This is a genomic window from Paenibacillus vietnamensis (assembly GCF_020169515.1).
GTDB lineage: Bacteria > Bacillota > Bacilli > Paenibacillales > Paenibacillaceae > Pristimantibacillus > Pristimantibacillus vietnamensis.
In genome coordinates this window covers 115,343-173,013 of the sequence record NZ_JAHMHW010000007.1, presented here as the reverse complement: position 1 = coordinate 173,013, position 57,671 = coordinate 115,343, and the positions used below count along the sequence as shown (strand labels likewise).

The window sequence follows — 57,671 nt, the reverse complement described above, 5'->3', positions numbered from 1 at the left end:
AGCCTACCCGCGGCTCGCTTGGACGCGGTGTCATAAAGGCGGAGCTGCTGAGTCAGGGCGGCAAAGGCGCTTCCAAGCGGAGCTATGCCTACCAGCTCGGGAGAAACCGCAGGAAGTTTGAGTCCTACGACGCGTTTTACCGCTCGCTGATGAAGGACACGCAAGGCGAGAACTATTTGGTGCAAAAAGGGATTCACCTGCTGAAGTATAAGGGGCTTCCGTTTGATATCCGCCTCATGGTGCAGCGCAAGCCTCAAGGCGGCTGGGAGGCGACGGGAACGGTCGGCCGGGTCGCCCACCCGGGCAAGATTGTGACGAACGGCAGCCAAGGGGGCAGCATCTATCCGACGGCCTACCTGCTGAAGCCGTACGCATCCCCGAAGGCGCGCCGGGAGTTGCTGGGCCGGATGGATCGGATCGGCATCGATACGGTCAAGCGCCTGTACAGCGCTTACCCCGGCATCGTAGAGATCGGCCTGGATTTGGCGCTGGACCGGAATTTGAAGCCATGGATTCTGGAAGTCAACACGGTGCCGGATCCTTGCCCGTTCTCGCTGCTGCCCGACCAGACGATGCTTCGCCGTATCGTCCGCTACGGCAAGGCGTACGGAAGGACGTACCGTCTGAACTGCACGAAAGCGAAGCGGGGGCTGCAGCGCTGATTAGGCGACAGCAAAGCCGGGGATTAGGAAGCAGTAAAGCCGAGGATTAGGAGCAACAAAGGTTGAACGAAGATAAGGAAACAGCAAAGGCTGAGGATTAGGAAGCATAACGCCGAAGATAAGGAAGCAGCAAAGGCTGAGGAAGGCAATGCAGCGCAAACCGTCCTGCAGGCTGAGTAGATAACGCATAGTCGGAGTAATAATGGAAAGGCAGTGCGGAAACCAAGGCTCACCGCGGGATCACGAAGGTCCCGGCCGGTGAGTCTTTTGTTTTTTGGGTCAGCTTTGTGGCCTTTTTACGGTGTACCCTCCAAACATTACGTCAACTTAGATTACATGTACAATGAGCAGCTCAAAGACACTTCAATGAATTAACGCTATATTTGCCTAATGACATCATGACAAGGGATCGAAATCCGTTTATGATGTAGTTATAACATTGATTTGTGTCAGATAAGTTGACAAACAAATGAGACAAGCAGGAGGCAGGAGGTATGCCGAAACTTGCGACGGCAAATTCGCTACGTTAATCAGTTCATCGCATACATAGAGTAGAGATAAGGGGATTGAGCAGACGACCGGAGAGGCGGGGATTCGGATGGGAGCAGCGGATAGGCTGGATTTGATTATCCAAAAGGGCAGCGTCGTACTAAAAGATGAGGTGCGGATACTGGATATCGGCGTGAGAGACGGGCGAATCGTCCAGCTGGGCGATTCCTTGCGCGGGGATGATGCCGCCCGGACGGTATCGGCCGAAGGGCTTACGGTTATGGCGGGAATGATTGACGCTCATGTCCATTTGAATGAGCCGGGCCTCGGTGAATGGGAAGGCTTCGAGAGCGGCTCCGCTGCGCTGGCGGCCGGCGGCTGCACGACCTACATCGACATGCCGCTGAACGGCATTCCTCCGACCGTAACGGCAGCCGCACTGCATCAAAAACTGGCTGCCGCGCAAAACCGGTCGCATGCCGATTACGCTCTGTGGGGCGGGCTGGTGCCCGGAAAATTGCACGAGCTGCAGCCGCTGCACGAGGCCGGAGTTATCGGCTTCAAAGCTTTTATGTCTTACACGGGCGACCCCGGTGAAGACGCCTTTCGCGAGGTTGACGACTATACGCTGCTTGAGGGAATGAAAATAATAGCCGGCCTGGGCAAAGTGCTGGCACTGCATGCGGAGAGCGAGCCGATCGTATCGAGGCTCGGCGCGGCGATGCGTGCGGAAGGACGCCTGTCGCCGGCGGATTACGTTGCTTCGAGGCCGGTTATCGCCGAGCTGGAAGCCATTAACCGAGCGTTGTTCTACGCCGGGCAAACCGGCTGCAAGCTGCATTTTGTCCACATCAGCAGCGAAGCCGGCGTGAGAACGATCAATGACGCTCGCAGCCGCGGAGTTGACGTCACGCTGGAAACGTGCCCGCACTATTTGAAGCTGTCGGCCGGCGATCTGGAGCGCAAAGGGGCCGTCGCCAAGTGCTCGCCGCCGCTTCGCGAAGAGCCGGAACGCGAGCTGCTGTGGGCGGCCGTTGCTGCCGGGGAAATCGATATGATCTCGTCCGATCATTCCCCCTGTCCGGTGTCTATGAAAAATGCGGAAAATTTTTTCGACGCTTGGGGCGGAATTGCGGGTGCGCAAAGCTCCGTCGAGCTAGTCGTTGGCGAAGGCCACGTGAAGCGCGGCATTCCGCTGCCGCTCTTAAGCCGTCTGTTGTCGGGCGCTCCGGCCAAACGCTTCGGACTGGATGCGGATAAAGGAGAAATCCGGCTGGGCGCCGCCGCGGATTTCGTGCTGATCGATTTGAACAAACCGTATATTTTGGAGGAAAAACATTTATACCATCGCCACAAGCATAGTCCTTATATAGGAGAGCTCATGCATTGCAAAATTACAGCTGCTTATCTCGGCGGACAGCCGATTTACCGGGAGGGCCAGGCGCCCGGCGGGACGCCGAAGGGGCAATGGATTCGCTGGAACGGCGCTAACTAGTGGGGAGGGGCGGCTATGGAGCGGGGTATACTTTCTCATCCGCAGGAAAAGGAGAAGCTGCTCGCTTATTTTGAGACGAACGTCATTCAAGTGCTGGATTGGCTCGCTTCCTATAGCCCGGATGAAAACGGCGGTATTACGAGGCTTCTCTATTCCGATGGCTGGCTGGAAACGCAGCGGGCATTAGCTCAAAAAATGACCGGCTTCGGCCTTGAAACGGAGTTTGATTCGGTCGGTAATTTATTTGGCAAGCTGCAAGGGGAAAATACTGCGTTCCCGTCTGTCCTGACGGGCTCTCATATCGATACGGTCGTTCAGGGCGGCAAATACGACGGAGCTTACGGCATCGCGGCCGGGCTTCTGGCGCTGGATTATTTGCAGCGGCAATACGGCAGACCGAAGCGGACGCTGGAGCTTGTATCCTTTTGCGAAGAAGAGGGAAGCCGGTTTCCGCTAGCCTATTGGGGCTCCGGCAGCATCACGGGCCAGCGGACCTTTGAGCAAATTTCCGGTCTGCAGGATCCGCAGGGGGTGTTGTTTGCGGATGCTATGCAGCGATGCGGCTTCGGGGAAGGGACGCATCGCGACAGCCGGCGGACGGATATCGCGGCCTTTGTCGAGGTGCATATCGAGCAGGGTGCGGTGCTGGAAACCGAGGGACTGGCAATCGGAGTGGTCGACACGATTGTCGGCCAGCGGAGATTGGAATTCGAGGTGACCGGGGAATCGAACCATGCGGGAACGACTCCGATGCATATGCGTAAGGATGCATTGGATGGCGTTAGCGCAATGATCCAGGCTATGCGCTTGGAGGCCGTCAGGCTCGGCGCTCCTCTCGTCGCGACGGTCGGCCGGCTGCAGACCTATCCGAACGTGCCTAATGTCGTCCCCGGTAAGGTCGTGTTTACGGTAGATGCGCGCCATTCCGATGAAGGGGAGCTGGAACGCTTTTGCGATTGGGTGATGCGTGCGTTTACCCGGCTGGCGGAGGATCGGCAGCTGGATATTCGGGGCTCGGAATGGTTCCGGGAGAAGCCCGTGCCAATGAATGATACGCTCAAGCGCCAAATGGATGACATATGCGGCCGGCTGGGAATTGCTTCGAAGCGGATGGTGAGCGGAGCCGGGCACGATGCGCAAATGTTCGGCCATACAGGCAAGGCGGCGATGCTGTTCGTGCCGAGCAGGCGCGGCATTTCTCATTCGCCGGACGAATTTACGGAGCCGCGCGAGCTTGCCGTCGGGGTACTGGTGCTGACGGAGCTGCTTTACAGATTGGGCTACGAGGAGGAAGGGTTATGAAGGCTTACAGGGATTTGTCGCCGTCCCCGCGCACCATTATGACGCCGGGACCGGTCGAGGTGGATCCGCGAGTGCTGCGGGCAATGTCCTTTCCTATACTGGGGCAGTTCGACCCTGAATTTACGGCGCTGATGAACGAAACGATGGGAATGCTCCGGAAGCTGTTCATGACCGATAATGAATGGGCTTATCCGGTGGACGGAACGTCCCGCTCCGGCATCGAGGCGGTGCTCGTCGGTTTGATCGAGCCGGGGGATAAAGTGCTCGTCCCGATCTACGGGCGCTTCGGCCATTTGCTGACCGAAATTGCAAAGCGCTGCGGCGCGGAGGTCGTAACGCTCGAGAAGGAATGGGGCTATGTCTTTGACTTGGCGGAGCTCGAGTCCGCGATCCGTCAGCATCGGCCGAAGCTGGTCGCCGTCGTGCACGGGGAGACGTCCACAGGGCGGATACAGCCGCTTGAAGGCGTAGGACAAGTGTGCCGCGAGATCGATGCGCTGCTTGTTGTAGATGCAGTCGCGACCATCGGCGGCATTGAGGTGGCGACGGATCGCCTGCTGCTCGACGCCGTGATCGGCGGTACGCAAAAATGCTTGTCCGTGCCGGCGGGAATGGCGCCTGTTACGTATAATAAGCGGGCGGAAGCCAAGCTGCTGAGGCGCAAAAAAATCGAGCAGGGTTTGCTTCCCCCGGGCGTGGGAGGGGTGAACCCGCCGCTGCATCCCATTCAGAGCAACTACCTCGATTTGAGCCAGCTGCAGGATTATTGGAGCCCGGCCCGCCTTAATCATCACACGGAAGCGACCTCGATGCTGTACGCGCTCCGCGAGGGGCTTCGGCTCGTGCTCGAAGAAGGGCTGGAGGCGCGTTTTGCCCGGCATCGCTTGCACGAAATAGCATTGGTTGCCGGTCTCGAAGCGATGGGTCTCAGCCTGTACGGCGACCCGTCCTGCAAAATGCCCGTCGTTACCTGCATCGAAATACCGCCCGGCATAGACGGCGAATCGGTAAGAGCGATGCTGCTCGAGCAGTTCGGCATCGAGATCGCCAGCTCCTTCGGTCCTCTGAAGGGCAAAATCTGGCGCATCGGCACGATGGGTTACAGCTGCAGCAGACGAAACGTGCTCCTTGCTTTAGGCGCTCTCGAAGCTTCCCTCATCCGCCACGGCCACCAGCTGGAGGCGGGCCTAGCCGTCCAGGCGGCGATGGATGTGTATAAGTAAAAGGCCTGAATCTGTTTAATTAGCGTCTGCGGAGCCGGGTACAAAACGCAAGCGTCTACTGACCCTATCCACTCGTATTAACGTGCAAATTGCACTTTGAGTGGATGAACTCCGGCCTGCCCTGCCCTCGTCCCTGGCTCCGTAACCTTACTGTTTATATTTTTCTTTTGCTCACTCTCCCATCGGCTCAGGATGAGTCACTTGGAGTAGAGGTTGAGATGTCGGAGGAGCATGGGGATAGTGCATGCTTCTTTTTTCTTTTGCCCACTCTCCTATCGGCTCAGGATGAGTCGCGTGAGAAAGGTTGAGTCGTCGGCAGGAGAGTGGGGATAGTGCATGCTTCTTTTCTTCTTTTGCTCACTCTCCCATCGGCTCAGAACGAGTCACTTGGAGTAGAGGTTGAGATGTCGGAGGAGCGGGGGACAGTGCATGCTTCTTTTCTTCTTTTGCCTACTCTCCCATCAGCTCAGGTAGCGTACTAGTTTGTGGATCGGGACTGGAGGAAGATTGTGTAGTGCTTACTTTTTGTGGAGAGTGACTGAGTTCCTGAGCCGTTGGGAGATTGAAGCAAAGATGGATAACAGGGTATACACCTGTGGAGCCGGGCAAGATTAGGAGTCAAAAAAATGCTCCGGGCTAGAGCGTGAAGTTCTTGAGCCGAGGGGAGAGTGAATCAAAGTAGATAAACACGGTATGCCCCAGGGATCCGGTGAAGATTAGGAGGCGAAAAGGCCCCGAGCTGTAGCGTGAAGTTCCTGAGCCGTAGGGAGATTGAAGCAAAGAAGAAAAAAGGATATGCCCTGCCTGCTCTTGATAGCCGTCGTGAGGTTTTTTTACATAGAAGAAGTGGTGGGGGCGATGGAGCGGGCAGAAGGATGCGGAGTATGTAAGCATAGATTTTAAATAAACTTTACTTTCACTTTACCTTGTCTCTCCGCCAGGTTTACCCCCGATCTATACAATAGCTTCATAACATCCCGAGGGTGAGAGGATGGTGCACCAGTGCGGGGCGAGGGGGATGAAGTCATGACAATGATAAAATACAAATGGACGCTGCTGCTGTCGGGGTTTATGCTGGCGTTGGCGGCGGTTTTTCTACTGCAGGGGGGAGGAAGGCCGGCTGCTTCGGAGGATTTGTCGGATCCGTTTCTCGATCCGTATGCTTTGTCGCTGGCTCACCGCCATGCGGGGCCGGGAAGCGAGACGGAGGCGGAGAAAACGATAAGACTGACGCCTTCGTGGCCGGAAGGAAAGCCGCAAGCGGGTTCGCCAGCGTTATTGGCAATAAAGATCTCGAATGGAGAGGGCCGGCCGGTCAATGAATTTGCTGTTACCAATGAGAAACTGATGCACCTGATCATTGTGAGCTCGGATTTGCAGCATTTTCAGCACGTTCATCCGGAATACAATGGGGAAGGCGCGTTCGAGCTCCCGGTTGTGTTCCCGACAAGCGGCGATTACAAGATCTACGCGGATTTTCAGCCGGCAGGGATGAACGAGCTGACCCGATCGGACCAGATGACGGTCCTTGGGCAACCGCCCGAGCCGGAACCGCTTCAGCCTAGCGAGACGCTGACTGCCAGCGTGGAAGGAATGAAGGTGACACTGGAATTTGAAGATGCACCGGCGCCGCAGTCGGCAACGAGCATGACGTATACGTTTACCGACGAGGAGACGGGCGAGCCGATCAAGGATCTGGAGCTGTACCTCGGAGCGGTAGGCCATGCGGTTGCGATTCATGAGTCGACGGAGCACTTCCTCCATATCCATCCGCTTAACTGGGCATCATCGGGACCGCAGGCCGCGTTCGGGGTGAGCTTTCCGGGGAGCGGCAAGTACAAGCTGTGGGGACAGTTTCAGCGGAGAGGCAAAACGTTCGTCGTCCCGTTTGTCATCAATGTCTAGCATCCGCTCCGCCAATTCACAAAGCCTGCTGGCCTTCAAAAGGCCGGCGGGCTTTTTTTGGGCGGAATGGCGCGACAAGGAGGCGCGGGAATAGGATTAGACTTAGCCTGGTCTGCCCGCAGACTTCGTGAAACGTCTAAGTCTAAGGCTCAGCTTCGATCCCCGCGGCGGCTTTATATTTTACCCAAACCGGAGAAACATCTTAAGTTCCCTTTACCTGAACCGCCTTTCGTTATTACCTGTGCGTGTTAGAGTAGCTAACATAAACAAACGGAAACGGGGGATGCGATGGTCATGTGTCCGGGATGTGCCAGCAGAGCAGAACAGAGAATAGATAATGGAGGGAAACGATGAAGAAGAAAAAGCTGCTTGTAACCGTCATTGCCGCATCTGTCGTTATTGGATCTGTTAATCTTTTTCCGGGGGCTTTCGGGCTGGACCGCCTGAGCGCCGCGGAAGTGGAGAAAATCGTCTACCATCCACTGAATCCGCTCACTCCGCAAGAAATCGAAGAAGCCTCAAAAATCATCCGAAGCTCGCAGTACGGCAGCGCCGATATGTATTTTTCCGAGATTAAGCTTCAGGAGCCGGATAAGAAGAAAGTGTGGGATTGGGACGATAAGGGAGGGAAAAAGCTTCCGCGGGAGGCGACTTTTACGCTCATTAAAGGGAGTAAGCCGTACGAAGGCACGGTTAACCTGGATACGGACAAGATCACTTACTGGAAAGAGGTCAAGCAGGGCTGGCCGTTTTATACCGAATGGGGGCAAACCGAGGCCATCGTCGAAGCGGACAAAGACGCCGTAGCCGCACTGGCGAGACACGGCATTACCGATTTGAGCAAGGTGACGTTCGCGGACGGCCCGCTTGGCGATTACGGCCCCGAGCTGACGCCGCCGGGCTCCCGACTGGCGATGTCGGTTCCACGTCCGAAAGTGGAGGGAGCGGTCAACCATTTTGCTCACCCGATGGACGGACTGGCCTTTCTCGTTGATCTGAATGCGAAAAAAGTGCTCAAAATCTACGAAACAGGCAATCCTCCGGTTCCGACCGACCTGAACGATTATTCGAAGGTGATCAAGACGAAGCGGACCGACGAAATCAAGCCGCTGATCATCTCGCAGCCGGAAGGCGCCAGCTTCTCCGTGAAGGGCACAATGGTCGACTGGCAAAACTGGAAGTTCCATTTCCGCCTGGACCCGCGCGTCGGTCCGATGGTATCGACGGTTTCGTACACGGAGAACGGCGAAAAGCGGAAAATTATGTACGAAGGCGGCCTCGGCGGCATGATGGTGCCTTACGGCGATCCGGATCCGGCATGGCTGTACAAAATTTTTATGGACGCCGGCGAATACGGCGTAGGCTTGTCCACCCGCACGTTGAACGTGGGCTCGGACGTGCCTGCGAACGCGACGCTGTTCGACGCCGCAGTGAACAATACGGAAGGCAAAGCGACGGTCATCAAAAACACGTTTGCGCTGTTCGAGCGTTACGCCGACCCGGAATGGTCGCATAACGGCGATGCGAGAGAGCGCCGCGAGCTCGTGCTCCGCACAATCGCCACGATCGGCAACTACGATTATGTGCTGGATTGGGTCTTCCTGCAAAACGGCTCCATCAAGCTGATGGCCGGCGCAACAGGCCTCGCTCAGGTCAAAGCGGTGAAAACCAAAACGATGGACGACCTGACAGCGGGCAAGGACACGCGCAACGGCAAGCTGGTAGATACGAATATCGTCGCTCCGACTCACCAGCATATTTTTAGCTACAGGCTGGATATGGACGTTGACGGTCTTTCGAACTCGGTGGGCGAGATTTTGCCTAAAGCGGTCACGGTGGCCGATCCGGAGTTCGCCCGCAGCGAAATGATTACCGTAGAAAAAACGTACAAAACGGAGCAGGATGCCATTCAGAAGTTCGACCCGGACAAAATCGTGCTCGTCACTAATACGTCGAAAGAGAACAAGCTCGGCTACGCGACCGGCTACCAAGTCATGCCTTACGCGGGAGGCACTCATCCGTTCATGGAGGAGCCGCTGTTTACGAAAACGGACTATGTACTGAAACGAGCGGAATTCATTAATAATCATATTTGGGTTACGCCATACAAGAAGGATGAGCTTTATTCGGAAGGAAAGTACACGACGCACAACACCGACACCGGTCTTGGACTGTGGACGCAGCAGAACCGGAACATCAAGAACAAGGACACGGTTGTTTGGCTGACGACGGGGACGACGCACGTCATGCGTGCGGAGGAGTTCCCGATCATGCCGACGGAATGGGTCACCGCGATGATCAAGCCGTTCAACTTCTTCAACGAAACGCCGACTCTTGATTTGCCCGAGGTTGCTGCAAGCGAATAGATTTGAGTAAGCCCAGTTGTCCCCATACCGGGGATGGCTGGGCTTTTTGCTTGGACGTCGTTTGTTTTCTAATGGACAAAAAAGACGCTCAGACCGCATATTGTACGAATTCTGCATTCTAATGGTCATCTCGTTCGGAGGAAACGAGCGGAAGCGTCAGGGTGAACATGCAGCCCGGTCCCTGCCCGTCTGCCAAGCGCTTCCCGCGCCTGACGGACAAGCTGCCGCCGTGCATGTCGGCAATTTCCTTGGCGATGGACAGGCCGAGGCCGCTGCCGGGGATGCCGCTGTTGCGGGATTTATCGATGCGGTAAAACGAATGGAACACGTAAGGCAGGTCCTCCTCCGGAATGCCGCTGCCGAAGTCGATTACGTGAAAGGCGACAGCCCCGTTCGTCAGCTCGTATTCGAAGGTGATTGGGCTGCCCTGATCCGAATATTTAAGCGCGTTATCGATCAGATTATCGATCACGCGGCCGATGAGATGGGCATCGCCATAAATCAGGCGGCGAGCTGGGGCAGCTGAGCGGCCTAAGCCGTGTGACAGCCCGATGGAGCTGCTGCCGGCAGGCCGGACCGCTGTCTCACCATCGTACAGCGCCACGCCATTGGATAAGGTTCCGCTGAAGCCAAAATCCCCGTCATCCGCCGTAGTCTCGCCACCGAAAAGCGCCCTCTCAACAACGCCCTTTCTTCTGCTTATGCCTTCGCCATCACCTTCGCGCCGACCGGCCTTGAACGGCCTGCGCTCCAGCTTCATGAAGGCGTCCCATTTCCGGGCCGATTCGGCAAAGAAGGCATCGGCGTCGATAAGACTGAACGCCGCTCCCAGCTGCCTCGTTTCCAGCAGGCTCAGCTCACTCAGGTTACGGACGAACTGATTGATCGTTTGGATATCCTCATAGATCCTTCGCAAATACCGGCCGGTCTCCGCCGCGGGAATCGTGCCGTCGTTGATCGCCTCGATATATCCGCGAATAAGTGTGATCGGTGTTTTCAGGTCGTGGGAGATGTTCATGAACAGCTCCTTGCGCCAGCGCTCCAGACGAAGCAGTTCCTCGACCCGCCGCTCCAGCTCGTTGTTCATGTCGCGAAGCTCCTCCGTCCGGAGCTCCACCTTCTGCTCCAGCCGCTGATTCAGCCCGCTCTGCTCCTCCATCAGCTCGCGGATTCGGAGCGACATCCGGTTGAACGCATGCAGCAGCCGGTTGAATTCAAGCGTTCGCGTATCATGCAGCGGAGCGGCGGCGAATTGGCCTTCGCCCATTTCCGCGAAGGCGACTGCCAGCATTTTGACCGGCCGGGAAACCTTCGAACGCAAATAAAAAGCCAGCAAAATGCTTAAACAGACCGAAAGCAATCCGAGCATAGACAGCTGCAGAACAAGCTTTTTCTTCGTTTGCTCCGAAAGCGCCTCGCTTGCCGAGTGGATCGGCTCCAGCAGCTTGCCCTCGGGGATTATATAGCCGAGAATCCAGTCGGTCGTCGGGATGGATCGGCTGAAGACGACCTTTTGTTCAGCGCCCAGCTTCATTCTCCTGTAGCTGTTCAAGGTGTCGTCACTGAACAGCTCGGCCAGGTCCAGCTGTGAAAGCTGCTTGTCCCCGTGCTGCTGGGCTGCAATCACTTCCCGGTCCCGGTCCAGCAGCAGGGCGAAGCCGTTCTCATCCCCGAACCGGGTATCGAGCACATTGTTCACGAACCGGTCGATGGTAACGTCGGCGGCCACAACCCCGCGCAGCACTCGGCGTTCGTCATAGACGGGGGCGGTAGCCGTGAACATCCAGCCGCGCGGCGTAATGTCCAGATACGGCTTCGTCCATGCCACCCGGTTATGCTTCGGCCTGACGCTCAGCGCATCGGTATAAAAGCTGTAAGAGGTAAGCGGCAGAATCGGCTTTGGCGTCTCCTGCGCTCCGGGGCCTGTATACTCCGGATAGTAAAAAGAGCCGGACTTTGGGTGGATGTAGTAGATCGAGACAACATTCGGCTTCCGCGCCGCTTCGGATTGGAACAGCGGGAACAGCTCCTTGCTGAGCGCCAAATCGTAGGCTTGCTCGGCCGTAGGCGTCTTCGTTCGATTGGTTGTGCGGATGGAGATGACACCTTTGCCGTCGCCGTTCTTCTCCGTAAAGCGCTGCATCTTCGCGTCGTAGACGAAGGTTAGAGGGACGGCGTCCCGGGACTCCTCTCGGGCAAAAATTGATTCGGCCATCGCTTTGGCAAGCAGAACGGCATCTTCGACGAGGCGCAGCTCGGTATCGATGGCACGAACTTGCTCCTGCAGGTTGGCTTCGTACATGCTGATGAAATTTTTTTCGGTGAAGGCGGTGTTAAGCTCGTTAAAATGCTCCAGCTGCGTGTTCACCGTCTGACCCGCGACCGCGGACAGCAAAAGAAGCGGGATCAAGGAGACGGCCAGCATGGCGGCAAGCATTTGAATGGCGAAGGTTCGCGGCCGGACGAGCGCTTTCAGCCTATTGAACGGGGTCATCGAATTTATAGCCGATTCCCCTGATCGTAACGATCCGCGTCGGCGAGGAAGGATTGGGTTCGATTTTTTTGCGGAGATTCCCGATATGTACTTGAAGCGTCTTCGTGTCGAGGCTGCTGTCATAACCCCAAATGTGGCTGAGCAGACGTTCAGCCGTCATTACCTGGCGGGCGTTCTGCATCAAATAGGCGAGCAGCTGAAACTCCTTCGCCGACAGCTCGATCCGCTTGCCATCCGCGTAGGCTTCATGGGCATCGATCCGCAGGCGCAAATGTCTGGACGAGAGGACCGAAGATGGCTGCTCCTCCGCCTGCTTGTTCCCGGCGATCCGGCTGCGGCGAAGCTGCGCCTTGATACGGGCAACGAGCTCGACCGGGCTGAACGGCTTGCTTACATAGTCGTCGGCCCCGACGCTGAGTCCTACGACTTTATCGATTTCGGTATCCTTGCAGGTGAGGAAGACGATCGGCACATCCGTCTTTTGCCGCAGCCTTGCGCACAGCTCGTACCCTTCCATGTCGGGCAGCAGCACATCCAGCACAATCAGTGACGGCTGCTCGTTCTCGGTCAGCTCGATCGCCTGCCTGCCGCTGGTCGCGGTCACATGGCGAAAGCCGTCCTTGCCTAGATACATCCCGATGAGCTCGCCGATTCTGATCTCGTCATCCACCGTCAAAATAAGTTCTCCCGGCACCCGCATCCACCTCTTTCCGCGTCGTTCGCTTTGGCTATTATTCTTTTACTTTTACTATAAACGCGGAAGTCAGATTTGCGCAATGTTTATGTGAGGTAATATGACATAAGCCAGGTGAACTGTGTGACGACAACTGGATTTCATCCATTTAATTTTAGAGATCTGCCTCGTTCCACTGAAATAAATGGATTTTGTGTATCTAAATCCGGGTAAAACCGCAAATAGGAAGGAGTCATTCGAATTAAATACATCGAATCCAGCTATTTCCGCCAACTTCACGTTTCTCAACGATTTATATACATCGAATCCAGTTATTTTTCCGAGCGCTATCTTCACGCAATAAAAAAAGACCAGCGCCGAAGCGCCGGTCCTTACTTAAGGATAAGAATTTATAAGTTTCACATCCGTAAATTGATTTTCGCGAAACGTGTGCTGAGCCTCCAAAGGACGACGTCAGCCGTTTACGCTTGATCAGTTATTGATATAACGCTCGAAAATCGAGCCGAAATCCTTGATCCGATACTGCTTATGCGAGTTCACGAGCCAGTTGAAAGCGGATTTGTTCAGGCCGTCGAACTGGTCGACCACGTTGAAGTCGCCTTTGTGAATCTGCTGGAGCGTGCTGGACGCCATGTCGAGACTGCGCCGCGCGTATTCAAGGGTGATCTCGTTCTCGCGGGTAATTTCGGAGATTTTGATCAGCGCCTTGTACAGGTCCTTTACTTCTTCGATATGCTTCTTGTTGATGTCGATGGAGAGGGCGACAGGGCCGATGGTAAACTTGATTTCTACGTCCAGGTCGACGGTGCCCGCCGTTTCCAAAGCTACCTGGGAGATCGGATTCGCGCTGTAGGTGTAACGTCTTAAGGTCCGTTTTTTGCTCATTGCGCTGGTGCCGTCAAGATGAATGAGTGCCAGGTTCGTGAAGCAATATTCGTCGGTTTTCGATTTGATCAGAAAATAAATTTTCTCATTGTCTTCGTGCATAACGTAATCGTCTGAATCAACCTTGCTGTAATCCGCCGGCTTGATTACCGAGCCGATGTCGCTGAGCCCGAGCGCGTCGGCAGCCAATTTTCCGAACATCGTACCATTCCTTTCAAAATCGGATAAAAAATCAATACCTACTCATTATATATTGGAATTTCATTCTTATGATAGGCCGTTAGATGGATAAAAAACGGAAAATTTAGCAAACTGAGGTCATACATCCGTCCGAAGAAGCGCTTACGGCGGGACAGAATGGAGTGTGCAATCAGGTGAGCGGAACAAACGAAGGCGCAACAACGCTGCGCAGAGGGCTTAAAGCCAGACATATGACGATGATTTCGCTCGGCGGCTCAATCGGCACGGGGCTTTTTCTTGCGAGCGGTGGTGCGATTCACTCGGCGGGTCCCGGCGGGGCGCTGCTGGCTTATGCTCTGATCGGGGTGATGGTGTATTTTCTGATGACGAGTTTGGGGGAGATGGCTACGTACATGCCGGTGTCCGGCACGTTCAGCACGTATGCCGCCCGCTTTGTCGATCCGTCGCTCGGCTTCGCGCTGGGCTGGAACTACTGGTACAATTGGGCGATCACGATAGCCGCCGAGCTGTCGGCTGCCACGCTGATCATGAAGTTCTGGTTCCCGAACAGCCCGTCGATCCTGTGGAGCGGCGTGTTTCTGCTGCTAATGCTGGGTCTTAACCTGCTGTCCGTGAAGGGCTTCGGGGAATCGGAATATTGGTTCGCCATGATCAAAATTGTAACGGTCATCGTCTTCATCGCCCTGGGCCTGCTGATGGTATTCGGCATTTGGAACGGGGAAGCGACCGGCTTTCGCAATCTGACGGACAATCCGTTTCCGGCGGGCTTTCTGGCGACGCTCGGCGTGTTTATGGCGGCCGGCTTCTCGTTCCAGGGAACGGAGCTGATCGGGGTGGCGGCGGGTGAAAGCGAGAATCCCCGAGACAGCATTCCCCGCGCGATCCGGTCGATTTTTTGGCGGATTCTGTTATTCTACATCCTGGCGATTCTGCTCATCGGCCTGCTCATCCCGCATACGAACGAGCAAATCGCGAGCAGCGATATTTCGACGAGTCCGTTTACGATCGTTTTCGAAAAAGCGGGCCTCGCCGTCGCGGCTTCCGTCATGAATGCCGTCATTCTGACCTCGGTGCTGTCGGCCGGCAACTCGGGCATGTACGCCTCGACCCGGATGCTGTGGGTACTCGCGAGGGAGGGGAAGGCGCCGCGTTTTCTCGCCCGGCTGAACGAACGCGGCATTCCCGTCGCTTCGCTGCTGGTGACGGCCGCGCTTGGGCTGTTCGCCTTCCTGGCCTCCTTCTTCGGCGACGGCGTCGTCTATGTCTGGCTGCTTAACGCATCAGGCATGTCGGGTTTCATCGTCTGGCTGGGCATCGCGGTCAGCCATTACCGTTTCCGGCGGGCGTTCGCCGCGCAGGGACACAGCCTCGACGAGCTGCCCTACCGGGCGAAGTGGTTCCCGTTCGGCCCGCTGCTCGCCATGCTGCTCTGCCTGATCGTTATCGGCGGGCAGTTCATCGGCGCGCTCGACGACGGCCGGATCGACTGGGCGTATATCGTCGCGTCTTACGTCGGCATCCCGCTGTTTTTGGTGTTCTACCTCGGACACAAATGGAAGCGCCGGACGCGGATGCTTACGCTGGCCGAGTGCCGGCTGGAAACGGAGGGGATGGGGGAGACACGGGAGACGAGGACGTAGGCGCAGCAAGTCCGCCCGCTGGTGTGATTCGCAGATTCAGACTAACTGGGGGTTGATAATGGCGGTTTGCTGCTCTGGCGGGCGGGTAAACGGGATAGCTGGTGAGTGGGGAGAGAGTGACTGTTTGACGGACTGAATGGACTGCTTGATCTGCTGTTTGAAGGACTGAATGGACTGCTTGGGCTGCTGTTTGGCTAACTGAAATAACCTAAGTAACCGAGGTAACTGATTAACTGGATTAAGTACATTTAAAATCGGGTTTTCCCCCAGCTCGAGAATAATAAATGTATTTCATGTATAAAAAATGAAGAAATCACTCTATGTGAGCAAAAAAGTCCGATTTAGATACGTGGAATCCAGTTATTTTCTGAAATTAGTACGATGGACTAAAAATAAAGGCATTAAATCCAGTTGTGCTGCGTGAAAGTTAACGTTCCAGATAAGTTGGTGACACAAAAAAAGGCACCAGCTCCTGCGCACTGCGGCGGCGAGGTGGCTGGAGCTTTTAAGAGGCGGCGCTGAAAATGCAGCAGCTTGCGTTTTTTGACGCAAGCTGCTGCTGTTCGTTCCAATTAGTCCAAAACGGCGGAAATATGGGCTTTCGTTACGGACCAATGCGAAGCGGTCCATACTTTTGCTTTTTTGTCGATGTAGATGATTTGCGGCGATTCATGCTTTACGGCCGTATCTTCGGCGATTTGGTTGGAAACGGGACGGGACTCGATCACTTTAACAAGAGCATATTCTACATCTTCACGCGGCGCTCCATCCAGATAGTTGTTGAACTCCTGGAGTGCATTTGCGCTGACCGGGCAGGTGGTGCTGTGCTTGAATATAACAAGCGGACGATCCGTCGAGTTGTCAAACAGGGTATTCCATTCGTCGGCTGACGTAATTTCTTTGTAGGACATAGGTTAACGCTCCTTTTGGACTGCGTAGCAGTTAATAGTAAGTAACTATGTCCATTATAGCGCTTTTGTCCGGGTAAAGTCATCCCGGGAGGAGACGGGTATCTGTTGCAGTGCTATCCGGCGGAGCGTAAGGCGTGCGGATAGCGGAAGCGGTGCTATCCGGTGGAGCGTAAGGCATGCCAATAACGGAAGCGGTGCTATCCGGCGGAGCGTAAGGCGTGCCAATAACGGAAGCGGTGCTATCCGGCGAAGCCCAGTGGCATGCGAGTAACTGTATTTTACGCTGTTAATTTACTGGGATTCACGGAGGAGTCTGAAATAGCTGGACTAGTTGTATATAAATTGGCACTAATCCAGGAAACATCGATGCTCAGGAGTTTTAGATACACATTTTCCAGTTAATTTGCCTCCACCTCCCAAAAACCCGAAAATAGATACACAAAATCCAGTTATCGCGTGTGGCACCAACTAGAAGGAAACGGTAAATGGAGGTGCGTTGCGCGTAAGAAACAAACTCCATAACCATTTCCGTACCAGCCACCGCCGGAAGCACTCAGCACTCAAGTAACTCAAAAATAAACTCAAAAATAACTCAAAACATCTTTGGCAAGCTCGTAGCGCACAACACGTGTTCCAGTTTTACCGTAGGCAGGGATGAGCCACTTTTTCTCGCTGAGTTTCTTGAGCTTGGCAACCGCTGTCCGGTGGTCATACTTAAAATAGTCCGAAACATCCTTAGGCCTGATTGGTCGTGTCAGGCTGATAGCGAGCCGGATCATTTCCTTTTCCCACGGAAACGTGTCTGAAGACGGCATGCGTTCGGGAGCGTAATGGCTAAGCAACATCCGAAGCAGACTGATGCATAGCTCGGGTCGCTGCTCGACATCGTCGTACGCAAAGGATATGACGTGCCAGCCCATCGCCCGCAGAAAGGTTTCGCGATTCAGCTCGTTGCAGTATTTTTGCCGGTCCATGTCACGAACATGCGCAGCGTAACCCTTGATTTCGATTATTAGTTTTAAGGGCCCCCGCAACCAAGCGAAATCTGCGAAATATGACCTGCCGCGCCAGTCCAATACTTCATACTCGGGATGAAGATGTTCAAAATGTCCGTGAAGCTCCCACCAGATGTTTTTTAGAAACAGCTGTTCCGCATGTAAATGTCCTCTTTCCAGACGTCCCCGACGCTCACCGGACCTTCGGTCCAGATGACCTTTCATAAATAAGGCATGTGCTTTCTCGAAACTCATATATCCGTCCTCCTCTAAAATAAGCGAACGCAAAAACGTCCCGTTTCCACTCGTTTGAGTGTTAACGGGACGTTCTTCGTCTCTAATAGTAGAGTATAGAATTTGATGCTGAAAGGCAAGGGGAAAGTAGGGAGGTGATGCGAAGATTGGCCCGTATTTAAGGGAGCGTTATTGAAAAATCTGTGTGTAGCAAGGCTGCATAGCTGATCGAGCGTAATGAGTACCTGTATTTTATGCTGTTAATTTTGGAGTAAAGTGGAGCAGGCAATAAATACCTGGATTCATTGTATATAAATTTAAGTTTTTCTAAGGAAAACGGCTATAGAAGAAGAAATAGATACAGGGAATCCAGTTAAAAAGTAAAAATCGTCGAGAAGGGGGAAATTAGCTGTAAGAAATCCAGTTATGATCATGGTCGAAGGCCTTATCAAAGGCCATATCGAAGGCCTTATTGAAGGCCATATCGAAGGCCTTATTGAAGGCCTTATCGAAGGCCTTCAAGGACAGACGAACCGTTGCATAACCCAACCCAAAGTGCTATGATGGTTTCAGTCGAAATGACCGAATTGGTTTTTTGGTCAGTTTCATGGAGGTGACGGAATGGCGGTGGATCGGAGGCAGCAGGTCGTGGATGCGGCGGCGAAGTCGTTTGCGCTGTTTGGCTATAAGGCGACGACGATGGATCAGGTGGCGAAGATCGCGAATGTCGGCAAAGGCACGATTTATACTTTTTTTACGAATAAAGAAGAGCTGTTCCACGAAATCATGAAGCGGCTGCTCACGGAAATGAAGCAGGTGGCGGAGCGGGTTATCAGCCCGGACAGAGGTTTTTTCGATAATTTGAATGCGGCGCTTGAGGAACTGCTGGATTTTCGGGAGGAGCATGAGCTGGCGCTGAAGCTGTCGCAGGAGGTGCGCGAGATCGGCACGCCGATGGCGCAGGAAGGGCTGAACCAGATCGAGAGGGCTGTCGTCGGATACATCAGGCAGCAGGTGCAGTCGGCCATCGGTAAAGGGGAGATCAAGCCATGCGATCCGGAGCTGACCGCGTTCGTCATGCTGAGACTGTACATGGCGCTGACGGTCGATTGGAAAAAAACGCACGAGCCGCTCAGCAAACAGCAAGTCGCCGCGCATTTGAGATTTTATATGAAGGAAGGTTTGGCTCCAGAATAGGCTGGATGCCTTTTTTTACACGATAAAATGACCGAATGACGAAAATAGTCAATAAGAACAAAAATAGGAGAGTGGGCGTTTTGAAGTTCAGAGGGTTCAAGCAGTTTGGCGAGGAATTGTCCGGCATTGCGCGGAACAAAAAACTCCTCGTGTCCGTCACGGGCGTATTGATGATTCCGGTCATGTATTCTTCGATGTTTTTGGGGGCGTTTTGGGACCCGTACGGACATCTGGACAACATGCCGGTCGCGATCGTCAACGCCGACGAAGGGTATGAAGCAAACGGCAAAACGATGCATATCGGAGACGATTTTGCGGAAGAGCTAAAAGAAAACGAAGCCTTCGACTGGCATTTCGTCAGCAAGCAGGAAGCGGAGGCCGGGATCGCCGACCATAGCTATTATATGGCGCTCGAAATTCCGGCCGATTTTTCGGAAAAAACCGCCTCCCTCTCCTCGGACGAGCCGAATCCGGCGCAGCTGACGTACCTCGCGAACGAGAGCTACAACTACCTCGCTTCGCAGATCGGAAGCAAAGCGGTCGACACGATGAAAGCCGAGCTGAACAAGGAAGTGACGTCGGCGTACGCGCGAACCGTGTTCGAGCGGATGGAGGAGCTGGCCGGCGGAATCGGCCAAGCAAGCGACGGGGCGGGCGAAATCGCCGACGGCACCGCGAAGGCGCAGGACGGTGCGGCGCTCGTCGAGCAAAATCTCGCCAAGCTCGCAAGCGGATCGCTGGCGCTGCAGGAAGGTGCGGCGAAGCTGAGCGAAGGCGGCGCGGAGCTGGCAGGGGGAAGCGCCGGACTGACGGACGGCGCGTCCTCGCTCGCAAGCGGCCTGGCGCAGCTGCAGGCCGCGCAGCGGGAGCTGGCCGCCGGAGCCGCGGGGCTCGCGGACGGCGCGGGAGCTGCCGGGACCGGAGCCGCGGAGCTGGCGGACGGGCTCGGGCGGCTGTCCGGAGCTGGCGGCGAGCTGGCGGCGGGCGCGGAGGATGCGCAGCGAAGCGGGGCGCAGCTCGCGAGCGGGCTGGCTGCGGCGGCTGCGGGCGAAGAGCAGCTGGCCGGGAATGCGGCTGAGCTGGCGAATAGCCTGGCGAAGCTGGCGCAGGCGCAGCCGGAGCTGGCGGGCAGCGACAGCTTCGCAGCTGCGCTGAAGGCGAGCAGGGAGCTGGCGGCGGGGCTGGAGCAATCCGCGGACGGCCAGGCGAAGCTTAGCGCGGGAGCGAAGCAGCTGCAAGGCGGCCTCGGCAAGCTGTCCGAAGGCTCTGGTGCCTTCGATGCGAAGCTGCAGACTGCCGCTGCGGGAGCAAAGGAGCTCCAGGCAGGAAGCGAGCAATTGGCGGCGGGTGCAGCGAAGCTGGACAGCGGTCTGGAGCAGTTTGGCGGCAAACTGGCTGAAGCCGGTGCGGGAGCGTCGAAGCTGGCGGAAGGGGCGCAGCAGCTGAATAGCGGCGCCGTTACGCTATCTTCCGGTCTCGAAAGGCTCGAGGCGAACACGGCTGCTTTTGCGGACGGGTCGGCACAGCTTGAAGATGGCGCGCAGCAGGTCGCGACCGGTCTGCTGAAGCTGGAGGACGGTACGAAGGAGCTGTCCGGCAAGCTGGGCGAAGCGTCCGAGCAAACGTCCGATTTGAAGCTGACGGATACGATGGTCGACATGTTCGCCGATCCGGTCAAGCTCGACGTCGAGAAGGTGAGCGAAGTGACCAACTACGGTACGGGGCTTGCCCCTTACTTCCTGTCGCTCGGGCTTTATGTCGGAGCGATGCTGCTGACGATTGTTTACTCCGTTAAGGAACCGGCGGTTCGTCCGGCGAGCGGCTGGAGCTGGTTTTGGAGCAAAGCGCTGACGCTGGCGCTGATCGGGACGGTCCAAGCGCTGATTGCCGACGCGGCGCTCATCTATGTGCTGAAGCTTGAGGTGCAGAGCATGGGGTTGTTCCTGGCTTTTAGCGTGCTGACCAGCATTACGTTCATGATGATCATTCAGTTTTTGGCGGCGTCGATGGGCAACCCGGGCCGGTTCATTGCAGTCATCGTGCTGATCCTCCAGCTGACAGGCTCCGCAGGCACGTTCCCGCTGGAGCTGGTTCCGGGCTGGATGCAGCGGATCTCGCCGTTCCTGCCGATGACTTACTCGGTGGCGGGGCTTAGAGACATTATTTCCAGCGGCGACTTCAGCTCCCTGGGCGGCTATGCTCTTACGCTGGCAGGGATCGCGCTTCTATTCGGCATCTTGTCCTATGTTTATTTTACAATGTCGCATCGGAAGAGCCGGGCAGAGCCGGCCGCGGCGGCATTGACTTGATCCGTCATAATGAGTTTCGCCATTGAATTTGTGCATCGTCATTGCGTACGCCGCCTGCTGGCGGCATTATCCGATACAATGCAAAGCCGGCCTTTTGGCCGGCTTTTTAGCGATGTTAACTATTTTCGGAGTTAATAAAAAAATGCTCATAAATAAGCCAAGGACGCTTTTTTCCCGCTTAGGGGCATGGTCATCACGTTAGCGTGACGATATGGTCTGCCGTTCGAATGGCCAGTGCAACTGTAGTCAACGTCGGATTTCCGGACCCGATGAATGGCAGAACACTGTTGTCGGCCACATACAGCCCGGAAATGCCGTGAACTTGACCATACGGATCCGTAACCGAGGTCGAAGGGTCATTCCCCATACGGCACGTACCCGAAGTGTGATGCAAATCTCCGGTAGGCACAAGGCAGGCTTCACCAAAGATGATATCCGTGGCGGAAGAAATCTGATTAACTGTTCCCAGCATCTTTTGAATTTCAGCTTGTTCTTCATCACTGAAAGAAAAGACTACTTCTATTTCCGGTACTCCGTATTCATCTATCCGGTTAGGGTTGAGACTGACCCCGTTTTCATACCGCGGGGCAATCATACCAAAACATAGAAGAAGAATCTCAAGATCCTCCAGGAACGGTTTTTCCTCGGCAGACGGATACCAATCAAAACCGCTCGGTCCTATCAGCCGGATCTGATAAGGCTTTTCTGGTGTTGCTGTAATCAATATAGCGAGAGTTCCAGGAATGTCCGTGAAATCTCTACGGCTCACTTTTCCGGGAGCCAGCATAAAAACCTGATTTGTCATATAATGTCCGATCGCTTCTCCCTCAATACCGGAATGCAGCAGCAAACGCGGAGTTTCATACGTACTCGCCGACAATACGACTGTTTTGGCTTTCAGAGTATAAGAACTCTTATCCGGAGACATCACCTTAACGCCGGTTGCTCTTCCCTGATCGACCAGCACTTGAACGGCGCGGGCGTTTATCGCCAAATCGAAAGGTCTGAGAAATGAAGCTTTAGCAAGGAGAGAAAAAGAACTAAAAAAAACATCCGAGTGTACGACTCCGAACTTTGTTGGCTGAAGATCAGCAGCTATCGGCATATATCTCGATTCGGGAAAACCGCCTTGCTGCAGTCGGTTGAGCAAATTTTCCGTTAACGAAGAATCTTTGGCATATTCTTGGGTGACATTCATGATCCGTTCAGCCATGGCGTAATAAGTTTCCATTTCATCAATCGGGACCGGCCACTCCGGAATCAGAGACAAATCCAAACGGGAAGAAACTAAATCCCAGAATACGGTTCTTCCCCCTAGGCAAATCACTTCTCTCGCCCCTATAAACTCAGGGAAGGAGCCTTGCAATGGATCTGATATATACCGGTAATATTGTTCCAGACGTGTGCGATTCATCATTGGAAGGTTACGGCCGTGCGTCGGCATTACAATGCTTCCTCTTTCAATAATACCAATCCGCTTACCGCTGTTCCGCCACTGTTCGCACAATCTCCAGAGCATGGTTCCTCCTCCGGCACCTGTACCTACAATCAGAACATCGTATTCCTCTTCCGCCATCGTTTCCAATGGAGTCAGTGGAATCCAGTTATCGATATATTCCGATGATTGCGGACAAGTCGGAGGAGTAGCGGCTTGCCTCATGTCCGACTCGGACAAGAAAGGAAGATTTACCAGTTTACCGGCGATGTTCTGATCAAGGTGTTCGATGGATGGATTAAGTGTCATGAGATGATCTATTGATACATGGTTTTGATCCGCGATGCTGCGAAGTGTATCGTTGTTGCGAGCAACCCATACTCTCAGTGCCATGAACCTTTTCCACCCCTTTGCATCTGCAGTCTACAACATTTAGTTTATGTAAGGGGTGCTCCGAATTAGTCCGGCAATACTTATGTGAAAGCGGATGGTATTGTGTAACGAGGTTTTTAGCACTCCGCGATTATGCAACATTTTGCAGCTTGTACGCGTAACAGATTGTGGAATCCGGGCCTCGTGGTCGGGTTGCCAAAATGCCGTACCAGGGAGGTATTCGCTTGATCTACCGCAAAAATATCACCATCATGCTTCTCACCGTCATGGCATTTGTGCTTCTGGCGTTGGGCGCGATTACGATCTTCAGAGGGGGCGCGAAATTTTTAGGCCCCTTTCAAAGCTTCAGCGTCAAAATCATCAATCAGTCCAAGCACGATATCGTCTCCATCGAAACCGGAATCATTGAAAGCGCATCGGCAGCGGGCATTGTGGAAGGCGACTCGAAGGACCGGTCCTCGAAAACCGTCAAAAGCGGAGAGGAAGTACGGATCAAGCCCAAGCTGAGCTTGAGCGGGGAGGGCGCCGTTTATTTGAAATTTTCGAACTCCGGCGGGGAAGAATATATCAAAACCGTATGCTCGTACACCGAGTCTTTGTCGGGCTTTTCCGAAGTGACGGTCCGCGATGACGGCATCACGGTCGAAGAAGATTGCAGGTGATCCGACCCACTCAAATCGCATAAAAAATAGCCAAAATAAAACGTCTTCTCTTATTGTCAGCGATGCTCTATGATTAGTGAGGAACTTTATTCGTTATAGACTGGCAAAATGGAGCGTAGAGCATGAACAACAGGTGGGTGTATTACGGCGGATTGGTATTTATCGCTGCCGTATGGGGAGCGAATTTCGGCATTTCGCGGCTGGCGATGGAGTCGTTTAACCCGATCGTTTTTGCAGTATTGCGTTTTGGACTTGCGGTACCGTTCTTTTTTCTGATTCTGAAGCTGACCGAGGGCAGCGTCGGCATCCCGTGGCGGGTTGTGCCGAAGCTGGCGCTAATCGGACTTGTCGGCATCACGCTCCTTGAAATTACGGTCATGTATTCGATCAAATACACGACGCTGGCGAACGCTTCGCTTCTGAACGTGGCGCCTTGGCCGATTTTTGCGGCGCTCTTCGCTCCTTTGTTCTTGAAGGAAACGATCACCCTGCGGCTTGTCGTGGGCGGGGGGATCTCGATGGCCGGCGTCTGTCTCGTCATTCTCGGCGGAGGCGAAGGCTTCAACCTCTCCTCCGAAAATATGCTCGGCAACGCGATGGCGTTCGCCGTCAGCATTATCGGGCCGCTGTTCAACCTGAGCTCGATGTCGCTCATGAGGCAGTATTCGGCGCTGCGGGTCAGCACCTGGACGATCGCGTTCGGATCGTTGTTCATGCTTCCGCTGACGATCGGCGGGTGGGGGGAAACGGACTGGGCGTCGCTTGGCGCCGTTCACTACCTGTCGATCGGCTACAACGTTCTCCTTTGCACCGTCGCGGCCTTCGTGATGTGGAACGCATGCATGTACAAAGTGGGCGCGACCAGATCGAACTTTTTCCGCTACGCGGTGCCTGCTGCGGCCGTTATCGCCGGTTATATCATGTTCGACGAGCGTATCGCGCTGCTCCAAATGTGCGGTGCAGGCTGCATGGCCGCCGGCCTCATCTGGATCACTATCGAGCGGAAGCGTCCGGCGGAAGCGGAAGTGGACAGCCTTGCTGGCGCTGACATTTTGGCTGGTCCGGATCTCCAGACTAGCAGTCTGGCGAGTGTAGAACGCTTGGCTAAGGCAGAGTAACCAAACCGCACACCACACCGCCCCGGGCTTAACGCCTTGGGCGTTTTTTGCTTTAGCGGCTGTGGGTTTTGCAATAACGAAAATGACTATCGCTAATCCCCGCTAACACCATCGAATTCCCCGAATAGCGCTAAAAACGATCGTTCATCCGCCATACTCCCACCTGCCACCACCTATCGAGCGCCTAGAGCTGCGATGAACGCTAGAAACTTTCGCTAATCCCCACCACCACTACCGAACTGAGTCAATTAGCACTAAAAATTATCGTTACTCCACTCATCACTCCGCCGCATTAGCTTCCTCAGCATCGCCGCCCACCATCACCCAGCTCATCCCAGCATAAGAGCAACAGCATCACTAGGCGACCAAGCTGCTCCTGACCTCCCGCCGCCATGTAACCGCTCCCACCAGAATAATCTGAAAATTTTTTTCATGCCAAATGAAAGCATTTGCAGTTTCCGCGAAAAACCCAGCACCCACGGCGGGTTCAGCGTTTTCATAAACTTTTAAGGACAACCCCCGAAATCGGCCGTTTGGGCGACTGCCTGCCTTGACGTGAATTTTTATGACATGTTACGGTATTAGCAACGTTAATCACATTTCCCCCTCTCGAAAGGAGACGAAAGAATGATTAAAGCGATAGTTTTTGATTTTGACGGCACGATTATTGACACGGAGACGGCTTGGTACAACGCCTTCCGCGACGCATACAGCGAGCATGGCGTAGAGCTTACGATTGAGCAGTACTCCGGCTGCATCGGCACAAGCCTCCACACCTTCAACCCTTATGAATATCTGATCACGGAGCTCAAGCTTCCGATCGACCGGCAGGAATTTCGCACAGCGGTAAGAGCCCGGCACGCGGAGCTGATGGAGAGGGAGCAGGTGCGGGAAGGCATTCTGACTTATCTCGAATTCGCCAAAGCCGCCGGCTTGAAGATCGGGCTCGCAACCAGCTCGGAGCGGGCGTGGATCGACAAATATTTGAACAAGCTGGGCCTCGGCCACTACTTTGAAGTAATCCGCACAGCGGACGACGTCGCGAAAGTGAAGCCTGATCCGGAGCTATACTTGCAGGTGATTGAAGCGCTCGGCGTAAGCGCGGACGAAGCGATTGCGATCGAGGATTCCCCGAATGGAGCAAGGGCCGCCGCGGCAGCCGGCATGAGCTGCATCATCGTCCCTAACACGCTGACAAAAATGCTGACGTTCGACGAGTCCCATCTCTTTTACCACTCGGATTCCCTGGAAAGCATCGACTTTGAGCATGTAGCGGCGGGCAAGCTGCTCAGTATCTCGCGTTAAACCAATAAGCAGGCGGTTGTCCCCGTCTGCTCTGACAAATCTGCAACAATTAAATTCAGAATATTCAAACAATTAAACGCGAACGACACCATCCCTATTTTTCAGAAAAAAATAAAGGAGGTTCGGACGATGAAGGCTGTACATTTTGGCGCAGGCAATATCGGAAGAGGTTTCATCGGTCTTCTTCTGTCGAATGCGGGTTACGAGGTGACGTTCGTAGCAAGGAACGAGAAGAAGGTACAGCTGCTCCAGCAGCAAAAGCAATATGCGGTTACTTTGGCGAACGAGGCGCGCGACACGGAAATCGTCGGCAATGTGACTGCGATCAGCGGCAAGAACAAGGAGGCCGTATCGCAGGCGATTGCGGAAGCGGATCTCGTCACGACCGCGGTCGGCGTATCGGCCCTGAAGCATATCGCGGGAGCGATCGCGGCCGGCATCGAGAGGCGACTGCTGCTCGGCAGCGACAGGCCGCTGCATATTATCGCCTGCGAGAACGCGATTGGGGGCAGCACGCAGCTGAAGCAGCGGGTGTATAAGCATCTTGCACCGGATTTACAAGAGAGAGCGGAGCGCTGCATCGCCTTTCCGAACGCGGCGGTCGACCGGATCGTCCCGGTACAGAACCATGAGGACTTTCTCCGGGTGACGGTGGAGCCGTATTACGAGTGGGTGATCGACCGGTCGGCCATGCTGGAAGGCCATCAGCCGATCGAAGGCGTGAAATATGTGGATGATTTGCAGCCTTATATTGAACGCAAGCTTTTTACCGTGAATACCGGCCATGCCGTCGCGGCTTATCACGGATACCTGGAGGGGTACGATACGATTCAGGACGTGATGGGCGATTCAAGGATCAAGGCGGAGGTGCAGGGCGTGCTTCGGGAGACGGGGCATTTGCTCACGGCCAAGTTCGGTCTGGATGAGAAAAAACACGAGAAATACATTGCGAAAATGCTGCATCGTTTCACCAATCCCCGATTAACCGACGAAGTCGTGCGAGTGGGGCGCTCACCGCTCCGCAAGCTGTCCTTGAACGACCGGCTTGTCCGTCCCGCCTTGCAGGCGCACCGGCTGGGCATGGGCATCCCGCATCTCACCTCGGCGATTGCCGCCGCTCTCATGTTCGATTATCCGAAGGACGAGGAGGCCGTCTTCCTCCAGGACGCCATCCGGCGCCAAGGCATTCACGAGGTTATCACCGACCACATGGGCATTCCCCACAAGCATGCGATTCACCAGCAAATCGTCGACAGCTACGGCTCGCTTAAGGAGAACTACTCGGCTGTATTGAAATAGGCAAGACGCAGCCTATATAAGGAAGCGAAGGAAACGCATGCAGCTGCGGATCCCTTCGCTTCCTTTTTTTGGGTTCATTTGCATTTGAACTCACTGAATATAGGTCTAAATAACCAAATGTAACCAGCATTTTCAATGTAATAAGATCTATAGGACCATATACAAAGAAAGCGTTTACATGTATAATTTTTGTTAAGAAGACCAAACCGGAAGGCGTGGTTTAAATGCCAAAGAATCAGAAGAGCAGTTTATCAATAGGGCTTTTGGTTGGGACGTCGCTAAGTATCCCTTTGTGGATCTCTTTCATAGGATGGATCAAGTTCATTGAAACCTTTTTATTCTAAGGAGCCTTTAGGCTCCTTTTTTATTTGTGGTATGCCGATTCTATTAAAAGGGCTTATCCACCCGGAAAAATGAACAGACGAATCTATCATTTTCAAATACACTATATCATCCCACCATATAGGAGATGATAGAATGAAAAGTTCAATCAACAGAGTCGTAAAGAGCAGAACGATGAGGAGGAATTTGAGCGCGCAGCTCAAAAAAGAAGTGAACATCAAGACTACGCCTACCGGTCTTGTCAGAAGCACAGGTGTTCTCAAAAAAAATCCGAACACAAATTTTGCCCACACCGAAGTCATGAATCGGGGAGCTTCTCCGATCACTGCAAACGTAATGGTTTTTGATTGGGATACCAATACACCGGTAAGAATCGGCAACAACACCGTTACAGTTCCGGCGAATGCTCTTAGATTCTTCAATACAAGTCTCGTGGGTGTCAATGATCACTACGAAGTCATTGTCACTCTTTCTTCTACCACGAATGTAATTGTCAACCATTTCGGATTATCCGGCAACACCCCGCAAGAAGGCAATGTTGTTTTGGATCGTGACTTTGTTACCATTACACTATAAGCATTTAAAAAAGCGTCCATCATTGGGCGCTTTTTATTATCCTCATGTACAGCTTTTCCCCCTTCGAACGTCACTCTTACTCACACTGATTGAAACCTAACATGACAATGGACTAGATGACATAAAATTTGCATTTTTAGACGAAAAAATTCTTCCCAATTGGATTTGAAACAGGTAGAATCAAAAAAGCGACTTACCCGCGAGGTCGAATTTTCGATGAGAAGGACGGAACCGGAAAATGATTCTTAACGCAGTAGAAGAAACGTTGAACCCGTATCAAATCGCCCAGCAGCAAATCGATGCGGCGGCAGCACTCCTGAATTTGCCTGAGCATGTTACCAAAATCCTGAAACAACCGAAGCGAGTGCTTTCGGTCAGCTTCCCCGTGCGCATGGACGACGGCTCCATTCGCGTGTTCGAGGGCTACCGCTCGCAGCACAACGATGCGATCGGCCCGACGAAGGGCGGCATCCGCTTCCATCCGGAAGTGACGCTCGACGAGGTGAAGGCGCTGTCGATGTGGATGAGCTTCAAATGCGGCGTAGTCGGCCTGCCTTACGGCGGCGGCAAAGGCGGCGTTATTTGTGATCCGCGCGAGCACAGCAAAGGGGAGATCGAGCGCATCAGCCGGGCTTTCATGGAGGCGATCGCCGATTTTGTAGGTCCGGACAAGGATATTCCGGCGCCGGACGTATATACCACGCCGCAAATTATGGGCTGGATGATGGATACATACAGCAGGCTGAAGGGCGCGAATTCGCCTGGCGTCATTACGGGCAAGCCGCTTATTATCGGCGGCTCCAAAGGGCGCAACGAAGCGACCGCGCAGGGCTGCGTTTATACGATTTTGGCGGCGCTGAAGGACCGCGGACTGTCGGTGCAAAACGCGACCGCAGCCATTCAGGGCTTCGGCAATGCTGGCCGCATCGCGGCTCGTCTGCTGAGCGAAGCAGGCTGTAAGATTGTGGCGGTCAGCGATTCGAAGGGCGGCATTTACAACCCGAACGGATTGGATATTGAGCTCGTATCCAGCTTGAAGGACAGCTCGTCCATTCGCGAATATAGAGATGCACAGGTCATTTCGAACGAAACGCTGCTTGAGCTGGACGTGGACATTCTGGTGCCGGCGGCGCTTGAAAATGTCATTACGGCTGCCAATGCGGACCGCATCAAGGCGAGAATCGTGGCCGAAGCGGCCAACGGACCGACGACGCCGGAAGCCGACCGCGTACTGGCGGGCAAAGGCATTACGGTCATTCCGGACGTGCTGGCCAATGCCGGCGGCGTGACGGTGTCTTATTTTGAATGGGTGCAAAACCTGATGAACTACTACTGGAGCGAGGCGGAAGTGCTCGAGAAGCTGGAGACGAACATGATTCTCTCCTACGTGGCGGTCCGCGACCTGGCGAAGGAGCACGGCACCGATCTGCGCACGGCGGCTTACATGATCTCGATCAAGCGTATCGCGGCTGCTATGGAAGCGAGAGGCTGGATTTAGTCGACTGACATAGTTTGAAAATACGATAAAAAGGTGGATGCATCATGACACAACAGATTAGAATCGGCATCGTAGGCTACGGCAACTTGGGGCGCGGCGTGGAGCAGGCGATCAAGCAAAATCCGGACATGAGGCTGGACGCGATATTTACGCGCCGGGATCCGGAGTCCATTCCTTCTGCAACAAAAGCGTACCGCATCGAGGATGCGGAAAAATTCGTAAACGAAATCGACGTGATGATTTTGTGCGGCGGCTCCGCGACGGATTTGCCTGAGCAGGGGCCGGCGTTCGCCCGCTTGTTCCACACGGTGGACAGCTTCGATACGCATGCGCGGATTCCGGAATATTTTGAACAGGTGGATGCGGCAACGAAGGCGAACGACAGAGTGAGCGTTATCTCCACGGGCTGGGACCCGGGCTTGTTCTCGCTGAACCGCTTGCTGGCTGAAGCAATCCTGCCTGAGGGCAAGGAGTATACGTTCTGGGGCAAAGGCGTGAGCCAAGGCCATTCCGACGCGATCCGCAGAGTAAAAGGCGTGAAGCACGGCGTTCAGTACACGATCCCGAGCGAGACGGCGGTAGAGCGGGTGCGCAGCGGCGAAAATCCGGAGCTGACGACGCGCGAGAAGCATTTGCGCGAATGTTACATCGTAGCGGAGGAAGGAGCGGACCAGGCGGCGATCGCGGAAGAGATCAAGTCGATGCCGAATTATTTTGCCGATTACGATACGACTGTTAACTTTATTGACGAAGCGACGATGAAAGCCGAGCATCAATCGATGCCGCACGGCGGCCTCGTGCTGCGCAGCGGCAAAACGGGCGCGGACAGCACGCAAATTATCGAGTTCGGTCTGAAGCTGGACAGCAACCCGGAATTCACGGCAAGCGTGCTCGTGGCGTATGCTCGCGCGGCATACAAGCTGGCACGCGAAGGACAAGCCGGCGCAAAAACCGTGTTTGACATTCCGTTTGCTTACCTGTCGCCGAAATCCGGCGCTGAGCTTCGCAAGGAGCTTCTCTAGGATGCGAACAGTTTGATAGAGAGGGGCGTTGGACGGACGATGTTCGTCTGCCCACTCCTGCCTGTTGAATAACGAAAGGCTCTCGGTTAAGGAGGGCCGTTTGACCGGCTTGCGGGCTTGCTGCGATGGCGCGAGCCTGCTTTTTATGGCGTTCGCTTCTAACAAATGAAATTTACTGTAATTGATCCAGTTATTTTTCATGAAATGTGAACTTTGAATAAAATAACTGGAATTGATGCATGTAAAACTCCCATGTAGTTAGGGGGAGACCATTTGCATTGATTTTACCTGTACAAAATCCAGTTAATATGCGGGAGAGCTAGGTTTGGCCGGATATAGCTGTATGAAATCCATTTATCTCGCTAATCGTAGGTCAAAGTCCATAATTATGTATAAAAATAACGGTTTTTGATCCACTCATGGTAGATACTCAAACGAACGTTCGGTCGTTCGAATAATTGGCGTTCGGTTAAGATATAAAGACGAATACTCTAAAACGAAGGACCTGAGGCGAAGCCTCAGGTTTTTCTTTTTCTCGTATACGTATTCCTTCACGCGTAGTTATCCATGTTTAATCTTAGTTATATCGAGGGAGTATAGAAATCAAGTAATCTAAGTAATGTAAGCACATACATTTTAGAACACTTAGGAGGTCATAGACAGATGAAGCAATCATTCAAACAATGGATTGGCGTAGGCGCAACAGTTATGATGGCTGCAACGGTAGTTGCAGGATGCGGCGGCGCTAATAATACAACACAAGAAACAGCTGAACCCGGTACAAGTCCGGCAGCCGACGCAAAGCCGTTTGCAGGAAAGACAATCTCGCTCGTTACAGCCAACCATCCTTGGGCCGACGCGATTAAGCCTTTACTTCCTGATTTTGAGAAAGAAACGGGCATTAAGGTCAAAGTTGAAAGCTTTTTTGAGGATCAGCTGACACAAAAGCTTACGGTCCAATTCACTTCCGGATCGGCAACGCCTGATGTGTTCATGTATCGCCCGTTGCAAGAAGGTAAGCTCTTCTTTAAAAATGGCTGGATTCAACCTTTGGATGACTATTCGAAAATGGATGCGGACTATGACTTTAACGACTTCTCCAAATCAGCGATCGGTTCTACAACTGTAGATGCGAAACTGGCGGGTATTCCGATTATTACCGAGCAGGAAATTTTGTATTACCGCAAAGACTTGTTGGAGAAGGCCGGAATTTCGGTGCCTAAAACCATCGACGATCTTGTCGCGGCGGTGAAAAAGCTGCATGATCCGAAAAATGATATATATGGATTCGTCGCAAGGGGACAACGTTCACCGCTTGTGACTCAAGTATCCTCCTTCTTGTATTCGGAAGGCGCTGATTTCACGAATGGCGATAAAGCTGCCATTAACACGCCTGAAGCGGTTAAAGCATTTACGACTTACGGCACGTTGTTGAAGGATTACGGTCCTCCGGGCGTACTAAACATGTCTTGGCCGCAAGCGATCGGCATTTTCGCTCAAGGTAAAGTTGCGTTCTATACGGATGCGAACTCGATCTATAAAAATGCGACAGACCCGTCGAAGTCTCAAGTCGCTGATAAAGTGGGATTTGCCGTGTTCCCGGCAGGCAAGGCAGGCTCCAAACCTTATAACATTACATCTTGGGGTCTCGCGATGAACTCCCAATCCGGCAGCAAAGATGCAACTTGGGAATTTATCAAATGGGCGACCGGCAAAGAGATCGTGTTGAAAACACAACAAAAAGGCAACCCGGGCGCCCGCGCTTCGGTTTGGGATAAGCCGGAAGGTGCTACAGGATTCCCTGCTGAGATGGTTCCGGTTATCAAGGAAAGCGCCAAAGGCGGCGTCGATCACGACCGTCCGACTGTAATCAGCGTTGGCGAAGCCCGTGATGCTGTCGGTGAGATCGTACAGAAGGTCATGACAGGCGAAACGAATATCCAGGCGGTTGCCGATAAAGCAAATCAAGCGCTGCAAGCCATTATGGACAAAGATAAAACAAAGTAATCCACAAACATTTCATTCATCGGAAAGGGGGAATGTATTGTGCAATACAGTTGGTTTAACCGCAATTTAAAATGGATCTATACGCTTCCAGCCGTATGCTTCGTACTCATTATGATGCTGTTCCCAATCATTTACACATTTCGCATCAGCTTTTATGAATGGAGTATGTCGGCGACATCACCGCCGGTCTGGGTAGGGTTGGATAATTACATCGCTTTACTCAAAGATGAGCGTTTCTGGCATGCAACAGGCTCCACGTTTCTGTTCACCATCATGGCTCTTGCTCTTGAAATTGCTTTAGGTGTTGCAATCGCCTTGCTGCTTTCCCGAGAATTCAAAGGGAAAAATATCGTAAAGACCGTATTCCTGCTTCCGATGGTGGCAACGCCTGTGGCAATGGGTCTGGTATGGATGCTGATCTATGAGCCGACGATCGGTGCGGCGAACATGATGCTCAAATCGATGGGTCTTCAGCCGTTACTGTGGTTAGCTTCACCGAATCAGGTCATTCCGTCTTTGGTTATCGTGGACGTTTGGCAGTGGACGCCAATGATCGCGCTTATTATTATGGCAGGTTTAGCAACCATTCCTACAGATCCTTACGAAGCTGCGGACGTAGACGGCGCAAGCGCTTGGACCAAGTTCGTCTCCATCACGCTGCCGCTTTTGAGACCGACGATTATTGTGGCTGCAATGCTGCGTCTGATCGACGTGTTGAAGACGTTTGACATCATCTATGCAACTACGCAAGGCGGACCGAATTTCGCATCGGAAACGCTGAATCTTTACGGTTATGTACTGGGCTTCCAATACTTTAAGCTGGGTATGGCATCATCCTTGCTTGTACTTTTCTTTGCACTCGTTATGGGCTTAACGTTATTTATGATTTGGATGCGCAAACGATTGGAGGGAGCATCATGAAGAAAAAGAAAGGGACAAGCATCCTGCAAACCTCGCTTACGTTCCTTGTCCTTCTTATCTTTGCTTTTCCATTTGTTTGGATGCTGCTCGCTTCCTTCAAAACACAGGCTCAGATTATGTCTACCGACCAACTGCTTATATTCGAGCCTACATTTGGCAACTATATCAGCGTGTTCAAGGAATATGATTTCCTAAAGTTTATCTGGAATAGTTTCGTTGTCGCTTTTGGATCGACTCTCTTATCTCTAATCCTGGGACTTCCTGCCGCCTATGCGATTGCCAGGCATCATTTGCAAAAGTTGGGGCTGCTTATCCTGGTTGCGAGAATTATTCCGGGAATTACGTTTCTAATTCCCTGGTTTATCTTGTTCTCCAAAATTCAATTAGTGGACACGTATACAGCGCTCATTTTAAGTCATATGTTAGTCGGGCTGCCATTCATTATTTGGATTATGATTTCGTTCTTTGAGGCTCTTCCGACAGAGATCGAGGAATCTGCTCTCATTGACGGATGTACGCATCATCAAGTGTTTCTGCGTATCATTCTGCCGATTTCCGGTCCGGGTATAATCACATCTTCCCTGTTATCGTTCATCTTCTCTTGGAACAACTTCATGTTTTCGGTTATTTTGGCAGGTGACAAAACGAAGACTTTGCCGATTGCCGTATTTAACTTCATGTCATATTCCGAAATCAATTGGGGCGCGCTGATGGCGGCTGCTTGTATTATCACCTTGCCTGTCCTACTTATTGCCCTGGTTACTCAACGCTATGTCGTTAGCGGACTGGCTGCAGGTGCTGTTAAAGGCTAAATATGGAAACTAATATACGAGGGTGGTCGTCTTTCCATAAAGAGACTTCTCTCGTATAGTAGGTTTTAGGCTCTAACGGCTCAGCAGAAGCATGGAAGGTGATCGGCGCATGCCTTACAAATTGAATATTTTCAGAAAAATCCTTATTTTATTAGTTTTGCTGCTTATTCCGATTTTGGCGCTCTATAGCTTCACGAACCGGATTACGAACAACGTTGTGCAGGACCAGATTCAGTCTTCGAATTTGAACCAGCTCTCTTTCTTCCTGCATCAATTGGATTCGAATATCGAGCGATTGGCGATGTCTCCCGTTATTTTGGGCAGCGATCCCTACATCAGGGAGTTTATCGATCGGAGTGGCGCTCCGGATTACGATATGCTGAGAGAGCAATCCCGGATCATCGAGAAGCTAAGTCTGCAAAGCGTGGCGGGCGGTTGGGTCAACGAGCTGACGATTGTCGTTCCGAAGGATAAGAAAGTGCTGTCTTCCAGCATTTTTGTCAACGGTACGGATAATTGGCCCTGGAACGGCCCTGTTCATCGCAAATGGACTTACGATGGACAAAACGCTAATGAGAACGGCGGATCCTTCATTAGAGAAATTAGCGAACCCGTTCGTGCCGAGTATCTGAATCAGGCGAGAGTGCTTTATCATGTCAGATTCAGCGCTCAAAATATTATTCAGCTGCTGGACGTGTACAAGCAGGATAAACGGAGCGACCCTTTTTTGTTTAACAGTCAGTCAGGCACGATTGTAAACAGCTCGTCGGTGCCGGCGATCACTGCAGCGATTCGCGAGCGGCTGGCCGGCATGAGCTTGCCCGTATCCGGACAGGTTCATTTGGAGCTTGAAAAGCAGCAGTATTTGATCAGCTTTGTGAAGTCGGAGCAGCTGGGTTGGTACTTGGCGGACTATGTGCCTGTTGAGAAAATACTGTCGCCCATTACGATGAGCCGTCATTTATTTTACGTCTCGATCGGTCTGCTGCTCGGGATGAGTATTCTGGCCTCATTCCTGCTGTACCGCAACGTTCAGATTCCTATTGTGAAAATGATTCAAAATGTGCAAAAAATGAAACGCGGCGATCTTTCGGCGCGAATCGAATACAAGGCCAAAAATGAATTTGACTTCCTAATTCAGCGTTTTAATGAAATGGCGCAGCAAATTCAAGTGCTGATCGAGGATGTTTACGCTGAGAGAATTCGCTCGCGTGAGGCGACGCTGAAGCAGCTGCAGTCGCAAATTCATCCCCACTTTTTATATAATTCATTGTTTTTCATCATCAATTCGGCGGAAATGGAGGACAAGGAGTCCGTCGTTGCGATGGCTCAAAATTTGGCTGAGTTTTACCGGTACACAACCCGGGTCGAGAATCAGATGGTGAGGCTGAGAGAGGAAGTGGACCTGGTCGGCCACTATTTGAACATTCAAACTCTTCGCATTCACCGGCTTAAATATGAGATTTCCGTACCTGAGACGATGATGGAGGAGCGGATTCCGCGTCTTATTCTGCAGCCGTTGGTTGAGAATGCAATTGTCCACGGTATCGAACGCAGTCTCGACGGCAACCGGATCACGATAACGGGGGAGCAGGATGCGGATTTCAATCGTCTAATTGTTGAGGATAATGGCGGAGGGCTTTCGGATGAGGAGCTGGAAAAACTGCATAAGCAGCTTCAAGCATCTATGTCGGATGAGATTGGCTGTGGAACATGGAATGTCCATCATCGCCTGTACTACCAATTTGGCGCCGGGTCGGGGCTTACCTTTAATCGGGGGGCAAGCGGCGGCATGAGGGCTGTATTGACCTGGAGGAGGAAAGTATGATTCAGCTCTTGATCGTCGACGATGAGGTTCACGTTGTAGATCGGCTATTTTCTACGATACATTGGGGATCTGCAGGTGTCGAACAGGTGTATAAAGCTTACTCCGGTAAGGAAGCTCTTGAATTGCTTGAACAGATCTGCATTGATATTGTGATTACCGATATTCAGATGCCGGGGATATCCGGTCTGCAATTGATCGGTGAGATCAATCGCAGATGGCCGAAGACCCGATGCATTCTTTTGTCAGGCTACTCGGATTTCAATTACGCCAAAGAGGCGATCCTTCAGGGTACGGAAGACTATTTGCTGAAGCCTGTTACAGAAGAGGATCTATTGTCCACCGTAAACCGGGTGAAGGATAAGCTGCAGCGCGAATGGGAAGAGGTCGTATCCAGGCAGCGGTTGGCCTACACCTTAAAGGAAAATCTGCCTTTGCTTCGGGGGAATTTACTGAACGACCTGCTGCAAGGCCGCAAAATCCCGGAGTATTCACTTAGGGACAAAATGCAAGCGCTGGAGCTTATCGGCTATCATGAGCATGCGTTTGCGATTATGATGATCCGTCTGGAAACCGAATTTCTTGAATACGATATCGGCCGCTTATCCTTAATGGAGTATGCAATCGGCAATATGGCGGAGGAGTTGTTCGGGGAAAAATTCGACAGCTGGTATACGAAGGATGCCCATGATTATCTGGTTTTTGTAATCAAAGGGAAGGGGCGGCAGGAGTGGCCGGATAAGGAAGAAACAGCTTGGCTTGAACGGACCGCGTCCGTCCTTCAGTCGGCTGTGCATAATTATTTAAAAGGGAAAATTTCCATTCTGGTCAGCAGCTGGGGGCGGTTTCCGGATGATTTGAAAGGCCTTTATAACCGTTCGTTAAGCGCTTTTCGTAAGCGGATCGGAAACGAGCACGAGCTGTTCATGCGGCTTGGCGATGAACCGGCTCAGACCGAACTTTCGGCTTTGCAAAGACTGTATGAGCCGCCTGCCCTCAATCATCTGCTCGAAGCCGCCCGCTGGGAGGATACGGAGGAGAAGCTGAGCGTTATTTTTGATGAAATGGAAGCTAAGTACCCGGAGTCGCAGGAGCATTTGCTGGAAGTGTATTTTTCTATAGCCTCTGCCTTTGCTTACATCACGCATAAAAACGGCCGGCAGCTCCATCAACTGATCGGCCCGGACTATGACAGAATGACGGAAGGCATTCCTTTCCGTACGGTTAACCAGTTGCGGGAATGGTCGCTGCGCGCGCTGCAGCGGATGAAAGAGGATATGGATCAAGAACGGAAGGATAGCAGGGTATCACTCATCAACGAGATCCGATCCTTTATCGAGCAGCATCTCTCCGGTGATGTTTCCTTACAGTCCATTGCCAATCATGTGTACATGCATCCGGTCTATGTGTCCAAAATCTATAAGCTGGAGACCGGCGATAACTTAAGCGATTACGTGAACCGGCTCCGGATGGATAAAGCCGCCCATTTATTAAAGCATAGCCAGGATAAAATCTATGAAATCGCAACACAGCTTGGTTACCAGCGCCCCCATTCCTTTAACCATGCGTTTAAGAAGCATTATGGCATGACGCCGCAGGAATATCGCGATCAATATTCATAACAGGGAAGGGCGGGTGAGCAGTGTGATGCAAGAGATGATTCAACAAGTGAAACAGTCGAAAGTTATTGCCATTATTAGGGGAATTGAAACGTCGAAAGCAAGTCCGCTCTTTGAGGCGCTTGCCGAGGGCGGCATCCGGTTCGCGGAAGTGACGCTGAATACGCCGAATGCGCTGCAGATCATTCATGAGATGAGGGGCAAATATGACGGCCGAATGGCTGTCGGGGCAGGAACGGTGCTGAATGCGAAGATGGCGGGTGAGGCGGTTCAGGCAGGCGCACAGTTTCTGATTTCGCCGAACGTCGATCAGGGGATGATTGAAGCGGGTTTGAAGCAAGGTGTGCTGCCGCTGCCGGGAGCGATGACGCCGACGGAAATTGTGCAGGCCGTCCAGGCAGGCGCACCTATGGTAAAGTTGTTTCCTTGCTCCAGCCTTGGTCCGGGTTATGTGAAAGAGCTCGGGGGCCCGCTTGGAGAAGTTGATATTCTTGCCGTTGGCGGTATCCATAAGGATAATGCCGCCTCCTATATCGAAGCGGGCGCAGTTGGTGTCGGCGTGGGCGGAAGTCTCATTTCGCTGCGCGAGCTTCAACAGGGTAATTATGCTTCCATTACGAAATATGCCGAACAGCTGCTTGCAGCTGTCAATCATACTTAGGTCAAGAGGGAGGAGTTTAAGTATGAAAATTACGAAGATGGAATTGTTTAAGGTGCCGCCAAGATGGCTGTTTCTGAAAGTAGAGACCGATGAAGGCATTACAGGATGGGGTGAGCCTGTCGTTGAGGGCAAAGCGGACACAGTTGCCGCTGCTGTCAAGGAAATGAGCGAGCATATTATCGGGACGGATCCGATGCGTATCGAGGATTTGTTCCAAGTACTGTACCGCGGCGGTTTCTATCGCGGGGGTCCGATTCTGACCAGCGCGATTTCCGGCATTGAGCAGGCCCTCTGGGACATCAAGGGCAAATTTTATAATGCGCCTGTGTATGATCTGTTAGGCGGGGCGTGCCGCGATCGCACGCGCGTGTATTCGTGGATCGGCGGAGACCGTCCGAGCGACGTGGGCCAAGCGGCCAAGCAGCAGGTCGAGGCCGGATTTACAGCGGTGAAAATGAACGCTACCGAGGAAATGCATTACATCGATTCCATCGGCAAAGTCGAAGCTGCGATTGAGCGTATTGCCGCAGTGCGTGAAGCCGTCGGCAAAGAAGTGGGGATCGGCATCGATTTCCACGGCCGTGTTCATAAGTCGATGGCGAAGATTCTGGTTAAGGAGCTCGAGCCATACCGTCCAATGTTCATTGAAGAGCCCGTGCTGCCGGAAAATAATGAGGCGCTTAAGGAGATTGCGCGCTACACTTCGTGTCCGATTGCAACCGGAGAGAGAATGTATACCCGCTGGGGCTTCAAAGAGCTGATCGCTCAAGGGATCGTCGACATCATTCAGCCGGATCTTTCCCATGCGGGAGGTATCCTGGAGACGAGAAAAATCGCCGCTATGGCGGAAGCCTATGATATCGCTGTAGCCCCGCACTGTCCGCTAGGACCGATCGCGTTGGCAGCCTGCCTGCAGTTGGATACGTGTTCCCCGAATGCGTTTATTCAAGAGCAAAGCCTTGGTATTCACTACAATCAAGGCAGCGACCTGCTAGATTATCTGGTCGATCCTTCCGTGTTCAAATACGAGGAAGGTTTTGTTAAGAACCTGACCGCTCCGGGACTTGGCATCGAAGTGAACGAAGCGAAAGTCCGCGAGATGGCCTTGATCGGGCACAATTGGAAAAACCCCGTCTGGCGTCAGGCGGACGGTACTGTTGCGGAGTGGTAATGAGTCAATAACACGGTAGGACAACAACCGAGATCCCCTGGCAGCAGAAGCATGTAGATCGTCGATGTTATATTCATGCACTGAGCTCCGAAGGAGCTTCTCTAACCAGAAACTAAGTAGGAACCAGTGGGCTTGCTGCGATGGCACGAGCCCGCTTTTTTTTGCGTTGGGGCGATCGCTTCTGTGTGATGAATTTGCAATACCTGTATTTAGTACAGTTATTTTTCGTGGAATGTGACTTTTGGACGAAATAACGGGATTCGCTGCAGTTAAATCTATCATTTTTGCGGTAGCAGAGCCATTTGGTCAGATTTACCTGTACAAAATCCAGTTGTTATGCAGGGAAGTGGAGCTCGGCAGAAATTAACGTCATAAAATCCAGTTCTGAAAGCTCATTTTCATTCCTCTCGGGCTTTGGATGCACCACTAGTGTTGTAAATGGGCATTAATTCACAATTTCGACTATTTCTCAAACAAATCCTCACGATAGCGCTTTCTTTACAGTTTCTTACTTTACTCCCTTGGAAAATGTAGGATATACTGAATAAGCATGAAGGAAAAAAATGTCGAAATAGAATGAAAAAATGCTGAAAACCTTTTACTGCTGTGATAGAATAAAGTCAAACGTGCCTATCAGGTGCTTTTGATCTATATTCTGCTAGGAAGTGTGATCAGCATGATAGACATTCATACGCATATTTTACCAGGACTGGATGATGGGGCTGCGGATTTCAATGATACTTTGGACATGGCCCGGGCTGCCTGTTCAGAGGGGATTACAACGATTATTGCGACTCCGCACCATGCCAACGGGACCTATACGAATCTAGCGATCGACGTCGCCAAGCACACTCTCACAGTCAACGAAAGGTTGCGCGCTGAGGGTGTGCCTGTTACTGTTGCGGCGGGGCAGGAAATACGCGTACATGACGATTTGCTGGATGCGTGGAACAGGAAGGAATTGCTCTCGTTAGCCGGCTCCCGGTATGTTCTGCTGGAGATGCCGTCTTCCCGTATTCCGAAGGGAATGGAAGAGCTCGTCCATGAGCTCGGCATTTTGAAGCTGAAGCCGATTATCGCTCATCCCGAACGAAATGCGGAAGTTGTACAGCATCCCGAACGTTTGGCGGAGCTGGTAGAGGCGGGCGCGTTCGCGCAGGTGACCACCCATTCGCTGCTCGGGGGCTTTGGCCGGAAAATCGAGCAATCCGCCTGGACTCTATTGAAGAAGGGCTGCATACATATCGTTTCCTCCGATGCGCATCATATCGAGCGCCGAGGCTTCCGAATGGGCGAAGCTTACGCTGCCGTTGAGAGAACGCTGGGAGAACAATGGAAGAATTACCTGCTGGACAATGCCCGGGCCGTTCTGGAGGACAGGCCGTTCGGCGTGGGGCCCGCAGCTGCAGCAGCGTCCGAAGGGGCCGTGCGGCGAGTGCTTTCTTATTTCTTCAAGAGATAGGCAGCGTTAGCGGGGAAGATAGAGAAGTACATAACGGCAAGACGAGAATTTGGTAGTACTAGTCATTCATCCCAGGGTGAATGCAACTATTTCTATTATAGAGGTGAGAGAGAGTGACAATTAGAAAGAAACTGGCAGTATCCACAATTGCTGCAAGCGTAGCCATGACGGCACTAGCCGGCATTCCGCTCAGCAGCAAAGGCTTGGCTGACAAGCTGGGCGTAGACGGGGTAGCATATGCATCGGCTGCTTTCCCAAGTTCTGATGTAACATCTGAAGTAAAACAACTTCGTGATGCGCTTATCTCGACTGGCGGTATTGACGAGGTTCGTGCTCTTCGCACGGCGATCAGCGGTCTGTCCGATAGTGTAAAAGGTAACATTGCAGAACCAATCGTAGAAAAACTGCTTCAATTCACACCTGATGCAAAAAAGCTTGAAAAAGAAGATGTATTGAAAAGTCTGTTCGTGGATGCTTTGGCACTGACGTACGATCCGGATTTGACGAAACTGGAAGAGCTTCGTTTGGAATACAACGATGAACTTCAAGAATACGCGACAGCAGCCGGTGTTACCGATTTGACGGTGGATGACATTTTGACATATTTCCTGGCTGTACAAGAAAAAGCTATGGATATTTTGAAGTCGAAAACCTTGAGCGAGCTGATTCCACTCCTGACGGATGCGGAAGGCTTTAACGATCTGCTTGAGGAAGCTCTTGCAGAGCTATCGGGTACATACGAGCTTGAACAAATCTTCTTGCACTATGGCGCAACTACCGAGGATGTAAGAGATACGATCTCTGCTTTGAAAGCGGCAGTTAACAACAATGCCAAATTCCAGGATGCAGCCCTTGCTCTGTATGCGGCTTATGTGGAAATCACAAAAACGCCAAGCCCGAACCCTAATCCAAATCCAAACCCAAACCCAAACCCAACGCCTGAGATCCCGCTGCCAGCAGGGGTTGAAGACCTTACCAAAAAGCTTGACGAACTCAAAGACAAAATCGCAAACGCAACTGCTGAAGAAAAAGCAGCCCTCATCGCTGAAGCAGTTAAAGAAGCACAAAGCGTAGTAGATAAGCTTGCGAAAATCGAAAATACCGTAACCGTCGTAAATGGCAAAGCGACTCTCAAGCTTGACGAGAGCAAAACACTGTCCGCACTTGCAGGCATCGCAGCTGCAGCTGAAGGTCTGAAAGCAGCAACAGGCAGCGCAGGCCTTGGCGCTCTGAAAGTGACGATCGATCTTGGCGACGTAGCGGAAGACAACGTGGAAATCGGCCTTTCCGATGCGATCATGGCGCAAGCTGTGAAATCCGGTCTGTCGGCTGTTTCTATGAAAATCGGCGGCTTGACGGTAGACCTTCCGGTGGGCGGAACGTTCTCCAAGGCAGTCGACTTTACGATCAACAAATCCGACGCAAGCGAAGAAGTAACCGGCGGCCGTCAAGCGGCTTCCAAAGTATACGACTTCAACCTGTCCATCGGCGGCGTGCATACGACTACCTTCAGCCAGCCGATCGTCATTAGCATTCCGCTTGGCGATACTTCCGGCATGGACACAGAGCTTCTTTCCGTTGCGAAGATCGTAGACGGCAAGCTTGAATTCCACGGCGGACGCGTAGAAAACGGCACAATCGTTGAATCGCGCAGCACGTTCTCGTCCTATGTCGTTGTAGAGAACAAAGTATCCTTCGGCGACCTTGCCCGTGTTCAAAAATGGGCCGGACGCGCAATCGAAGTTGTCGCAGCTAAAGGCGCCATCATCGGCAAAGCTGAAGGCAAATTTGCTCCGGACGACAAAGTAACCCGCGCCGAGTTCGCGAAAATGCTCATTCTTGCTCTTGATCTGGACAAGAACGGTGCAAAAGAAAGCTTCACCGACGTGAATGCAACCGACTGGTTCGCTCCTTACGTTGCAGCTGCGGCTGAGCTGAAAATCATCAACGGACGTTCCGCAACCAAGTTCGATCCGAAAGCAACGATCACCCGTGCCGAGATGGCTACGATGATCGCACGCGCATTGAAAACAACAAAAGGCGCAGAAGGCGCAGCAGATGTAGAAGCGGCACTGAAAGTCTTCTCCGACGCCGGCAAGATCAGCGCTTCGCTTAAGGAAGGCGTTGCCTTCGCAGCGAGCAACGAAATCGTAATCGGCAGCAACGGCAAATTTGCTCCGAACAACAGCGCTACCCGCGCCGAAGCGGCTGTCATTATTTACCGCGCGATTAATTTCGAAAAATAATGTAAATTATATTAGTTACAAAAATCTTCCTCTCATGCAGATGGGAGGAGGATTTTTTCGCGCGATCACTGTCGTCTGTTGTGAGATTTTGGGTTATTATGCACTAGGATATAGTTTCCCGGATACACAAATCGCCTGACAAACTATATCTAATGGAGGAGTAATCAGTGTCTAACGAACTAGATTTACGGCAGTACATGATGATTATCCGCAAGCGGCTTGCGCTCATCGTCATCTTCGTCATCTTATGTACAGCGGCTGCGGCCGTGTTCAGCATCTTTTTCAAAGCTCCAATCTATGAAGCCTCTACAAAAATCATCGTCAACCAAACGGCTTCCCAGCTGGCAACCGGACAGCTCGATATCAACCAAATCAACTCGAATATTAAGATGATTGATACATACAAAGAGATTATCAAAACGCCGGCTATCTTGGATAAAGTTGCAGCCAAATATCCGGAGCTTGGATTTACTGCCAGTGAACTGGCGCGCAAAATTCAGGTCAGCTCCGTCAACAACACGCAGGTAATGACCCTCGTCGTGCAGGACGTCGAGTACCGCAAAGCGGCCGAAACGGTGAACGCCGTCTCGAACGTGTTCCAGGAGGAAATTCAGCATATTTTCAAAGTGGAAAATGTCTCGATCCTCAACGAAGCCGTTGTAGATGCCGAGCCGGGTCCTGTCTCGCCTAACGTACCGCTCAATATATCTATAGCATTCGTAGTATCGCTTATGCTTTCGGTGGGTATCGTGTTCCTGCTCGAATATTTGGACGATACGATCAAGACCGAAGCGGATGTCCTCGAATATTTGGGACAGCCGACGCTTGCCATGATCTCAAGAATGAATCCGGAGGATGCCAATTCAAGCCAACCAAGAAAAGCTACTCAAACCTACAAGGCAGGTGAATTAGAGCGTGTCTCAATCGAAAAATAAACGCCAGCTCATAACGCTGACGAATCCGCGTTCCCCGATTTCCGAGTCGTACCGCGCCTTGCGCACGAATATCGAATTTTCGTCGATCGACGAGAAGCTGCAGGTGTTGATGGTTTCCTCGGCCGGTCCCGGCGAAGGCAAATCGACGACAATTACGAATCTGGCCATCACTTTTGCGCAGTCCGAACGGAAGGTCATTCTCATCGACGCGGATTTACGGAAGCCGACCGCTCACCATACCTTCACGTTATCGAACCGGCTCGGCTTATCTTCCGTCTTATCGCAGCAAAGCTCGCTGGAGGAAGTCATTCAAATCACGGACATTCCAAACCTGGAAGTGATCACTTCGGGTGCCATTCCGCCAAACCCGGCTGAGATGATGGGTTCCAAACGAATGACGGCGCTGATCGAACAGCTTAGAGGCATGTACGATATCATCTTGATCGATACGCCACCGCTGCTCGCGGTAACCGATGCACAGATCGTCTCCACGAAGAGCGACGGTGTCATTCTTGTCGTCGATCAGGGGAAAGTGAAACGGGATATTGCGAAGAAGGCCGTTCAAAGCCTGGAGAACGTAAACGCCCGCATCCTTGGCGTAGTCCTGAACAACGTGAAGCGTAAAGCGAATGAAGAAGCCTACTATTATTATTACGGCGCGCAAGAGAAATAGAGAGAAACAAAACACGATACAAGAGAGAATACAAAGATACATCGTAGTCACGTTGGAGGGACATGTTGGATGAGCTATAGAAATAGAATGCTGATCATTTTAGTCGTAGATATCATAATTATTTGGGTTTCGGTCGGGATCTCGTACCTGTTTCGCTTCAATGGAATCATCCCTCCCTCCTACGAGATTCAAATGCTCGAGTTTGCCATTGTAACGACTCTCATATGCGGAGCGAGCCTGGCGTTCTTCCGGATGTACAAGCGGATGTGGCAGTATGCCAGCATCGGCGAAATTATCGAATTGTGCAAAGCTATTGTCATTGGACTTGCCGTTTCTTACATCATCACTTCAATCCTCAATGGAGTACGAATACCGTTCTCGATAGCAACCCGCACCTTAGAACTCATGCTCCTCTTTATGGGCGGATCCCGATTCCTATGGCGATTAATCCGAGTAAACAGAACAAAAAAAGCCGATTTAACGAACAACATCCTTGTCGTAGGGGCAGGAGATTGCGGGGCTTTAATCGCAAAAGAAATCATGACCAGCATCAGCTTCAAAGGCAGCCGGCTAATCGGCTTTGTCGACGACAATCCTGACAAACGGAATATGCAGGTCGTCGGGCTTCCCGTACTCGGAAATCGTGATAGCATCGCGGATCTCGTTCGCCAACATCACATTCATGACATCGTCATTGCTATGCCCTCCTCCAAAAGGACGGACATTTCAGATATTATCAACATTTGCAAGCTGACCGGCGCCACGGTCAAAATCATTCCAGCCATTAACGATTTTATAGCCGGCAAGCTCGCCGTACAAACGCTTCGAAACGTGGAAGTGGAAGACTTGCTCGGCCGTGAACCTGTCAAAATCGATATGCAAGGCGTCATGGGTTATGTGACCGCCAAGGTCGTGCTCGTCACCGGCGCAGGCGGCTCCATCGGCTCCGAGCTATGCAGGCAAATTTCATCGTTCCGGCCTTCCAAGCTGCTGCTGCTCGGACATGGCGAGAACAGCATTTACACGATCGAGATGGAGCTTCGTTCCAAATTTCCGGACGTGAAGCTCGAGACCGTCATCGCAGATATCCAGGATCGCAGCCGGATCGACGACGTGTTCAGCCGCTTCAAGCCGCAAGTCGTGTTCCACGCAGCCGCACATAAGCACGTTCCGCTCATGGAGCGCAATCCGTCGGAAGCTGTAAAAAATAACGTTTTCGGCACCCGAAACGTAGCCGACTGCGCCGACAAATACAATGCCGAACGGTTCGTTATGATCTCGTCGGACAAGGCCGTCAACCCCTCCAGCGTCATGGGCGCGACCAAACGCATCGCAGAAATGTACATACAAAGCATTAACGCAACTAGCAAAACACAGTTTGTAGCCGTCCGGTTCGGCAACGTCCTCGGCAGCCGGGGCAGCGTCATCCCGAGGTTCAAGGAACAAATTGCCGCAGGCGGTCCCGTAACCGTCACCCACCCGGACATGGTGAGATACTTTATGACAATCCCGGAAGCCGTTCAGCTCGTTATCCAAGCCGGTGCATTCGCCAAAGGCGGCGAAATCTTCATCCTGGACATGGGCAAACCGGTCCGTATTCTGGATTTGGCCAAAGACTTAATCCGGTTATCCGGCTTTGAACCGGATGTAGACATACATATTAACTTTAGCGGTATGCGCGAAGGTGAGAAACTGTTCGAAGAGCTCCTCCTCGAAGCCGAGGCCACAACCGCTACCCAGCATGAGCGCATCTTCGTGGGTCAACCCTTACATATTAACCGCGCTGAGCTCGACCTCCAATTCAGAAGATTCGAGAAGGTCCTCGGCGAGGACCAAAAGTCAGTCAAAGCCGTCATCGAGCAGCTGGTTCCGTTTTATTCGCACGTATCCTAGAACAGAACATTAGAGTGGAGGTACATAGGTTATGCGTAAGAAAAAGTGGAAAAAGGTCCTGATTTGGACCGCATCCGTCATCGTTGTACTTGGAGTAGGGGGCTTGTTTGTTGCCAACTATATGGTTGATAAAATGATTTCTTCTTTGGCAGATAGCTTGGAGAGTGAGATTGTGGAGGAAACCGTTGCTGAAGCAACGGATGCTCCTGATGCAGGAACTGCCGGGGATGCACAGGATACGGAACATTCTGGTACAGAAACAGCAGTTCCGGACAATGGCTCCTCATCGAGCGGATCGACAAATTCTTCAACAAATCAAGAATCAAGTGATGTGTATAAAGCTGAGGTTTCTGTAGATAAAGCAAAGAACGTTCAAGAAAAGATCACTGTATCGGAAAAAGCTCAGCTGACTTCCGTGTTTTTGAAGCAGCTTAGCGTGGAGGATATTAAAGCGCTTCAGGCACTTGCGAGCGGCGGGTTAAGTATTGAAGAGAAGAATGAAGCACGGGCTCTTATTCTAGAAAAGCTGACTCCCGAGCAATATGATGAATTAATTATCATAGCTAAGAAGTACGGTATGAGCCAAGGAAAGTCATACGAGCAAGCTTCTAAGGAGTACTGACTCCAAGCCAAGTTGTTACGCATTTAGCCTGATGGAGGATATTAAATGAAGGTTCGAAAAGCAATTATCCCAGCAGCAGGACTTGGTACGCGGTTTCTACCGGCAACTAAAGCAATGCCAAAAGAAATGCTGCCGATTGTAGACAAACCAACGATTCAATATATCGTGGAAGAGGCAGTCGAATCGGGTATCGAAGATATTATTATCGTGACTGGAAAAGGCAAAAGGGCCATCGAAGATCATTTCGACAACTCCTTCGAACTCGAACAAAACTTGCTTGAGAAAGGCAAGATCGAGTTGCTTAATGAAGTTCAGAAGTCATCCAAAATGGTAGATATCCACTATATCCGTCAAAAGGAAGCACGCGGCCTTGGCCATGCCATCTGGTGCGCCAGGAAATTCATTGGCAACGAGCCGTTTGCGGTATTACTCGGTGATGATATTGTGCAGGCAAAGAAGCCTTGCCTGAAGCAGCTCATAGAACAATACGACCGCTACACCTCCTCCGTAATTGGCGTTCAATGTGTACCGGAGAATGAAGTCTCACGATACGGTGTAGTAGATGGGAAAGAAATAAATAACCGTCTATTTAGTGTAAGTGGACTTGTGGAAAAGCCAAAGAAGGAGGATGCACCATCCACGATTGCGATTATGGGACGTTATATCCTCAGCCCAAGTATATTTAAAATTTTGGAAAACCAGCAGCCTGGAGCAGGCGGGGAGATCCAACTTACTGATGCTATCGCTCAACTCAACCGCATGGAAACTGTGTACGCCTACGACTTTGAAGGTATCCGTTATGACGTGGGTGAAAAGCTGGGTTTTATCAAGACACAGCTAGAGTTTGCTTTGCAGCGTGAGGAATTAAGGGAAGATTTGCTTCAGTATTTATCTACTATAGTAGAACTAGAATCGGTTAAAAAATAGAGCGAAAGGAGTCTAATGGCATATGTATATTAAAATTAAACGATTCGCAGATATGTTACTCGCCATAGCAGGATTAGTAGTATTGTCACCAGTTTTTATTATCCTTTGTGTTGCAATAAAATTTGATTCAAGGGGTCCAATCCTTTTTAAGCAAAAGAGAGTTAGTCTAAATAAGAATCACTTCTACATATTAAAATTCAGAACAATGAAAATTGATACACCGAAGGATACTCCGACTCATTTATTGGAAAATCCAGAGCAATATATTACAAGTGTGGGGAAATTCTTGAGGAAAACATCTTTAGATGAACTGCCTCAAATATGGAATATCTTTGTCGGTGAGATGAGCATTATTGGGCCAAGGCCTGCATTGTGGAATCAATATGATTTAATTACTGAAAGAGATAAATATGGCGCAAATAACGTTCTTCCTGGCCTAACAGGTTGGGCTCAAATCAATGGCCGTGATGAGCTTCCTATTGAATTAAAAGCTAAGCTGGACGGTGAGTATGTTCGAAAAATTGGAATATGGATGGACGCGAAGTGCTTCGTAAGAACAATAGCAAGTGTTATTAAAAGTGAGGGAGTTATTGAGGGTGGGACGGGAGCAAAAGAAAAAAAGAAAGTTGTTACTAGTTAAGGAGAATTACTATTATGAGAAAAATCCTAATAACCGGCACTAAAAGCTATATAGGTCAAAATTTAGAGAAGTGGTTAGGGAATTCTCCAGAAAAATATTCTATAGAAACAATTAGTTTAAGAAACGGCGCTTGGAGAGAAAAAGACTTCTCTGTATATGATGTTGTCGTACATGTTGCTGGAATAGCACACATAAAGGAAAAAAGAGAGAATGCTCACCTATATTATAAAGTAAATCGTGATTTAGCATATGAAGTGGCTCAAAAGGCGAAAGTTGAGGGAATTAAGCAATTCATATTTTTAAGTTCTATGAGTGTTTATGGAATTGAGAATGGTTTGATTGGCAAGAACTCTCCCCTAAAACCAAAAAGTAATTATGGGAAGTCTAAACTCCAAGCAGAAGAATTAATAAGATCCTTAGAAAATACTGAGTTTAATGTAGCAATTATTCGCCCTCCAATGGTTTATGGAAAAGGATGTAAAGGGAATTATGTGAGATTAGCCAATCTTGCACTTAAAGCTCCTATATTTCCAGGAGTAGAGAATAAGCGTAGCATGATCTATATTGGTAATTTATGCGAGTTTCTTAGGTTAATAATTGACGATTTTAGTACTGGGTTATTTTTCCCCCAAAATCAAGATTATGTGTGTACGTCGGAAATGGTAAAGACGATTGCCGAATTGCATGGAACTAACATAAGAATGACCAAACTCTTTAATTCATTCTTGAGATTGATTTCAATTAGTACAGTAAAGAAGGTATTTGGTGACTTGGTTTATGAAAAACAAATAGATGGATACAAAAAAAGATATACAATTTATGATTTTGAGACATCTATAAAATTAACGGAGAAATGAAATGAAAAAAGTTTTGTTTGTAGCCACAGTAGTAAAAGCACACATTATGGTGTTTCATATACCATACTTAAAGTGGTTTAAAGAGAACGGATATGAGACTTATGTTTGTGCAAGAAACGATTTTGGAAACAAAGAGGATTGTGTCATTCCTTATTGTGACCACTATTATGATCTTCCGTTTGAGCGATCTCCTTTTAAATTTAATAATATTAAAGCATATAAAGAATTAAAAAATATTATTGAGTTTAATGAATTTGAAATAATTCATTGTCATACCCCGATGGGGGGGGTGTTAACGAGATTATCAGCTCAAAAGGCCCGAAAAAAGGAAACAAAAATATTCTATACTGCCCATGGGTTCCACTTTTTTAAAGGGGCACCAGTTAAGAATTGGTTATTCTACTATCCGGTAGAGTTTTTTTTAGCGAGATACACCGATGTGCTTATCACCATTAATAAAGAAGACTATGCAAGAGCAAAAAAATATTTAAAGGCAGGGAGAGTCGAGTACATCCCAGGGGTTGGTATTAATACTGAAAATTTCAGAAAAATTACTGTAGACAAATTAGCAAAACGAAGAGAATTAGGAATACCAGAAGATGCTTTTGTAGTACTCTCTGTAGGAGAAATTAATAAGAATAAAAACCATGAAACAATAATTAGAGCATTAGCAAAGCTAGATGATCCAGATGTTCACTATGTTATTTGTGGAAAGGGTCATTTAGAGAATAGTTTAAAGCAATTGGCTAGTTCAGTGGGATTAATGGATAGACTTCACTTGTTGGGCTTCAGAGGGGATATAGGGGAAATTTGTAAGATGTCGGATGTTTTTTGCTTCCCATCATTTAGAGAAGGATTAGGTCTAGCTGCATTAGAAGCAATGGCAACTGGTCTTCCATTGGTCACTTCTAACGTCCATGGCATCGTTGATTATTCAGTTGATGGTAAGACTGGATACAATTTTAAGCCTACAGATGTAACTGGATTTGTAAACGCGATTGCAAAATTAAAAGATAACGATGATTTAAGGAGTACAATTGGAAAAAATAATGTTGAGTTTGTAAATTCTTTTGATTTTAGAATTTCTAAAACAAAAATGCAGGAAATTTACCTAAAGTCACTTCCTGAGTAATACTCAATAATGAAAAATCAATTGATCTATTTTGTTTATTTTTATTTGTTGGAGGAATATATGAAATTATTATTTGTGCATGGAGGAGAAAAGTTAAAAGAAGATACAAATGGAAATTTGTATACTGGAAGTAGCTATAACCAAGAAGTTTGGGATAGGTATCTATCCATTTTTGTTAATATAACAGTAATGTTTAGAAGAGAGTTTATTGTTTATAAACAAGATTTCGCTAAAAAAAAATTCCACATATTTAATAAAAGTCAATTGAACTTTATAGAAGTCCCCGATCTAAGTACTTCTTATAAAAATTTTAGTGTGAAAAAGTTAATGGATTCTCATCACATTATTGAAAAAGCTGTATTAGAACATGACTTTTTAATTGCAAGATTACCAAGTAATGCAGGGAACATTGCAATAAAATACGCTAAGAAACATAACAAACCATACCTCGTTGAAGTTGTGGGGTGTCCTTGGGATGCTTATTGGCATCATAGTATGAAAGGTAAAGTAGTTGCTTCATTTATGTGGCTTAAAACAAAAAATGCTGTTAAAAGTGCACCATTTGTTTACTACGTTACGAATGAATTCTTACAACGAAGGTACCCTTCTAAAGGGAAAGCAATAGGCTGTTCGGATGTTGCTTTACCGAACATCAATAACGGAATACTGGAAAAGCGATTTAAAAAAATTCAGGATATGCGTAACGAGAAACCAATAATACTTGGTACAACAGCAGTTGTTAATATGCGGTATAAAGGTCATGAATTTGTTATTAAAGCAATCTCTCAACTAAATAATAATGGATACAATTTTGAATATCACTTAGTTGGAGCAGGAGATTATTCGTTCCTTAAAGCTATAGCTGAGAAATATGGTGTTTCAGATAAAGTGATATTTTTAGGATCCTTACCCCACGAAAAAGTATTTGAGTATCTAGATATGATTGACATTTATGTGCAACCAAGCATGACAGAAGGATTACCTCGTGCATTAATAGAGGCAATGAGTAGGGGGTGTCCAAGCATAGGGTCGGATGCCGGTGGAATACCAGAATTATTAAATGAGACATTTATTTTTCGTAGAGGTTCTACAGAGGACATTTTTAATTTGCTCAAAAAGATAAGTGTTAAGGCAACATTATTAAATGAAGCGAAACGCAGCTTTGAAAAAGCAAAAGAGTTTGATAAAGAACTTTTAAACAATAAAAGAATAACCTTTTATAAAGAGTTACGGAATTGCGGGGAAAATAAATGATTAGAGTTTTGCAGTGTGTACATGGAATGAATCGTGGTGGTTTAGAAACATTCATAATGAATGTTTATCGTAATATTGATAGAGCAAGAATTCAGTTTGACTTTCTGGTACATACAGATGATAAATGTGATTTTGATGATGAAATTGTTGCTCTTGGTGGCAATATTTTTAGCATACCTTCTCGTCATAGTGGTCTTATTAAAAACCGCAAAGCCTTAGATGAATTTTTTAGAAGACATAAAGAGTATAAAATTGTACACATGCATTCAAGTTCACTTAGTTATGTTGAACCATTAAGAGCTGCTAAAAAATATAATGTACCTATACGCATCATTCATAGCCATAGTACCCAAGAAGGTGGCAGTTTTATTCATAAGTATATACACAAATGGAACCAGCTATTTATTAAGCTGGACGCTACTCATCACATTGCCTGTTCTGATCTTGCTGGGGAATGGATGTATGGAAAAAAAATTCGGAATAGTAATTCCTATAAGATAATTAATAATGGCATTAAAACAAATCAATTTTTATTTAGTAGGGAGAAAAGACAAAAGGTTAGAGAAAAATTAGGGGTTAGTGGCAAGTTTGTAATAGGGCATATCGGTCGACTTACTTACCCCAAAAATCATGAATTTCTTATTGAAATTTTCAATATTTTTCATAAAATGGATTCCAATTCATTGTTATTATTGGTTGGGGAGGGGGAATTAAGAAGTCAAATTGAGCAAAAGATAAAGAAATTAAATTTAGAAAATAGCGTAATATTAACTGGTAAACGTGATGACATAGCAGATTTACTTCAAGGTATGGATATTTTTATATTTCCATCCCACTTTGAGGGATTACCAGTTACTTTAGTAGAAGCGCAAACGGCTGGTTTGCCCTGCATAGTGTCAGACAACATTACAAAACAAGTTAAAATTACAGATAATATAGTATATGAAAAATTAGAATCCTCGATTTCTGTTTGGGTTGAGAGGATTTTAGATATAAAGAAAAATTATTTACGAAAGAACGAAAGAGAAAATATCGTTAACGCAGGATTTGATATAGATGCAGTTACAAATGAAATGCAGAAAATTTATTTAAAGTGTAATTAGTTTTTTAAGTTTAATTAAAGAGTTAATGTATTTTATAAACGTAGCGCGAAGTTATTTCATTGTATAACTGATAGTGTGAATTCGAAATAGTGGTAATAATATTCTACCTATGTATGTAGTACTGAAAGAAAGAAAACTTAAGTATTTGTATTATTCAAACATGTAAGAATAACTAAGTTTTTATACAGGATCTGGGTGGAACAGGTGGGATATAATGCTTCAAATTATTGATTTTCTAACGTTTGTATGGCTGAGCTTGTGTTTGTTATTTGTTATAAGTAGATTATCTAAAGGATACAATGATGTTATTTTGTTTGTATATATGGTATATTACATTTTTTTTGCTACACCTCTATTGTTGGATTTAGTTTTCGGAATTCCTAATTATTACATTTATCCAGGATTTAGGGATTCAAGCGGCGATTTTTTAACTGCCTATATATATTCAATTTATATAAGCGTTGTTCCGGTAATTTGGTTATTGACTACTAAACTAAATAAAAAACAAAGAAAATTAGATTCATTTGATGTGAACAATCGTTTCATTAAAAGAACTTATCCCATATTTTATTTTCTATTGTTTATTCCAATAATAGCTGTTCTTTTTTCACCAAATCCTATGCTATATCTTGAATATGGAGCAGCAGCTAACGGATTGTTTATAAATGAAAGCGAAAGTTATCATTTTGTAGTTAACTTATCAGTTAACCTTAGTGTCATTTCTATTATTTGTTTACTTATATTTAGAGATAATAAAATTCCAAAGTATATAATATTACTAAGCCCAATAATGTTCATATGTATTTGGATTAATGGGAAGAGAGCAATTGTGGCTGTACTTGCAGTAGCAATCGGGTACATTTTATGGAACAAGGGATACCTTAGAGGTGTGAAGTTTTATATTTCAATAGTTCTAGCAGCTATTATTTTTGCATTATTCACTAGTATTTATCAATTTAATCTCAGATATGAAAGTCTAGGTATTAATAATTTCTCCGATATTTATGAAAATATCAGAGTTGATTTCGGTAGAGATGCTGTAACAAAGTTTTCAATTAATAGAACCCTATATCCTGAAAAAGGCGAGATCGTAGAATTTGCTGGACAAAGTTTCCTATTCGATTTAACTATGTATGTACCAAGAGAGTTTTGGGCTAATAAACCTTGGCCTTATGCGGTTTATATGACTGCTGCTATATTTGGATTACCTCCAGACTATATAGGTTGGGGAGTGACGACTAGTATTCTCGAGGAGGCAATTTCCAACTTTGGATGGTTTGGAATGTTAATTGGCCCTTTAATGGTATCTTTAATATGTCGCTGGGGAGAGCGCTGTAATCATGAATTAATCTACCTTATGACCGTATTGGTCGCCTCATTATTTCTAGTTTTACAATTAGCAGCCTTTGCAAATATGTTTTTTTTATGGGTTATTTTAATACTAACATTAAGAAAAAGAAAATCCAAATTAGTTGGATAGGTTTTTGAAATTAATAGTAGTTTTGAATTGGCGAGATAAGTTAATACATCAAGTTATATTCTTTTAATGTAAATGGGGTGCTTTCTTATTTTTGCAAAGGTTTCTATTGTTGTGCCGATTTATAATGTTGAAAAGTATATTCATAAGTGTGTGGAATCACTAATGAATCAAACTTATAAAAATATTGAAATTATATTAGTGGATGATGGATCGCCGGATAATTGTCCTAGTATATGTGATGAGTATGCGAAAAAGGATTATAGAGTAAGGGTAATACATAAAGATAATGGTGGATTATCAGATGCCAGAAATTCTGGAATGGATGATGCGACTGGGGAATTTATTATATTTGTAGATGGTGATGATTATGTGAAATTGAATATGGTCGAAAAAGCTATAGGAATTGCACATTCGACCAAAAGCAATGTTGTGATATGGGGATTTAGTGCAGATTATGTTGATGAAAATGATACCTTAATAAAGTCAATTATTCATAAACATGAATCAGGTGTTTTTGATAAATATGAATATAATAATATAGTATTTGGAAAGGACCTAATTGGGAATCTAGGTTACGCCTGGAACAAAATGTATTCTATGGTTTATTTAAAAGGAAATGGTTTCAAATTTACTAAAGGTCTCTCTCTTGTTGAAGATATTGTTTTTAATTCTCTTGTCCTTTCTCGGAGTGAAAAAATTGCGTTTTTGGATGAACCACTAATTCATTATGTTCAGCGTCCCAGAATGACATTAGGTAATAAATTTTATGAAGATTATTTTGAAATTAAACAGAAGGGTATAGTGGCAGTTGAAAGTCTATTATTAGCTTGGAATCAAGACGTTAAAGTGATTTCGAAAATAATAGGTTCATTGTTGCTAGGATCGATAAGAACAACAATAAGTCATTTAAGTAGAGCTAGTACTCTTTCAATAACTAATAGAAAAGAATATTTAGATAAAATCCTATATAATTCAGCAATAATAGATAAACTAGATGATGTTGAACTTGCATCTTTAAAGGAAAAGGTCATATATAAGCTGATTCGATTAAAACAGAGTTATGCATTGCTTCTATTTTATAAGTTATTCCAAAAATAAGGGGTTGGCTAATATTAACGCTTCACAAAATAAATCTTTAATTAGAAAAAAATTATACTTAAGGTATCTCTTAAGCAATAAAGGAAGTAAGTTTTTTAATGTTGATAAGGAAAAGAAGAAAATTATTGTATCACTTGCAGCAGACTATGGGAATTTAGGTGACGTTGCAATAACCTATGCACAGACAATGTTTTTAAAAAACAATTTCCCTGAATATGAAGTAATAGACTTTCCAATAAGTAGAACATTCAAAGATATGAAGGCACTTAAAAAAATATGTACTCCAAATGACATAATTACAATTGTTGGCGGAGGTAATACAGGAGATATGTATGATGACATTGAATACTGTCGGCAATTTATCATCAATCAATTTCCTCAGAACAGAATTATCTCTTTCCCCCAAACAATAGACTTTTCTGAAACTGCTAATGGTAAAAAGGCACTTCAAAGAGCCATTAGTGTTTACAGTAAACATAAAAACTTAGTATTAACAGCTAGAGAAGAAAAGTCATTTAAAAAATATCAGGAATCTTTTACAACAAATAAAGTATTATTTGTACCAGATATAGTTCTTTCCTTAGATGAACAGGAATCAAAATATCAACGAGATGGTATAACGATGTGTTTACGTAGTGATAGAGAAAAAAGGGTAGATAAGTCTCAACAAAATCTATTAGAAACTGAATTGAAAAAAAGTTATAAGGTAAATTATTATGATACCCATATAAATAAAGATCAGTTATCTATTCAAGAGAGAGAGTTAGAGTTGAAGCAGATTTGGACTGTCTTTAAGAAATCTAAAATAGTGATTACAGACAGACTCCACGGGATGATCTTTTGTGCTATTACAAAAACCCCTTGTATTGCATTAGATAATTCTAACCATAAGATATCCGGGGTATATAATGCATGGCTCAAGGGATCTAAATATATTAAAATGGTTGAGCATTTTAATGTTGAAGAGCTACAGAAGGAAATTGAACATTTATGGAATATTGACTCTAATGGTATTGCTGGAGTTAACCTAAATGATAAGTTTAAATCACTAATTAATGTATAGAACTTAAAGTACATTGTTAAGATAAAATCACTTAATTACAAAAGAGTTTTTCAATGGTTACGTGTGAAATTATAAAAGGGATTATAAAAACTGTGATGCCTCGGCTTGACATGGAACTTCTACGCACAGAAAATTAGTCTCAATGTCCACCACTCCATGTTAAGCCACTATTGAAGGAGATCAACAATGCAAGGAAAAGTAATATATAATTTAATTGCATCTTTAACAACTTTTTCACTTTCTGTATTGATCTCTTTATGGATGACACCATATATAATTAATGCTATCGGAACAGATGCTTATGGTTTTATTCCACTGACACAAAATTTTATTAGTATACTATCAGTCCTGACTGTTGCTTTAAGTTCTGTAATTGCTCGATTCTTTACAGTTGCTATTCAACAAAATGACTTCTTTAATGCGCAAAGGTATTTTAATACTTATTTAATTTCGTCAATAATAATTTCAGGATTCTTATTAATAGTATTTTTTACTTTATCACTTTTAATTGATGATATTATTAATATTCCTAAATTTCTGACTTTAGATGTTGAAATATCAATAATAATTAGTGGACTTTTATTGGTTATGACTTATATAGGGGCTGTTTTCGATGCA

45 protein-coding genes (2 of these 45 running past the window's edge) are annotated in these 57,671 nt (G+C 49.0%); 39 read left to right on the top strand and 6 right to left on the bottom strand.

What is annotated here, in order from left to right:
- From KP806_RS15980 to KP806_RS15955, 6 genes are all read left to right on the top strand, one after another.
- Window positions 1–662 carry the 3' portion of a YheC/YheD family protein gene (locus KP806_RS15980; protein ID WP_224724707.1) on the top strand. The gene continues 634 nt to the left of window position 1, outside the view, so only the last 662 of its 1,296 coding nucleotides appear in the window; its start codon lies off the left edge, out of view; its stop codon occupies window positions 660–662.
- Window positions 663–1,260: 598 nt separating this feature from the next.
- A complete protein-coding gene (gene allB / locus KP806_RS15975; RefSeq protein WP_224724706.1) occupies window positions 1,261–2,646 on the top strand; it encodes an allantoinase AllB in 1,386 nt (461 codons plus the stop codon).
- A gap of 15 nt (window positions 2,647–2,661) precedes the next feature.
- Window positions 2,662–3,948 (top strand): allantoate deiminase, encoded by a 1,287-nt coding sequence (allC, locus tag KP806_RS15970; protein WP_224724705.1) that lies wholly within the window; start codon window positions 2,662–2,664, stop codon window positions 3,946–3,948.
- Window positions 3,945–5,171: a pyridoxal-phosphate-dependent aminotransferase family protein gene (locus tag KP806_RS15965; RefSeq protein ID WP_224724704.1), complete on the top strand. Its 1,227-nt coding sequence runs from the start codon at window positions 3,945–3,947 to the stop codon at window positions 5,169–5,171. Before allC ends, KP806_RS15965 begins: the two co-directional genes overlap by 4 nt.
- Before the next feature lie 1,026 nt (window positions 5,172–6,197).
- A complete protein-coding gene (locus KP806_RS15960) occupies window positions 6,198–7,076 on the top strand; it encodes a hypothetical protein (RefSeq protein ID WP_224724703.1) in 879 nt (292 codons plus the stop codon).
- A 350-nt stretch (window positions 7,077–7,426) separates the two neighbouring features.
- Window positions 7,427–9,442 (top strand): copper amine oxidase, encoded by a 2,016-nt coding sequence (locus tag KP806_RS15955; protein ID WP_224724702.1) that lies wholly within the window; start codon window positions 7,427–7,429, stop codon window positions 9,440–9,442.
- 118 nt (window positions 9,443–9,560) lie between these two features.
- Here the strand turns inward: KP806_RS15955 and KP806_RS15950 are convergent, their stop codons facing one another.
- From KP806_RS15950 to KP806_RS15940, 3 genes are all read right to left on the bottom strand, one after another.
- Complete coding sequence (locus KP806_RS15950) at window positions 9,561–11,936, bottom strand: sensor histidine kinase (RefSeq protein WP_224724701.1); 2,376 nt, start codon at window positions 11,934–11,936, stop codon at window positions 9,561–9,563.
- Complete coding sequence (locus KP806_RS15945) at window positions 11,920–12,630, bottom strand: winged helix-turn-helix domain-containing protein (RefSeq protein ID WP_224724700.1); 711 nt, start codon at window positions 12,628–12,630, stop codon at window positions 11,920–11,922. The genes KP806_RS15950 and KP806_RS15945 overlap by 17 nt, the downstream gene beginning before the upstream one ends.
- Window positions 12,631–13,101: 471 nt before the next feature.
- Window positions 13,102–13,716: a PH domain-containing protein gene (locus KP806_RS15940; RefSeq protein WP_224724699.1), complete on the bottom strand. Its 615-nt coding sequence runs from the start codon at window positions 13,714–13,716 to the stop codon at window positions 13,102–13,104.
- 230 nt (window positions 13,717–13,946) lie between these two features.
- Here KP806_RS15940 and KP806_RS15935 point away from each other — a divergent pair, with 230 nt between their 5' ends.
- Window positions 13,947–15,356, top strand: a complete 1,410-nt coding sequence (locus KP806_RS15935) for an amino acid permease (protein ID WP_224724773.1) — start codon at window positions 13,947–13,949, stop codon at window positions 15,354–15,356.
- A 572-nt stretch (window positions 15,357–15,928) separates the two neighbouring features.
- Here KP806_RS15935 and ytxJ read toward each other — a convergent pair.
- Entirely contained in the window at window positions 15,929–16,267 is a 339-nt protein-coding gene (gene ytxJ, locus KP806_RS15930; RefSeq protein WP_224724698.1) for a bacillithiol system redox-active protein YtxJ, read from the bottom strand.
- A 581-nt stretch (window positions 16,268–16,848) separates the two neighbouring features.
- Window positions 16,849–17,517, bottom strand: a complete 669-nt coding sequence (locus KP806_RS15925; RefSeq protein WP_224724697.1) for a DUF559 domain-containing protein — start codon at window positions 17,515–17,517, stop codon at window positions 16,849–16,851.
- 600 nt (window positions 17,518–18,117) lie between these two features.
- On the opposite strand from KP806_RS15925, the gene KP806_RS15920 reads away from it, so the two are divergent.
- Together KP806_RS15920 and KP806_RS15915 are read left to right on the top strand one after the other, a co-directional pair.
- On the top strand, window positions 18,118–18,693 hold the full coding sequence (locus KP806_RS15920; RefSeq protein ID WP_224724696.1) for a TetR/AcrR family transcriptional regulator: 576 nt from the start codon (window positions 18,118–18,120) through the stop codon (window positions 18,691–18,693).
- 80 nt (window positions 18,694–18,773) lie between these two features.
- Entirely contained in the window at window positions 18,774–21,002 is a 2,229-nt protein-coding gene (locus KP806_RS15915) for a YhgE/Pip domain-containing protein (protein ID WP_224724695.1), read from the top strand.
- Window positions 21,003–21,195: 193 nt separating this feature from the next.
- On the opposite strand, the gene KP806_RS15910 is transcribed toward KP806_RS15915, so the two are convergent.
- Window positions 21,196–22,830 (bottom strand): GMC oxidoreductase, encoded by a 1,635-nt coding sequence (locus KP806_RS15910; RefSeq protein ID WP_224724694.1) that lies wholly within the window; start codon window positions 22,828–22,830, stop codon window positions 21,196–21,198.
- A gap of 224 nt (window positions 22,831–23,054) precedes the next feature.
- Between KP806_RS15910 and KP806_RS15905 the strand changes: the two genes are divergently transcribed.
- The 30 genes from KP806_RS15905 to KP806_RS15760 all read left to right on the top strand — a co-directional run.
- Window positions 23,055–23,492, top strand: a complete 438-nt coding sequence (locus KP806_RS15905) for a hypothetical protein (protein ID WP_224724693.1) — start codon at window positions 23,055–23,057, stop codon at window positions 23,490–23,492.
- 122 nt (window positions 23,493–23,614) lie between these two features.
- Window positions 23,615–24,610: a DMT family transporter gene (locus KP806_RS15900; RefSeq protein WP_224724692.1), complete on the top strand. Its 996-nt coding sequence runs from the start codon at window positions 23,615–23,617 to the stop codon at window positions 24,608–24,610.
- Between the two features lie 627 nt (window positions 24,611–25,237).
- Window positions 25,238–25,915, top strand: a complete 678-nt coding sequence (locus KP806_RS15895; protein ID WP_224724691.1) for an HAD family hydrolase — start codon at window positions 25,238–25,240, stop codon at window positions 25,913–25,915.
- A gap of 129 nt (window positions 25,916–26,044) precedes the next feature.
- Complete coding sequence (locus tag KP806_RS15890; RefSeq protein WP_224724690.1) at window positions 26,045–27,214, top strand: mannitol-1-phosphate 5-dehydrogenase; 1,170 nt, start codon at window positions 26,045–26,047, stop codon at window positions 27,212–27,214.
- Between the two features lie 477 nt (window positions 27,215–27,691).
- On the top strand, window positions 27,692–28,132 hold the full coding sequence (locus KP806_RS15885) for a hypothetical protein (RefSeq protein WP_224724689.1): 441 nt from the start codon (window positions 27,692–27,694) through the stop codon (window positions 28,130–28,132).
- Between the two features lie 238 nt (window positions 28,133–28,370).
- Window positions 28,371–29,630, top strand: coding sequence for a Glu/Leu/Phe/Val family dehydrogenase (locus KP806_RS15880; RefSeq protein WP_224724688.1), 1,260 nt, complete (start codon window positions 28,371–28,373; stop codon window positions 29,628–29,630).
- Window positions 29,631–29,674: 44 nt separating this feature from the next.
- A complete protein-coding gene (locus tag KP806_RS15875) occupies window positions 29,675–30,652 on the top strand; it encodes a diaminopimelate dehydrogenase (RefSeq protein ID WP_224724687.1) in 978 nt (325 codons plus the stop codon).
- Between the two features lie 663 nt (window positions 30,653–31,315).
- On the top strand, window positions 31,316–32,659 hold the full coding sequence (locus KP806_RS15870) for an ABC transporter substrate-binding protein (protein ID WP_224724686.1): 1,344 nt from the start codon (window positions 31,316–31,318) through the stop codon (window positions 32,657–32,659).
- 39 nt (window positions 32,660–32,698) lie between these two features.
- A complete protein-coding gene (locus KP806_RS15865; protein WP_224724685.1) occupies window positions 32,699–33,580 on the top strand; it encodes a carbohydrate ABC transporter permease in 882 nt (293 codons plus the stop codon).
- The gene (locus KP806_RS15860; protein ID WP_224724684.1) at window positions 33,577–34,392 is read left to right on the top strand and encodes a carbohydrate ABC transporter permease; all 816 of its coding nucleotides are present in this window, start codon (window positions 33,577–33,579) and stop codon (window positions 34,390–34,392) included. The genes KP806_RS15865 and KP806_RS15860 overlap by 4 nt, the downstream gene beginning before the upstream one ends.
- A gap of 109 nt (window positions 34,393–34,501) precedes the next feature.
- Window positions 34,502–36,220: a sensor histidine kinase gene (locus KP806_RS15855; protein ID WP_224724683.1), complete on the top strand. Its 1,719-nt coding sequence runs from the start codon at window positions 34,502–34,504 to the stop codon at window positions 36,218–36,220.
- Complete coding sequence (locus KP806_RS15850) at window positions 36,217–37,839, top strand: response regulator transcription factor (RefSeq protein ID WP_224724682.1); 1,623 nt, start codon at window positions 36,217–36,219, stop codon at window positions 37,837–37,839. Before KP806_RS15855 ends, KP806_RS15850 begins: the two co-directional genes overlap by 4 nt.
- Before the next feature lie 46 nt (window positions 37,840–37,885).
- Window positions 37,886–38,497: a bifunctional 4-hydroxy-2-oxoglutarate aldolase/2-dehydro-3-deoxy-phosphogluconate aldolase gene (locus KP806_RS15845; RefSeq protein WP_318153648.1), complete on the top strand. Its 612-nt coding sequence runs from the start codon at window positions 37,886–37,888 to the stop codon at window positions 38,495–38,497.
- A 22-nt stretch (window positions 38,498–38,519) separates the two neighbouring features.
- Window positions 38,520–39,668 carry a galactonate dehydratase gene (dgoD, locus tag KP806_RS15840; protein ID WP_224724681.1) on the top strand — a complete coding sequence of 383 codons (1,149 nt, stop codon included), beginning with the start codon at window positions 38,520–38,522 and terminating at the stop codon, window positions 39,666–39,668.
- 676 nt (window positions 39,669–40,344) lie between these two features.
- Window positions 40,345–41,130: a tyrosine-protein phosphatase gene (locus tag KP806_RS15835; RefSeq protein WP_224724680.1), complete on the top strand. Its 786-nt coding sequence runs from the start codon at window positions 40,345–40,347 to the stop codon at window positions 41,128–41,130.
- 113 nt (window positions 41,131–41,243) lie between these two features.
- On the top strand, window positions 41,244–43,376 hold the full coding sequence (locus KP806_RS27825; protein ID WP_224724679.1) for an S-layer homology domain-containing protein: 2,133 nt from the start codon (window positions 41,244–41,246) through the stop codon (window positions 43,374–43,376).
- A 167-nt stretch (window positions 43,377–43,543) separates the two neighbouring features.
- Window positions 43,544–44,311 carry a YveK family protein gene (locus KP806_RS15825; RefSeq protein ID WP_224724678.1) on the top strand — a complete coding sequence of 256 codons (768 nt, stop codon included), beginning with the start codon at window positions 43,544–43,546 and terminating at the stop codon, window positions 44,309–44,311.
- A complete protein-coding gene (locus KP806_RS15820; RefSeq protein WP_224724677.1) occupies window positions 44,292–44,984 on the top strand; it encodes a CpsD/CapB family tyrosine-protein kinase in 693 nt (230 codons plus the stop codon). Before KP806_RS15825 ends, KP806_RS15820 begins: the two co-directional genes overlap by 20 nt.
- A gap of 69 nt (window positions 44,985–45,053) precedes the next feature.
- Window positions 45,054–46,877, top strand: a complete 1,824-nt coding sequence (locus tag KP806_RS15815; protein ID WP_224724676.1) for a polysaccharide biosynthesis protein — start codon at window positions 45,054–45,056, stop codon at window positions 46,875–46,877.
- A 31-nt stretch (window positions 46,878–46,908) separates the two neighbouring features.
- Window positions 46,909–47,499, top strand: coding sequence for a hypothetical protein (locus tag KP806_RS15810; RefSeq protein ID WP_224724675.1), 591 nt, complete (start codon window positions 46,909–46,911; stop codon window positions 47,497–47,499).
- Between the two features lie 45 nt (window positions 47,500–47,544).
- A complete protein-coding gene (gene galU, locus KP806_RS15805) occupies window positions 47,545–48,426 on the top strand; it encodes a UTP--glucose-1-phosphate uridylyltransferase GalU (protein WP_224724674.1) in 882 nt (293 codons plus the stop codon).
- Window positions 48,427–48,448: 22 nt separating this feature from the next.
- Window positions 48,449–49,066: a sugar transferase gene (locus tag KP806_RS15800; RefSeq protein ID WP_224724673.1), complete on the top strand. Its 618-nt coding sequence runs from the start codon at window positions 48,449–48,451 to the stop codon at window positions 49,064–49,066.
- Between the two features lie 14 nt (window positions 49,067–49,080).
- Window positions 49,081–49,923, top strand: a complete 843-nt coding sequence (locus tag KP806_RS15795) for an NAD-dependent epimerase/dehydratase family protein (protein WP_224724672.1) — start codon at window positions 49,081–49,083, stop codon at window positions 49,921–49,923.
- A 1-nt stretch (window position 49,924) separates the two neighbouring features.
- The gene (locus KP806_RS15790) at window positions 49,925–51,055 is read left to right on the top strand and encodes a glycosyltransferase family 4 protein (RefSeq protein WP_224724671.1); all 1,131 of its coding nucleotides are present in this window, start codon (window positions 49,925–49,927) and stop codon (window positions 51,053–51,055) included.
- Window positions 51,056–51,115: 60 nt separating this feature from the next.
- A complete protein-coding gene (locus KP806_RS15785; RefSeq protein ID WP_224724670.1) occupies window positions 51,116–52,309 on the top strand; it encodes a glycosyltransferase family 4 protein in 1,194 nt (397 codons plus the stop codon).
- Window positions 52,306–53,412 carry a glycosyltransferase family 1 protein gene (locus tag KP806_RS15780; protein ID WP_224724669.1) on the top strand — a complete coding sequence of 369 codons (1,107 nt, stop codon included), beginning with the start codon at window positions 52,306–52,308 and terminating at the stop codon, window positions 53,410–53,412. Before KP806_RS15785 ends, KP806_RS15780 begins: the two co-directional genes overlap by 4 nt.
- Before the next feature lie 214 nt (window positions 53,413–53,626).
- Window positions 53,627–54,892: an O-antigen polymerase gene (locus KP806_RS15775; RefSeq protein WP_224724668.1), complete on the top strand. Its 1,266-nt coding sequence runs from the start codon at window positions 53,627–53,629 to the stop codon at window positions 54,890–54,892.
- Between the two features lie 72 nt (window positions 54,893–54,964).
- On the top strand, window positions 54,965–55,990 hold the full coding sequence (locus tag KP806_RS15770; protein ID WP_224724667.1) for a glycosyltransferase family 2 protein: 1,026 nt from the start codon (window positions 54,965–54,967) through the stop codon (window positions 55,988–55,990).
- A gap of 4 nt (window positions 55,991–55,994) precedes the next feature.
- A complete protein-coding gene (locus KP806_RS15765; protein ID WP_224724666.1) occupies window positions 55,995–57,053 on the top strand; it encodes a polysaccharide pyruvyl transferase family protein in 1,059 nt (352 codons plus the stop codon).
- A gap of 186 nt (window positions 57,054–57,239) precedes the next feature.
- Window positions 57,240–57,671, top strand: the beginning of a protein-coding gene (locus tag KP806_RS15760; protein ID WP_224724665.1) for an MATE family efflux transporter. The gene runs 1,089 nt beyond the window's last position; 432 of the gene's 1,521 nt are visible here — the first part of the coding sequence; the start codon lies at window positions 57,240–57,242; its stop codon lies beyond the right edge, outside the window.

Coding starts and splice junctions, on each gene's coding strand:
- allB (WP_224724706.1), top strand. CDS start 1,261: ATGGGAGCAGCGGATAGGCTGGATTTGATTATCCAAAAGGGCAGCGTC.
- allC (WP_224724705.1), top strand. CDS start 2,662: ATGGAGCGGGGTATACTTTCTCATCCGCAGGAAAAGGAGAAGCTGCTC.
- KP806_RS15965 (WP_224724704.1), top strand. CDS start 3,945: ATGAAGGCTTACAGGGATTTGTCGCCGTCCCCGCGCACCATTATGACG.
- KP806_RS15960 (WP_224724703.1), top strand. CDS start 6,198: ATGACAATGATAAAATACAAATGGACGCTGCTGCTGTCGGGGTTTATG.
- KP806_RS15955 (WP_224724702.1), top strand. CDS start 7,427: ATGAAGAAGAAAAAGCTGCTTGTAACCGTCATTGCCGCATCTGTCGTT.
- KP806_RS15950 (WP_224724701.1), bottom strand. CDS start 11,936: ATGACCCCGTTCAATAGGCTGAAAGCGCTCGTCCGGCCGCGAACCTTC.
- KP806_RS15940 (WP_224724699.1), bottom strand. CDS start 13,716: ATGTTCGGAAAATTGGCTGCCGACGCGCTCGGGCTCAGCGACATCGGC.
- KP806_RS15935 (WP_224724773.1), top strand. CDS start 13,947: ATGACGATGATTTCGCTCGGCGGCTCAATCGGCACGGGGCTTTTTCTT.
- ytxJ (WP_224724698.1), bottom strand. CDS start 16,267: ATGTCCTACAAAGAAATTACGTCAGCCGACGAATGGAATACCCTGTTT.
- KP806_RS15925 (WP_224724697.1), bottom strand. CDS start 17,517: ATGAGTTTCGAGAAAGCACATGCCTTATTTATGAAAGGTCATCTGGAC.
- KP806_RS15920 (WP_224724696.1), top strand. CDS start 18,118: ATGGCGGTGGATCGGAGGCAGCAGGTCGTGGATGCGGCGGCGAAGTCG.
- KP806_RS15910 (WP_224724694.1), bottom strand. CDS start 22,830: ATGGCACTGAGAGTATGGGTTGCTCGCAACAACGATACACTTCGCAGC.
- KP806_RS15900 (WP_224724692.1), top strand. CDS start 23,615: ATGAACAACAGGTGGGTGTATTACGGCGGATTGGTATTTATCGCTGCC.
- KP806_RS15895 (WP_224724691.1), top strand. CDS start 25,238: ATGATTAAAGCGATAGTTTTTGATTTTGACGGCACGATTATTGACACG.
- KP806_RS15890 (WP_224724690.1), top strand. CDS start 26,045: ATGAAGGCTGTACATTTTGGCGCAGGCAATATCGGAAGAGGTTTCATC.
- KP806_RS15885 (WP_224724689.1), top strand. CDS start 27,692: ATGAAAAGTTCAATCAACAGAGTCGTAAAGAGCAGAACGATGAGGAGG.
- KP806_RS15880 (WP_224724688.1), top strand. CDS start 28,371: ATGATTCTTAACGCAGTAGAAGAAACGTTGAACCCGTATCAAATCGCC.
- KP806_RS15875 (WP_224724687.1), top strand. CDS start 29,675: ATGACACAACAGATTAGAATCGGCATCGTAGGCTACGGCAACTTGGGG.
- KP806_RS15870 (WP_224724686.1), top strand. CDS start 31,316: ATGAAGCAATCATTCAAACAATGGATTGGCGTAGGCGCAACAGTTATG.
- KP806_RS15860 (WP_224724684.1), top strand. CDS start 33,577: ATGAAGAAAAAGAAAGGGACAAGCATCCTGCAAACCTCGCTTACGTTC.
- KP806_RS15855 (WP_224724683.1), top strand. CDS start 34,502: ATGCCTTACAAATTGAATATTTTCAGAAAAATCCTTATTTTATTAGTT.
- KP806_RS15850 (WP_224724682.1), top strand. CDS start 36,217: ATGATTCAGCTCTTGATCGTCGACGATGAGGTTCACGTTGTAGATCGG.
- dgoD (WP_224724681.1), top strand. CDS start 38,520: ATGAAAATTACGAAGATGGAATTGTTTAAGGTGCCGCCAAGATGGCTG.
- KP806_RS15835 (WP_224724680.1), top strand. CDS start 40,345: ATGATAGACATTCATACGCATATTTTACCAGGACTGGATGATGGGGCT.
- KP806_RS15815 (WP_224724676.1), top strand. CDS start 45,054: ATGAGCTATAGAAATAGAATGCTGATCATTTTAGTCGTAGATATCATA.
- KP806_RS15810 (WP_224724675.1), top strand. CDS start 46,909: ATGCGTAAGAAAAAGTGGAAAAAGGTCCTGATTTGGACCGCATCCGTC.
- galU (WP_224724674.1), top strand. CDS start 47,545: ATGAAGGTTCGAAAAGCAATTATCCCAGCAGCAGGACTTGGTACGCGG.
- KP806_RS15800 (WP_224724673.1), top strand. CDS start 48,449: ATGTATATTAAAATTAAACGATTCGCAGATATGTTACTCGCCATAGCA.
- KP806_RS15795 (WP_224724672.1), top strand. CDS start 49,081: ATGAGAAAAATCCTAATAACCGGCACTAAAAGCTATATAGGTCAAAAT.
- KP806_RS15790 (WP_224724671.1), top strand. CDS start 49,925: ATGAAAAAAGTTTTGTTTGTAGCCACAGTAGTAAAAGCACACATTATG.
- KP806_RS15785 (WP_224724670.1), top strand. CDS start 51,116: ATGAAATTATTATTTGTGCATGGAGGAGAAAAGTTAAAAGAAGATACA.
- KP806_RS15780 (WP_224724669.1), top strand. CDS start 52,306: ATGATTAGAGTTTTGCAGTGTGTACATGGAATGAATCGTGGTGGTTTA.
- KP806_RS15775 (WP_224724668.1), top strand. CDS start 53,627: ATGCTTCAAATTATTGATTTTCTAACGTTTGTATGGCTGAGCTTGTGT.
- KP806_RS15770 (WP_224724667.1), top strand. CDS start 54,965: ATGGGGTGCTTTCTTATTTTTGCAAAGGTTTCTATTGTTGTGCCGATT.